The 57671-nt window shown below is 37.1% G+C and carries 53 protein-coding genes, 22 tRNA genes and 2 rRNA genes (1 of these 77 running past the window's edge); 63 read left to right on the top strand and 14 right to left on the bottom strand.

Annotation, left to right across the window (positions count from 1 at the left end; translation table 11 throughout):
* From BMW30_RS09905 to BMW30_RS10015, 23 genes are all read left to right on the top strand, one after another.
* Nucleotides 1–160: ribosomal RNA gene (locus tag BMW30_RS09905) — 23S ribosomal RNA — on the top strand; the annotation flags it as partial.
* Between the two features lie 100 nt (nt 161–260).
* Nucleotides 261–375: ribosomal RNA gene (gene rrf, locus BMW30_RS09910) — 5S ribosomal RNA — on the top strand.
* A 79-nt stretch (nt 376–454) separates the two neighbouring features.
* A tRNA-Val gene (locus tag BMW30_RS09915) sits at nt 455–530 on the top strand.
* A gap of 4 nt (nt 531–534) precedes the next feature.
* Nucleotides 535–610 (top strand) — tRNA-Thr (locus BMW30_RS09920).
* Nucleotides 611–613: 3 nt separating this feature from the next.
* A tRNA-Lys gene (locus BMW30_RS09925) sits at nt 614–686 on the top strand.
* 8 nt (nt 687–694) lie between these two features.
* A tRNA-Leu gene (locus BMW30_RS09930) sits at nt 695–776 on the top strand.
* 29 nt (nt 777–805) lie between these two features.
* Nucleotides 806–880, top strand: a tRNA-Gly gene (locus tag BMW30_RS09935).
* Between the two features lie 5 nt (nt 881–885).
* Nucleotides 886–974 (top strand) — tRNA-Leu (locus BMW30_RS09940).
* A 16-nt stretch (nt 975–990) separates the two neighbouring features.
* Nucleotides 991–1064, top strand: a tRNA-Arg gene (locus BMW30_RS09945).
* Nucleotides 1065–1084: 20 nt separating this feature from the next.
* A tRNA-Pro gene (locus tag BMW30_RS09950) sits at nt 1085–1158 on the top strand.
* Between the two features lie 17 nt (nt 1159–1175).
* Nucleotides 1176–1251: transfer RNA gene (locus BMW30_RS09955), tRNA-Ala, on the top strand.
* Between the two features lie 10 nt (nt 1252–1261).
* Nucleotides 1262–1335: transfer RNA gene (locus tag BMW30_RS09960), tRNA-Met, on the top strand.
* 5 nt (nt 1336–1340) lie between these two features.
* Nucleotides 1341–1414, top strand: a tRNA-Ile gene (locus tag BMW30_RS09965).
* Nucleotides 1415–1446: 32 nt separating this feature from the next.
* Nucleotides 1447–1539, top strand: a tRNA-Ser gene (locus BMW30_RS09970).
* Between the two features lie 26 nt (nt 1540–1565).
* Nucleotides 1566–1639: transfer RNA gene (locus BMW30_RS09975), tRNA-Met, on the top strand.
* Nucleotides 1640–1647: 8 nt separating this feature from the next.
* Nucleotides 1648–1723, top strand: a tRNA-Asp gene (locus BMW30_RS09980).
* Between the two features lie 24 nt (nt 1724–1747).
* Nucleotides 1748–1823 (top strand) — tRNA-Phe (locus tag BMW30_RS09985).
* A gap of 12 nt (nt 1824–1835) precedes the next feature.
* Nucleotides 1836–1911, top strand: a tRNA-Thr gene (locus tag BMW30_RS09990).
* Between the two features lie 27 nt (nt 1912–1938).
* Nucleotides 1939–2019 (top strand) — tRNA-Tyr (locus tag BMW30_RS09995).
* An 8-nt stretch (nt 2020–2027) separates the two neighbouring features.
* A tRNA-Trp gene (locus BMW30_RS10000) sits at nt 2028–2101 on the top strand.
* A 5-nt stretch (nt 2102–2106) separates the two neighbouring features.
* Nucleotides 2107–2182: transfer RNA gene (locus tag BMW30_RS10005), tRNA-His, on the top strand.
* 6 nt (nt 2183–2188) lie between these two features.
* A tRNA-Gln gene (locus BMW30_RS10010) sits at nt 2189–2260 on the top strand.
* Nucleotides 2261–2269: 9 nt separating this feature from the next.
* Nucleotides 2270–2340: transfer RNA gene (locus BMW30_RS10015), tRNA-Cys, on the top strand.
* 93 nt (nt 2341–2433) lie between these two features.
* On the opposite strand, the gene BMW30_RS10020 is transcribed toward BMW30_RS10015, so the two are convergent.
* Nucleotides 2434–2739, bottom strand: coding sequence for a putative quinol monooxygenase (locus BMW30_RS10020; protein WP_219314702.1), 306 nt, complete (start codon nt 2737–2739; stop codon nt 2434–2436).
* Between the two features lie 356 nt (nt 2740–3095).
* On the opposite strand from BMW30_RS10020, the gene rsgA reads away from it, so the two are divergent.
* Entirely contained in the window at nt 3096–4106 is a 1011-nt protein-coding gene (rsgA, locus tag BMW30_RS10025) for a ribosome small subunit-dependent GTPase A (protein ID WP_091476654.1), read from the top strand.
* 38 nt (nt 4107–4144) lie between these two features.
* On the opposite strand, the gene BMW30_RS10030 is transcribed toward rsgA, so the two are convergent.
* Entirely contained in the window at nt 4145–5338 is a 1194-nt protein-coding gene (locus tag BMW30_RS10030) for an erythromycin esterase family protein (protein ID WP_180366290.1), read from the bottom strand.
* Nucleotides 5339–5525: 187 nt separating this feature from the next.
* Nucleotides 5526–5607, bottom strand: a tRNA-Leu gene (locus tag BMW30_RS10035).
* 144 nt (nt 5608–5751) lie between these two features.
* On the opposite strand from BMW30_RS10035, the gene BMW30_RS10040 reads away from it, so the two are divergent.
* From BMW30_RS10040 to BMW30_RS10055, 4 genes are read left to right on the top strand one after another with little or no spacing between them, the layout of a single operon-like run.
* Nucleotides 5752–6348 carry a hypothetical protein gene (locus tag BMW30_RS10040; RefSeq protein WP_091476658.1) on the top strand — a complete coding sequence of 199 codons (597 nt, stop codon included), beginning with the start codon at nt 5752–5754 and terminating at the stop codon, nt 6346–6348.
* Between the two features lie 36 nt (nt 6349–6384).
* Nucleotides 6385–7593: a carboxylate--amine ligase gene (locus tag BMW30_RS10045; protein ID WP_091476660.1), complete on the top strand. Its 1209-nt coding sequence runs from the start codon at nt 6385–6387 to the stop codon at nt 7591–7593.
* Between the two features lies 1 nt (nt 7594).
* Nucleotides 7595–8296 (top strand): aspartate/glutamate racemase family protein, encoded by a 702-nt coding sequence (locus BMW30_RS10050; RefSeq protein WP_091476662.1) that lies wholly within the window; start codon nt 7595–7597, stop codon nt 8294–8296.
* 19 nt (nt 8297–8315) lie between these two features.
* A complete protein-coding gene (locus BMW30_RS10055; RefSeq protein WP_091476664.1) occupies nt 8316–9761 on the top strand; it encodes a YncE family protein in 1446 nt (481 codons plus the stop codon).
* A 65-nt stretch (nt 9762–9826) separates the two neighbouring features.
* Here the strand turns inward: BMW30_RS10055 and BMW30_RS10060 are convergent, their stop codons facing one another.
* A complete protein-coding gene (locus BMW30_RS10060) occupies nt 9827–11254 on the bottom strand; it encodes an aldehyde dehydrogenase family protein (RefSeq protein WP_091476667.1) in 1428 nt (475 codons plus the stop codon).
* A 138-nt stretch (nt 11255–11392) separates the two neighbouring features.
* Between BMW30_RS10060 and aspA the strand changes: the two genes are divergently transcribed.
* From aspA to BMW30_RS10110, 11 genes are all read left to right on the top strand, one after another.
* The gene (gene aspA / locus BMW30_RS10065; RefSeq protein ID WP_091476670.1) at nt 11393–12820 is read left to right on the top strand and encodes an aspartate ammonia-lyase; all 1428 of its coding nucleotides are present in this window, start codon (nt 11393–11395) and stop codon (nt 12818–12820) included.
* Between the two features lie 137 nt (nt 12821–12957).
* Nucleotides 12958–14631 carry a glutathione ABC transporter substrate-binding protein gene (locus BMW30_RS10070; protein ID WP_091476672.1) on the top strand — a complete coding sequence of 558 codons (1674 nt, stop codon included), beginning with the start codon at nt 12958–12960 and terminating at the stop codon, nt 14629–14631.
* 89 nt (nt 14632–14720) lie between these two features.
* Nucleotides 14721–16385 carry a glutathione ABC transporter substrate-binding protein gene (locus BMW30_RS10075; RefSeq protein ID WP_245705687.1) on the top strand — a complete coding sequence of 555 codons (1665 nt, stop codon included), beginning with the start codon at nt 14721–14723 and terminating at the stop codon, nt 16383–16385.
* A gap of 193 nt (nt 16386–16578) precedes the next feature.
* Entirely contained in the window at nt 16579–16728 is a 150-nt protein-coding gene (locus BMW30_RS10670) for a hypothetical protein (protein WP_180366291.1), read from the top strand.
* A gap of 323 nt (nt 16729–17051) precedes the next feature.
* On the top strand, nt 17052–17777 hold the full coding sequence (locus BMW30_RS10080) for a PepSY domain-containing protein (RefSeq protein WP_091476673.1): 726 nt from the start codon (nt 17052–17054) through the stop codon (nt 17775–17777).
* 319 nt (nt 17778–18096) lie between these two features.
* Nucleotides 18097–18453 carry a DUF6176 family protein gene (locus BMW30_RS10085; RefSeq protein ID WP_091476676.1) on the top strand — a complete coding sequence of 119 codons (357 nt, stop codon included), beginning with the start codon at nt 18097–18099 and terminating at the stop codon, nt 18451–18453.
* Between the two features lie 28 nt (nt 18454–18481).
* Nucleotides 18482–19774, top strand: coding sequence for a D-serine ammonia-lyase (locus BMW30_RS10090; protein ID WP_091476678.1), 1293 nt, complete (start codon nt 18482–18484; stop codon nt 19772–19774).
* A 74-nt stretch (nt 19775–19848) separates the two neighbouring features.
* The gene (gene queG, locus BMW30_RS10095; protein WP_091476681.1) at nt 19849–20973 is read left to right on the top strand and encodes a tRNA epoxyqueuosine(34) reductase QueG; all 1125 of its coding nucleotides are present in this window, start codon (nt 19849–19851) and stop codon (nt 20971–20973) included.
* A 14-nt stretch (nt 20974–20987) separates the two neighbouring features.
* Nucleotides 20988–21464 (top strand): tRNA (uridine(34)/cytosine(34)/5-carboxymethylaminomethyluridine(34)-2'-O)-methyltransferase TrmL, encoded by a 477-nt coding sequence (trmL, locus tag BMW30_RS10100; protein WP_091476685.1) that lies wholly within the window; start codon nt 20988–20990, stop codon nt 21462–21464.
* A gap of 28 nt (nt 21465–21492) precedes the next feature.
* On the top strand, nt 21493–22236 hold the full coding sequence (nfsA, locus tag BMW30_RS10105; RefSeq protein ID WP_091476688.1) for an oxygen-insensitive NADPH nitroreductase: 744 nt from the start codon (nt 21493–21495) through the stop codon (nt 22234–22236).
* 136 nt (nt 22237–22372) lie between these two features.
* A complete protein-coding gene (locus BMW30_RS10110; protein WP_091476690.1) occupies nt 22373–23077 on the top strand; it encodes a ferredoxin--NADP reductase in 705 nt (234 codons plus the stop codon).
* A 44-nt stretch (nt 23078–23121) separates the two neighbouring features.
* Here BMW30_RS10110 and BMW30_RS10820 read toward each other — a convergent pair whose 3' ends face one another.
* A complete protein-coding gene (locus BMW30_RS10820; protein ID WP_281242158.1) occupies nt 23122–23244 on the bottom strand; it encodes a hypothetical protein in 123 nt (40 codons plus the stop codon).
* Nucleotides 23245–23402: 158 nt separating this feature from the next.
* On the opposite strand from BMW30_RS10820, the gene BMW30_RS10115 reads away from it, so the two are divergent.
* The 5 genes from BMW30_RS10115 (at nt 23403) to BMW30_RS10130 (ending at nt 29362) form a co-directional block, all read left to right on the top strand.
* The gene (locus tag BMW30_RS10115; protein ID WP_091476692.1) at nt 23403–24008 is read left to right on the top strand and encodes a sugar phosphate isomerase family; all 606 of its coding nucleotides are present in this window, start codon (nt 23403–23405) and stop codon (nt 24006–24008) included.
* 10 nt (nt 24009–24018) lie between these two features.
* Nucleotides 24019–24192, top strand: a complete 174-nt coding sequence (locus BMW30_RS10675) for a hypothetical protein (protein ID WP_180366292.1) — start codon at nt 24019–24021, stop codon at nt 24190–24192.
* Between the two features lie 92 nt (nt 24193–24284).
* Nucleotides 24285–25673 carry a class II fumarate hydratase gene (fumC, locus tag BMW30_RS10120; RefSeq protein WP_091476694.1) on the top strand — a complete coding sequence of 463 codons (1389 nt, stop codon included), beginning with the start codon at nt 24285–24287 and terminating at the stop codon, nt 25671–25673.
* A 3-nt stretch (nt 25674–25676) separates the two neighbouring features.
* Nucleotides 25677–27215, top strand: a complete 1539-nt coding sequence (locus BMW30_RS10125) for a Ppx/GppA family phosphatase (protein ID WP_091476697.1) — start codon at nt 25677–25679, stop codon at nt 27213–27215.
* Nucleotides 27216–27235: 20 nt separating this feature from the next.
* On the top strand, nt 27236–29362 hold the full coding sequence (locus tag BMW30_RS10130) for an RNA degradosome polyphosphate kinase (protein WP_091476698.1): 2127 nt from the start codon (nt 27236–27238) through the stop codon (nt 29360–29362).
* 50 nt (nt 29363–29412) lie between these two features.
* Here the strand turns inward: BMW30_RS10130 and BMW30_RS10135 are convergent, their stop codons facing one another.
* The 3 genes from BMW30_RS10135 to BMW30_RS10145 are packed head-to-tail and all read right to left on the bottom strand — an operon-like array spanning nt 29413 to nt 31275.
* Nucleotides 29413–30240: an RluA family pseudouridine synthase gene (locus BMW30_RS10135; protein WP_091476700.1), complete on the bottom strand. Its 828-nt coding sequence runs from the start codon at nt 30238–30240 to the stop codon at nt 29413–29415.
* Nucleotides 30240–30851, bottom strand: a complete 612-nt coding sequence (locus BMW30_RS10140; RefSeq protein WP_091476703.1) for a thioredoxin family protein — start codon at nt 30849–30851, stop codon at nt 30240–30242. The genes BMW30_RS10135 and BMW30_RS10140 overlap by 1 nt, the downstream gene beginning before the upstream one ends.
* A complete protein-coding gene (locus BMW30_RS10145) occupies nt 30841–31275 on the bottom strand; it encodes a disulfide oxidoreductase (RefSeq protein WP_091476705.1) in 435 nt (144 codons plus the stop codon). Before BMW30_RS10145 ends, BMW30_RS10140 begins: the two co-directional genes overlap by 11 nt.
* Before the next feature lie 116 nt (nt 31276–31391).
* Here BMW30_RS10145 and BMW30_RS10150 point away from each other — a divergent pair, with 116 nt between their 5' ends.
* The 8 genes from BMW30_RS10150 (at nt 31392) to BMW30_RS10185 (ending at nt 40484) form a co-directional block, all read left to right on the top strand.
* The gene (locus tag BMW30_RS10150) at nt 31392–32492 is read left to right on the top strand and encodes a GAF domain-containing sensor histidine kinase (protein ID WP_091476708.1); all 1101 of its coding nucleotides are present in this window, start codon (nt 31392–31394) and stop codon (nt 32490–32492) included.
* A gap of 11 nt (nt 32493–32503) precedes the next feature.
* Nucleotides 32504–33136, top strand: coding sequence for a response regulator (locus BMW30_RS10155; protein WP_091476712.1), 633 nt, complete (start codon nt 32504–32506; stop codon nt 33134–33136).
* A 134-nt stretch (nt 33137–33270) separates the two neighbouring features.
* The gene (locus BMW30_RS10160) at nt 33271–33708 is read left to right on the top strand and encodes a helix-turn-helix transcriptional regulator (protein ID WP_091476715.1); all 438 of its coding nucleotides are present in this window, start codon (nt 33271–33273) and stop codon (nt 33706–33708) included.
* 72 nt (nt 33709–33780) lie between these two features.
* The gene (locus BMW30_RS10165) at nt 33781–34911 is read left to right on the top strand and encodes a DUF445 domain-containing protein (RefSeq protein WP_091476718.1); all 1131 of its coding nucleotides are present in this window, start codon (nt 33781–33783) and stop codon (nt 34909–34911) included.
* A gap of 54 nt (nt 34912–34965) precedes the next feature.
* Nucleotides 34966–35316, top strand: a complete 351-nt coding sequence (locus BMW30_RS10170) for a YlbF/YmcA family competence regulator (protein ID WP_377910277.1) — start codon at nt 34966–34968, stop codon at nt 35314–35316.
* Nucleotides 35317–35403: 87 nt separating this feature from the next.
* Nucleotides 35404–36588: a metallophosphoesterase family protein gene (locus tag BMW30_RS10175; protein WP_091476723.1), complete on the top strand. Its 1185-nt coding sequence runs from the start codon at nt 35404–35406 to the stop codon at nt 36586–36588.
* A 5-nt stretch (nt 36589–36593) separates the two neighbouring features.
* On the top strand, nt 36594–39521 hold the full coding sequence (locus tag BMW30_RS10180) for an ATP-binding protein (RefSeq protein ID WP_091476727.1): 2928 nt from the start codon (nt 36594–36596) through the stop codon (nt 39519–39521).
* Nucleotides 39522–39524: 3 nt separating this feature from the next.
* Complete coding sequence (locus BMW30_RS10185; protein ID WP_091476729.1) at nt 39525–40484, top strand: HD domain-containing protein; 960 nt, start codon at nt 39525–39527, stop codon at nt 40482–40484.
* 56 nt (nt 40485–40540) lie between these two features.
* Here BMW30_RS10185 and BMW30_RS10190 read toward each other — a convergent pair whose 3' ends face one another.
* The 3 genes from BMW30_RS10190 to BMW30_RS10200 all read right to left on the bottom strand — a co-directional run bounded on the left by BMW30_RS10190 (nt 40541) and on the right by BMW30_RS10200 (nt 42652).
* Nucleotides 40541–41743, bottom strand: coding sequence for a foldase protein PrsA (locus BMW30_RS10190; RefSeq protein ID WP_091476732.1), 1203 nt, complete (start codon nt 41741–41743; stop codon nt 40541–40543).
* A 99-nt stretch (nt 41744–41842) separates the two neighbouring features.
* Nucleotides 41843–42205, bottom strand: coding sequence for a YtxH domain-containing protein (locus tag BMW30_RS10195; RefSeq protein WP_091476735.1), 363 nt, complete (start codon nt 42203–42205; stop codon nt 41843–41845).
* Nucleotides 42206–42229: 24 nt separating this feature from the next.
* Entirely contained in the window at nt 42230–42652 is a 423-nt protein-coding gene (locus BMW30_RS10200) for an HIT family protein (RefSeq protein ID WP_091476738.1), read from the bottom strand.
* 84 nt (nt 42653–42736) lie between these two features.
* Between BMW30_RS10200 and BMW30_RS10205 the strand changes: the two genes are divergently transcribed.
* The gene (locus tag BMW30_RS10205) at nt 42737–43474 is read left to right on the top strand and encodes an ABC transporter ATP-binding protein (RefSeq protein ID WP_091476741.1); all 738 of its coding nucleotides are present in this window, start codon (nt 42737–42739) and stop codon (nt 43472–43474) included.
* Entirely contained in the window at nt 43431–44672 is a 1242-nt protein-coding gene (locus BMW30_RS10210; protein ID WP_245705688.1) for an ABC transporter permease, read from the top strand. Before BMW30_RS10205 ends, BMW30_RS10210 begins: the two co-directional genes overlap by 44 nt.
* Nucleotides 44673–44764: 92 nt before the next feature.
* On the opposite strand, the gene BMW30_RS10215 is transcribed toward BMW30_RS10210, so the two are convergent.
* Nucleotides 44765–45295, bottom strand: coding sequence for an antibiotic biosynthesis monooxygenase (locus tag BMW30_RS10215; protein ID WP_091476746.1), 531 nt, complete (start codon nt 45293–45295; stop codon nt 44765–44767).
* A 171-nt stretch (nt 45296–45466) separates the two neighbouring features.
* Between BMW30_RS10215 and hemE the strand changes: the two genes are divergently transcribed.
* The 8 genes from hemE (at nt 45467) to BMW30_RS10255 (ending at nt 53737) form a co-directional block, all read left to right on the top strand.
* A complete protein-coding gene (gene hemE, locus BMW30_RS10220; RefSeq protein WP_091476750.1) occupies nt 45467–46492 on the top strand; it encodes a uroporphyrinogen decarboxylase in 1026 nt (341 codons plus the stop codon).
* 12 nt (nt 46493–46504) lie between these two features.
* The gene (gene hemH, locus BMW30_RS10225) at nt 46505–47419 is read left to right on the top strand and encodes a ferrochelatase (protein WP_091476754.1); all 915 of its coding nucleotides are present in this window, start codon (nt 46505–46507) and stop codon (nt 47417–47419) included.
* Between the two features lie 13 nt (nt 47420–47432).
* A complete protein-coding gene (gene hemY / locus BMW30_RS10230) occupies nt 47433–48794 on the top strand; it encodes a protoporphyrinogen oxidase (protein ID WP_091476756.1) in 1362 nt (453 codons plus the stop codon).
* A gap of 80 nt (nt 48795–48874) precedes the next feature.
* Nucleotides 48875–49489 carry an ABC transporter substrate-binding protein gene (locus BMW30_RS10235; RefSeq protein WP_091476759.1) on the top strand — a complete coding sequence of 205 codons (615 nt, stop codon included), beginning with the start codon at nt 48875–48877 and terminating at the stop codon, nt 49487–49489.
* 685 nt (nt 49490–50174) lie between these two features.
* Nucleotides 50175–51161 carry a lipoate--protein ligase gene (gene lplA, locus BMW30_RS10240; RefSeq protein WP_091476762.1) on the top strand — a complete coding sequence of 329 codons (987 nt, stop codon included), beginning with the start codon at nt 50175–50177 and terminating at the stop codon, nt 51159–51161.
* A 99-nt stretch (nt 51162–51260) separates the two neighbouring features.
* Nucleotides 51261–51977, top strand: coding sequence for a 5-oxoprolinase subunit PxpB (pxpB, locus tag BMW30_RS10245; protein ID WP_091476766.1), 717 nt, complete (start codon nt 51261–51263; stop codon nt 51975–51977).
* Entirely contained in the window at nt 51978–52949 is a 972-nt protein-coding gene (locus BMW30_RS10250; RefSeq protein ID WP_091476769.1) for a 5-oxoprolinase subunit C family protein, read from the top strand. It begins immediately after the preceding gene.
* Nucleotides 52950–52975: 26 nt separating this feature from the next.
* Nucleotides 52976–53737 carry a LamB/YcsF family protein gene (locus tag BMW30_RS10255; RefSeq protein WP_091476772.1) on the top strand — a complete coding sequence of 254 codons (762 nt, stop codon included), beginning with the start codon at nt 52976–52978 and terminating at the stop codon, nt 53735–53737.
* A 54-nt stretch (nt 53738–53791) separates the two neighbouring features.
* Here the strand turns inward: BMW30_RS10255 and BMW30_RS10260 are convergent, their stop codons facing one another.
* Together BMW30_RS10260 and BMW30_RS10265 are read right to left on the bottom strand one after the other, a co-directional pair.
* Nucleotides 53792–54001, bottom strand: coding sequence for a hypothetical protein (locus tag BMW30_RS10260; protein WP_091476774.1), 210 nt, complete (start codon nt 53999–54001; stop codon nt 53792–53794).
* A gap of 340 nt (nt 54002–54341) precedes the next feature.
* Nucleotides 54342–56930 carry a TrlF family AAA-like ATPase gene (locus tag BMW30_RS10265; protein ID WP_219314703.1) on the bottom strand — a complete coding sequence of 863 codons (2589 nt, stop codon included), beginning with the start codon at nt 56928–56930 and terminating at the stop codon, nt 54342–54344.
* A 601-nt stretch (nt 56931–57531) separates the two neighbouring features.
* Here BMW30_RS10265 and BMW30_RS10270 point away from each other — a divergent pair.
* Nucleotides 57532–57671, top strand: the 5' portion of a protein-coding gene (locus BMW30_RS10270) for a site-specific DNA-methyltransferase (RefSeq protein WP_091476778.1). It continues 1750 nt past the right edge of the window; 140 of the gene's 1890 nt are visible here — the first part of the coding sequence; it begins with the start codon at nt 57532–57534; its stop codon lies beyond the right edge, outside the window.

The following is a 57671-nucleotide window of genomic DNA, read 5'->3' on the forward strand; positions in this document are numbered from 1 at the left end:
TGTGGACGGGATAAGTGCTGAAAGCATCTAAGCATGAAGCCCCCCTCAAGATGAGATTTCCCAATAGATCCCTCAGAGATGATGAGGTAGATAGGTTCGGCATGTAAGTCTAGCGATAGATGTAGTGGACGAATACTAATGGATCAAATGACTTATTCAATAAAATAAGATATGATGACACGTTTGTTAAAATGTGTTTTACGCTTTAATTTCTTTTGTCTTCTATTTAGTTTTGAATGGACATCCATTCAGAGTAATTGTCCGGTGACGATTGCGGAGAGGCCACACCTGTTCCCATGCCGAACACAGTCGTTAAGCTCTCCAGCGCCGATGGTAGTTGGATGTACGTCCCGTGAGAGTAGGACGTCGCCGGGCAAGCTGATTTTATATTTTACTTAAAAAAGTGTTTATTTAAAATTAGATTAATGTATAATAATGATTACAAATAAAAAATGGAGAATTAGCTCAGCTGGGAGAGCATCTGCCTTACAAGCAGAGGGTCGGCGGTTCGATCCCGTCATTCTCCACCATTTTGCTGGCCTAGCTCAATTGGTAGAGCAACTGACTTGTAATCAGTAGGTTGGGGGTTCAAGTCCTCTGGCCAGCACCATTCGAGCCATTAGCTCAGTTGGTAGAGCATTTGACTTTTAATCAAAGGGTCAGAGGTTCGAATCCTCTATGGCTCATTTGATAAGCGGGTGTGGCGGAATTGGCAGACGCACTAGACTTAGGATCTAGCGCCTTCAGGCGTGGGGGTTCGACTCCCTTCACCCGCATCAAACTTTTATACTTAGTACAATCATACGCGGAAGTAGTTCAGTGGTAGAACACCACCTTGCCAAGGTGGGGGTCGCGGGTTCGAATCCCGTCTTCCGCTCCATGATTGCCGGGGTGGCGGAACTGGCAGACGCACAGGACTTAAAATCCTGCGATAAGTGATTATCGTACCGGTTCGATTCCGGTCCTCGGCACCATTTAAAATTGCATTATGCGCCCGTAGCTCAATTGGATAGAGCGTTTGACTACGGATCAAAAGGTTAGGGGTTCGACTCCTCTCGGGCGCGCTTGATTTAATAGTCTTTTACGGGAAGTAGCTCAGCTTGGTAGAGCACTTGGTTTGGGACCAAGGGGTCGCAGGTTCGAATCCTGTCTTCCCGATTTATAACATAATTAATGGGGGCTTAGCTCAGCTGGGAGAGCGCTTGCTTTGCACGCAAGAGGTCAGCGGTTCGATCCCGCTAGTCTCCACCATTTATTTTAGGGCGGCGTAGCTCAGCTGGCTAGAGCGTACGGTTCATACCCGTGAGGTCGGGGGTTCGATCCCCTCTGCCGCCACTTGAGGACCTTTAGCTCAGTTGGTTAGAGCAAACGGCTCATAACCGTTGGGTCGCAGGTTCGAGTCCTGCAAGGTCCACTTTGATATGTTATAATCATATATACTATAATGGAGGAATACCCAAGTCCGGCTGAAGGGATCGGTCTTGAAAACCGACAGGGGCTTAACGGCTCGCGGGGGTTCGAATCCCTCTTCCTCCGCCATTATTTTTGCAGCACTATATTGTTATCGCGGGATGGAGCAGTTCGGTAGCTCGTCGGGCTCATAACCCGAAGGTCGGTGGTTCAAATCCACCTCCCGCAATATTTGAAGGTCCCGTGGTGTAGCGGTTAACATGCCTGCCTGTCACGCAGGAGATCGCGGGTTCGATTCCCGTCGGGACCGCCATTTTTTATAATAGAATACTCGTGTGGTTCTGTAGCTCAGTCGGTAGAGCAAAGGATTGAAAATCCTTGTGTCGGCGGTTCGATTCCGTCCAGAACCACCATTTATAATGTGTGCTGGCCTAGCTCAATTGGTAGAGCAACTGACTTGTAATCAGTAGGTTGGGGGTTCAAGTCCTCTGGCCAGCACCATTTTTCATATAAATTATATATATTTACGGAAGGGTAGCGAAGTGGCTAAACGCGGCGGACTGTAAATCCGCTCCTTCGGGTTCGGCAGTTCGAATCTGCCCCCTTCCATTTTTTTAAGGGGTATAGTTCAATGGTAGAATAGAGGTCTCCAAAACCTTTGATGTGGGTTCGATTCCTACTACCCCTGCCATCGTGGCGGTTGTGGCGAAGTGGTTAACGCATCGGATTGTGGCTCCGACACTCGTGGGTTCGATTCCCATCAATCGCCCCATTTTATTGGGCTATCGCCAAGCGGTAAGGCAACGGTTTTTGGTACCGTCATTCCTAGGTTCGAATCCTAGTAGCCCAGTTTTTTTATGGCGCCATAGCCAAGTGGTAAGGCCGAGGACTGCAAATCCTCTATCACCGGTTCAAATCCGGTTGGCGCCTCTTAATGATCACTCAGGCTATTATTCTAAGCGTTTAAAATTTATGATGAACATATATATAAAAGAGTAACCAAATTTTTGGTTACTCTTTTTTTTATCTACCAATTAGCTTTCCACCAATAACATTTACTGTGGGGAAGTTATCCATCCCTGCGATAATCGGTTTCGCTTTTTCAATTAAATCTCTAAATACGTCTAACTGTAAAGAAGCCTCATGTGCCGTTTTATCTTCCCAAATTTCTACGATATACACACTGTTCGGATCATCTTCATTTTCTCCAACTAAGTAGCAATAGCAATTCTCAACGTCATTCATGTGCTCTGAAGCATCGAGCAAGTATCCCTTCAACTCTTCGACTTTACCATCAACTGCAGTCAAACTACCATTTACAGCGTACATTGACACACCTCACTATTGTATTTTTACTTCTTTAATTTAGCAGTTCATTCAAAATTATGCAATCTATATTATATGTATGTGTTTTAAGAGATGTGTAAATATGTTATGATTAAACTACTTAAGAACATTCGGGGGGTGTGAATATTATGTCAAATCTAACTATAAACATTGTAATTGTAAATATTCACGCCCAGGAGTTTGTTTAAAACGATCTGTTTAAGGTATCCTTAAACCCTTTTTAAATATATATCACTCTTTTTTGGGGGCGTGTATACTTCGTATGCGTCTTTTTTGGTGCGTGAATATTCTAGTTATATCACTTTTGCCTAGCGTTTTACAAAGAGAGGAATATTATAATGAAAAATTTTAATGATTACGGAATAAGTCGTTATGAAGATGAATTCGGTTTAGAAAATGTTGGCCGAATTATAGAGAAAAGACATTATTACTATGACGTATTTTATAATGGAAGAGTTTTAAGGAATATTGAGAAGGTCCGGAAGTTATATGAAACATCGATTGTCGTTGGTGATTTTGTCTCGCTAGCTAATTATGAAGGTGTGACATACATCGATGCTTTAAATGAGCGAAAATCTAAAGTGTCAAAGCAATCGAGTCATGCGTCTAAAAGTTTTAATGAAAATCATGATGAACAGTTGCTTGCTGCGAACGTGGATCAAGTGTTTATATTGATTGCTGCAGATCAGCGTTTTACTTTATCAAAATTTGAACGATATTATGCAGTGTTTAATCAACCGAATATTGATTTACATGTACTGATATCAAAAGCAGATTATGTTGAGAATATGATTACAATTATTGATGAAATTTCATCAGTGTATCCGAATATAATGATTACACCAATCAGTATGAATCAAGAAGAGACGATTGAGTCAGTTAAAGCACTTATTGAGAAATATTCGACTTCGATGTTTATCGGTGCTTCCGGTGTTGGAAAATCAACGCTTGTGAATGCACTGAGCGGTGTCGGTGAATTGACGAATGATGTGAGAAGTGATGGTAAAGGAAAACATACGACGACACATACGAAACTTATACCACTTGAAGAAACGAGTTCTTATTTAATTGACACTCCTGGATTTAAAACGATTAGTACAACAGCCGAGATTGGACTTGAGGCTCTGTTTCAACCGATTTATGACAAGATGAATGAGTGTAAGTTTAATGATTGTTCACATAAACATGAACCGGGATGTGCAGTGATTGCTGCGGTAGAAAGTGGAGATATATCAGAGGTATTATACGAAAGGTATTTGGTTAACGAGAAGAAATTCGAAGGTCAGTTGAAGCATGAAAATAATAAGGAATCGAAGAAAGCGCGTGAGCTCAAGAAAAAGTTAAGCTAAAAATTAGGGTCCGATGATAATATTCATCGGACCGTTTTTTATTTTTCGATATAATCCATATAGATGAAAGCATCGAAATGATCATTTGGAATGAATTCGACTGGCCATTCTTCGTGACCAAAATCATACATGAGTAATTTTTCGTCTGCCCAATCTAGACTATTCAATGGAACAAAGAACTGGTCCTTCTTAAATTCACCTAATAAATATTCTACTGACCTTTTATCTTGTTTACGACCATAATCATTACTTTCGTCACCTTGAAAAGCTTCATATTCATTGGAAGCTTCATTAAAAATTGTAGCAACAATGAGTACATTTAAATCAGATGCCTCAAGAAAGTGACCCAGGCTGTATGTCAATTCGTCTTGTCGAAAGTCATCGACATAATTAATTGGAGAGAGTGATTTTGAAGCATGCATATTATGAACATAGACGATAATTTTTTCATCTTCAGCTACCAGCTCTTCTATATTTTCAAGCATCCCTTTACCGCGACGGGCATAATAATCTTCACTGTCATTCGAAATATCGAGATCCTCAACGAAATCTTCATGCATAGGACCCTCAAGCACATTTACACGTTCTTTTATATATGCTTTGCTTTCGGGAGATAACGAGTCAAAGTAATCACTATTAATGATTGTGTTATAGATATCTAATGTTTCATTTGCCAATGCAAAATCCATTGTGTTTTTAGTTAATAGATCATATGTGAAATTTCTCATTCGATATTCAGCTGTTTTAAAATCTGCTGTATCCCAAAATTGTTCAATATCTTCCGTGATATACAATTCTTCGAATGTTGAGTTAGTAGGTTGACCTGAAGGTCGACTCATCCAATTCATGCCTGTGACATGCAGACTTTCGGTCTCTAGGAGCTCAGGTAACATTGGATTAATTGAAAGTATGTGTGGGTCGATGATATTAGTTAGAACATCTTCAACACTGTGACTATCTTTGTATTGATTAATGAAAGTCCAATAATCTTTTGACTGCTCAAAAGCCACTGTGGAGAAATTATGATGTTCGTTTAAGTAGAGTGCGAGCTCTGCATGAAGCGTTGTCATATCACGTGAGTTGTGTGTACTTTCAGCTAATACAATCACATCATACTCTTCGAAGTAATTGCCAAGTTCTGACCAATCCTTATTTAAATCATAAATATGTTCAGTATCTTCGTTTGAGAATCCAACGAGGAATAAAGTGAGCAGTAGTGCGAGACGTTTCATAGTAACCTCCGAATAGATTGATGTATTAATAATAACATGATGTAAGGTGTCATTTTGGGGATATTCAAGTTGAAAATCACAGTTTCTTTTATTCGTGTTGTTAGCGGTTCTCAAATCAGCCTTTTCGTAACAGTTATAATCACAAACAAAAACCTCTACCACCATTATGATGAGAGGTTTTAATCGATACCGCCGGTCGGGATCGAACCGACACTCCGTTAAGAACTGGATTTTGAGTCCAGCGCGTCTGCCAATTCCGCCACGGCGGCATAAAAATCGACAAGTATTATTTTAATATAAAATGAAAAGATACGCAATGTTTTTATCGTTAATAATGAATTCAGTCGGTTAAATAGTGTAAAATGAATAATAGTTATTTATGATTTACTTGAGCCTTTGAAAGTAGGATGCAGATGGTTGAACAAAAGGTGCCGTGGTTAAAGTACTATAAACTAAAAATTTTATTAGTACCGATTATTATATTTCTCTTTATAGAGATGACGGATATGCTAAATGGTAAATTTGATGTCAGTTTAACATTGCTCATTGCATTGATTGTGAGTGCATGTGTTATTCCAATGATGATGATCAAGTGGACCGAGAGATTGATTGTGGAACACTATGATAGTGATGAGAAGAACTTAACAAATCAAGGCTTTACTTATTTTTTTGGTGGCGCAGTTTTGAGTATTGTGATCGTAATTGCTCTGACATTTTTTTCACGGTGGTTTCCACTTGTCACATTTTTTGAGCTTGCACCATCCACTGCACGAAGTATAGGTGTTGTTGTTTTTATCTTCATCGTGATTGTGACGATCATACTGAATTTTTGGCCATTAACTATTTTGATTACAATTATAGGTGGTCAGCATTTAATCTTTTTATTTAGTGAGAATGGTGAGGCAATCAGCTACACGACAATTGTTATGGGGACACTGCTTGTCCTGTTCGTTGTCGGTATTATAATAATGAGTATTTTAATACATAGAGATAAGGATGAACTGGAATAAATTTCATTCTTTTAAATTAGAAAGGTCGGATTTTTAATGAATCAAAATAATAGAAAATTTGTACCGGTAACGATTGGTGCGAATTTAGGTGCGTATAGCCTTGCTCGCGCATTTCATGAGCAATATGGTGTAAACACGGAGCTATTATGTGGCGTCGTTATTTTCCCTGTTAAAGACTCAAAATTGTTTAATATTACAGTAGATAGAAATTTACATTATGAGCCGAGGGAGAGTTTAAAAAAATACATCGAAGCAATAGAAAATAAGTATCCGGGCTATGAAAAAATAATAGTCCCTTCTGAAGATTTTTCAGTGAACTATGTCCTTTCAAATATAGATCTGTTTGGTGACGATTGGCATATTCCATTCTCTGGTAAAGAACTTGTAGATGAAGTGGCGAATAAGCAAGACTTCTATAATATTTGTGAAACCGTTGGGCTGAAGTATCCAAAAACATGGACCTTCGGTGCGGATGATGAATTTCCAGCTGATGCCAAAGGTAAACTTGTCATTAAACATTTGGAATCAAGACACTTTGAAGCAGCTGTAAAAAGTGGTATTAAAAAGATTTATGTGAACGACAATGAAGTTCAAGCCGAAGCGGCGTTGAAGCAAATACGTGAAGATGGATTTTTAGAACGCTTGGTGTTGCAAGAGTATATCGAATCAGATGATACGGATATTGCTGTTGTGACAAGTTACCGTTCGCCGGTCGATAAGGAAGTGAAACTGGTTTCATTCGGTCGTGTGCTCGTTGAAGATCGTTCTGAAATGAAAGGTGGAAATCACTTAACAATTTTAACTGAAGAAGTCCCAGTTGAAGTTAAAGAAGGGATTACGCGTCTGTTGGAAAAGAAGGATTACGTCGGATTTGCGAACTTCGATATCATTTATGATAACAGCAGAGGCGAATGGAACTTTTTAGAACTCAATCCACGTTTAGGATATTCGAACTATCAATTAACTGCTCAAGGTTATAATGTTGCAAAAATACTTGTGGATGACTTACTTTATCAGTTAGATATGAGTGACTTTAATGAATCTCATATTGTGTATACAGTAATCGATAATGGATTGAATAATAAATATATTACCGATGATTATAAAGATACATTTAACAATCTTAAACAATCTCATAATGTGTATAGTCCTTATGATTATAAAGGAGATTCGAGCTTAAAGCGTAAGCTGGAAATGCTGAAGTATCATCGACGTGCACGCATGGAGATTGTAGAAGGAAGGTAGCATGAGTAAATTCTTTGGAATTATAGGTGGAATGGGCACGCTTGCTTCTACTCAGTTCATCACAGATATGAATCGTTACTATCGCCCAGACAAGGATCAGAAATATTTGAATTATGTCCTATATAATTATGCAGATATTCCAGATCGTACAGCATACATTTTGGATCAATCGAATGAAAATCCGGCACCATATTTGATCGATGCAGCGAAAAAAGTAGAGTTGCTTGGTGTTGAATTTGTCGTCATTGCATGTAATACGGCACACTACTATTTGAAAGAAATTAAAGCGTCTACGAACGTGCCAATATTAAACATGTTGGATATTGTGAAAGAGAGACTGGTAGAATTAAAACCGAAAAAAGTAGGAATCATGGCAACATCAGGTACGCTTGAAAGTAAACTCTACCATGATGTTATTAAAGACAGCGGCAATCAAGTTATCGAAACGACTGAGGCATTGCAAGAGCGAATGATGTCATTGATCTATGATGATGTGAAACAAAACAACTTTATTAATGTAGACGTGTTCCAGTCATTAATTGAAGAATATAAATCACTTGGTGCAGAAGTCATTATTCTAGGTTGTACTGAATTATCCCTTTTGAATTCACATTTAGAAATTTCAGACGATGAACTCATTGACGCACAGAAGCTAACGATTTTAGAGACGATTAACCGTGCGCGGGTTACCCAGAATAAATAATATTAAATGAGGTAGTACAATGAAAAAATTATTATTATCCATATCACTCTTAATGCTGCTTGCAGCATGTTCCGATGCCGATACGAATGATGACTCTGAAGTTGAAGATGTCGAAGAAGTTTCATCAGAAGAAGTAGAAGCGGACGAAGAAACAGAAGATACGTCTGAAGATACTGAGGAAGAAGTCGAAGAAGAATCTACTGAAGAAACAGAGTCTGAAGAAGAAACAGATGAAGAGTCAGTAGACACTGAAGAAGAATCAGAAGATACTGATGAAGAAACATCAGATGAAGAATCAGATGAAGATACTGCTATAGACGATGAAAGTGAAGAAGAGGAAGAAGTGGATTATTTAGCAGACAGAGCACCTTCTAATGAAACATTTATGTCATTTGAAGAGACTGTAACTGAAGGTCCGGCAACACCAAAATCGATCGTTTCGAATGGTGAAGGGTTGCTTATTGCGAATAACATGTTGTATCAACACAGTGTGACACTTTATGATTCTGAAACGAATGAACTCGTGAAGAGTTTGAGTGATGCAGTTGATTTACATTCATATGGTTTCACAGAGTATCCTGAAGACACGCTCATCAACGGTTCACCTGTTGAAGCGGTGTGGACGTCTGACGGTGATTATGCATATGTATCAAACTATTTAGTTGCTGATTATGGTGGCTATGCAGATGATGCATGTACGAGTGGTAGCGCAATTACACCTGGTTTCATTTATCGTTTGAATGCGGAAACACTAGAGTGGGATGATGTCATCCAAGCGGGTAGAATTCCGAAATATGTCGCTTTAACGAGTGATGAAAGCACATTGTTAGTGTCAAACTGGTGTGACCACGATATGTCAATCATCGATGTTGAGTCTGGTGAGACATTGCATAGAGTACCACTGAACACAAATCCACGTGGTATTGTCATTCTTCCAGACGATAAAACAGCATACGTTACTGCACAGTGGGCACATGAACTTTATCGTGTGGACATTGAAAATGGAACGTCTGAAAAAGTAATGGACACGGGTATTATGCCACGTCACTTAGTGATCAGTCCTGAAGGCGACATCATTTACTTAACGCTTTCACGTGAGAATATGATCTTGAAGATGGATGCGGAGACGGCAGAAGTAATCGATAGTACGTATACAGGTCTTGAGCCAAGAACGACTGATATTTCACCAGACGGCACAGCTTTATATGTTGTAAACTACGATGAAGCAACCGTTTCGAAGTTTGATGCAAATACACTCGAAGAAATTCAAAGAGAACCTGTTGGTTATTCTCCGATCGGTGTCACATATGATGAGAAAACAGGTAAGGTATGGGTGGCAAACTACGGTGGGACATTCACAGTATTTAATGATTTAAATGATGAATTACCTATCGATGAAGTAGCAGTTGAAGGCGAAGAGACTTTTGAAGGTGAACAGACAGAAGAATCAAGTGATGTTGAATAATTAAAATAACCGTACGTAACGAGCGAATCATCGCTTGTTACGTACGGTTTTATATTTGTCTTGATTTACTCAGTGAAATAACCTGGAATAGACTTCACTTCAAGATATTCTTCGATACCGAAGTCTCCCCATTCTCTTCCGATACCTGAGCTCTTATATCCCCCAAACGGTAAATCATTCGTGCGAACACCATCATTTAATGAGACGACACCAGACTCGATATTACGTGCTAACTTACGAATGACTTCTTTGTCATTACCGATAATATATCCCGCTAAGCCAAATTCAACGTCGTTCGCAATTTCAATTGCTTCATCCAGATCTTTATATGTCAGAATCGTCATTACAGGTCCGAAAATTTCTTCTTGTGCTATCGTCATATTATTTTTAACATCTGTGAATACTGTTGGTTTAACGAAATAACCTTTGCCTAAACCTTCAGGTTTGCCAAGCCCACCTGCAATTAATTTTGCTTCATCTTGTCCTTTTAAAATATATCCTTGAACCGTATCAAACTGTTCTTTAGATACTAATGGACCAACGCGAATCCCTTCTTCTCGTGGATTACCAACAGTAAATTCTGGTAACTTTTTCAAAATTGCAGCTTCGAATTCTTCTTTTAAATGTTCGGGGATGAGTGTACGTGATGCAGCTGTACATACTTGACCAGAATTGTTCATGATTTTAGTCAGCGCTGCTTCTGCTGCTTCTTCAATATCAACATCATCTAAAATAATAAGTGGCGACTTACCACCGAGTTCTAGTGAAATTTTCTTAAAACTATCTGCAGCATTTTTCATGATTAATTTACCAGCTGCACCTGAACCAGTGAATGACACTTTACGAATTTTAGGATGTGAACTGATTGCGTCACCGACGACACTACCACTACCTGTGACTAAGTTGAAGTAACCTTTTGGTACACCAGCTGCTTCAAAAATCTCTGCTAATATAATTGCAGCAAACGGTGTTTCACTTGAAGGTTTTAATACAACAGGACAACCCGCTGCAAATGCTGCTGCTAATTTAATACACGTTTGATTCGTCGGGAAGTTCCACGGTGTAATCAATCCAGAAACGCCGACAGCTTCTTTAACAACAAGTGCTTCACCACGACGTTCTTCGAAAACGACTTTTTCGATACCATCGATTGCACCTTCAAAATGGTTGATACCCGCTTGATAATGTGTTTTTTCTGAAAGCTGAAGCGGCGCACCGAGCTCTGCTGTCATTGCATCGATTAAATCATCTTTACGCTTTTTATATTCTTCAAGAATTTTTTGGAGCAGTTCTTTTCTGTATTCTACTGAAGTATTTCTAAACTCAAGATAAACAGCATGTGCTGCTTCTACAGCTTTGTCCACATCTTCTCGTGTACCTTTAGCAATTTTTCCTAAAACCTCTTCGGTTGCGGGATTGATCACTTCAACAGATTCATTACTTGTTGAGTTTACCCACTCACCATTGATATACTGTTTTGCTCTGTTAAACATATATTTATCCTCCTGAGTATGATATTATAATAGCGTTTACACATATAATATTGTGATACAAAAAAGCTAAAATGTACAACATTTAATTTTACTTATGATCACAATTTATTTTAATTTTAATAGTAGGGGAGAAATAACATGTTAGAAACGCGCACTGAATATGATTTTTTAGGCGAAAAAGAGATTGATATCGATGCACTTTACGGTATTCAAACTGTAAGAGCAACAGAGAATTTCCCGATAACTGGATATCGTATTTCTACTGATTTAATTCGAGCATTCGGTATGGTCAAGCGAGCGAGTGCAATTGCGAATTTTGAAATTGGCCGCTTAAATGAAACGTATAAAAACGCCATCGTACAAGCATCACAAGAGGTGATTGATGGTGAGCATCACGAGAACTTCATCGTTGACCCAATTCAAGGTGGTGCTGGTACTTCTATTAATATGAATGCGAATGAAGTAATCGCAAACAGAGCGTTAGAAATTTTAGGCAAAGATAAAGGAGACTATTCATTCTTATCACCAAACAATCATGTGAATATGTCTCAATCAACGAATGATGCATTCCCTACAGCAATACATATTGCAGTAATCACCCGTGCTGAAAAATTATTAGAGACGATGCAAGAGATGCTCCACGTCTTTAAAGAAAAAGCTTCTGAATTTGATCATGTCATTAAAATGGGGCGTACACACTTACAAGATGCAGTACCGATAAGACTCGGGCAAGAATATGGTGCATATGCGAAAGTGATTGAGCGTGATATCAGACGTATCACAAACTCAATCGAGCATCTCTATGAAGTGAACATCGGTGCAACAGCTGTCGGAACAGGTTTGAACGCTGATGAACATTATATTGATGTTGCAGTCAGAGAACTCGCTGCAGTGTCTGGTTATCCTATGGTGCGTGCTGAAAATTTAGTCGATGCAACTCAAAATACAGATGCATATACTGAAGTATCCAGTCAGTTGAAAGTATGTATGATCAACATGTCGAAAATCGCCAATGATTTACGATTAACATCATCTGGACCACGAACTGGATTAAATGAAATCAATCTACCACCGAGACAACCTGGCTCATCTATCATGCCTGGTAAAGTAAACCCTGTAATGGCTGAGATGATTAACCAAATTGCATTCCAAGTCATCGGAAATGATACGACGATTTCTATGGCTTCAGAAGCGGGACAGTTAGAGTTAAACGTCATGGAACCTGTGCTCGTGTTTAACTTGTTACAGTCAATCGATATTATGAGAAATGGCTTCAACGTATTCAGCAAGTACTGTGTTAAAAATATTAGTGCGAATACTGCTGTTATGAAAGAAGCAGTAGAACGCAGTGTTGGTACAATCACAGCATTGACACCACATATCGGTTATGACCGTGCATCGAAAATTGCGCGTCAAGCCATCGTAACGGGTGAATCGGTACGTGACCTATGTGAAAAAGAAAATATTTTAACAGCAGAAGAACTGAACCATGTGTTCGATGCATATGAAATGACGAATATCGGTGTATCTACGCTTCCGGCAACAGAAGATACAATTAAATATTAATCAAAAACGATAACCGCTCTTTTACAGAGCGGTTATTAATTTTTTATGAATAAAGAATGAAATTTTATTAAAAATAAGATGCAAAAATTGGAATTATCTGATAATATATTTTTATAACGTTTAAGGAGGATATATGCATGAAAAGAATCAAAGGTTATGCTTTATCGGCGTTATCACTAGGCTTACTTGGTGTAGCAGCATTCGGGCTAACATCAAATGAAGTACAAGCTCAAGATGATGGTGATGAGAATAGAGGAGATTTAGTCATGGCGATGATGAGTGATGTCGTTACACTAGACCCTCACGGAAGTAATGACACATCTTCAGCGCAAGTAAGAATCAATCTTTACGAACGTCTCACGATGACTGATGCAGATATGAACCTCGTTCCTGGTTTAGCAACTGAGTGGGAAGCGGTTGATGATACGACATGGAATTTCCAATTAAGAGAAGGTACAACATTCCACAGCGGTGCGGACTTCACTGGTGAAGATGTTAAAGCAACACTTGACCGTGTGCTCGATCCGGCAGTCGGATCTGAAGTCGCATTTTTATTCGATGTCATTGAAGAAGTAGAAGTTGTAGGTGACTATGAAGTGAACCTTCATTTAGAATATCCGTTTGCGCCATTACCAAGTCACTTGGCACATAATACAGCGGGCATCATGAGCAAAGAGTTAATCGATGCAGATTATCAAAATGCTTTAGATGAAGCTGGCGTAGAATTAACAGTTGAAGAATATTATGAACTTCGTGAAGAAGGCGGCGAGGAATTTGAAGACGTTGCGGCTCAAATCGGAGAATTCATAGGTAACGTTGTTGCAGTTGAACCAGATGGAACAAACCATATCCAATTTGTTTCACGTTCAGCAGGTAACGAGGTTGTCACAGAGTATTTCGAGGACTTCCAAGGTGGAGATCGAAACTTTGACACAGTAACATTCCGAGTAATTCCAGAGTCTGGTTCACGTATTGCTGAACTAGAAACTGGTGGAGTACAGGTCGTTAAAGAATTAGATGCAACGAACTATGACCGTGTTGCGAATGCAGATAACATGGCTATCGTAGAAGAAGCATCACTACGTACTGACTACTTAGGATTCAACGTTGAGAAAGAACCATTCGACGATATTAATGTGCGTCGTGCAATTTCTCACGCAATTGACCCACAGTTAATCGTTGATGGTATCTTTGAAGGAATCGGTACCGTTGCAAATGGTCCAATCGCTTCAGGTGTATTCGGTTATGATGAAGAACAAGCGACTCAAGTATATGACTTAGAGTTAGCACAAGAATTCATGGCTGAGAGTTCAGTGCCTGATGGATTTAGCACAACACTTTGGGTGCGTAACGAAGAACAGTTCGTTAACATCGCACTTGTTATTCAAGAAAACTTAGCAGAGTTAGGCATCGATGTTGAAATTGAGCAGATGGAGTGGGGTACATATTTAGACCGCACAGCAAACGGTGAGCAAGAAATGTACATCTTAGGATGGACGACTGTAACTGCTGATGCTGACTATGGTTTATACGCACTTTATCATTCGAATAACTTCGGTGCGCCGGGTAACCGCTCATTCCACTCTACACCAGAGTTAGATGATGCGTTAGAGCGTGGTCGTACAGAAGCAGATGAAGATGCACGTCTTGAAGCATACAGTGAGGCACAAGCAATCATCGTTGAAGAAGCGCCGACTGTAAACTTAATTCACCAGAACTTTGTTGCAGGATATAATACAGATCAAGTTTCTGGTATTTATGTCGATGCAATTGGTGACGTACGCTTTGAGAATGTAGAATTTAACGAGTAAACAAAAGATTGTGTTCGACATGGAAACATGATGACATTTATCATGTTTCCATTTTTTGACTTTATTACAATTCGGGAGATGACATAAAGATGAAACATAAAATGAAGTATTCGTTAGTCGGTTTAGGTCTATTGGCAACTGTTGGACTTTCATTAGCATCAACAGATGTACATGCACAGGAAGACGACAATCGCGGTGATTTAGTTATGGCAATGATGAGTGATGTTGTTACGCTAGATCCACATGATAGTAACGATGCATCCTCTGGACAAGTTCGAATCAATATATATGAGCGATTGATTCATACAGATGTTGATATGAATTTAGAACCTGGTCTTGCGACTGAGTGGGAAGCAATTGACGAAACGACTTGGAACTTTACATTGAGAGAAGGCACGACATTCCATAGCGGTGCGGAATTTACGGGTGAAGATGTTAAAGCAACGTTTGATCGTGTTTTAGACCCAGCAGTTGGTTCAGTCGTAAGCTTCTTATATGAAATGATTGAAGAAGTTGAAGTTGTAGATGATTACGAAGTTAACTTACATTTAGAGTATCCGTTTGCGCCGTTAATCAGTCACCTTGCACATAACACAGCGGGTATTATGAGCAAAGATCTTATCGATAGAGACTACCAAAATGCAATTGATGAAGCGGGTCTTGATATCACATTAGATGAATATTATGAACTGCGTGAAGAAGGCGGCGAAGAGTTTGAAGAAGTTGCTGCTGAAATGGGAGAGTTTTTAGGTCAAATCATTGCAGCTGAACCAGATGGAACAAACCATTTGAAATTTGCTAGTCGTTCTGCAGGTAGCGAAGTTGTATTCGATTTATTCGAAGATTTCCAAGGTGGAGAACGCAACTTTGATAGCGTAACATTTAGAGTGATACCAGAATCAGGTTCACGTATGGCAGAGCTTGAAACAGGAGGTATTGACATCGTTAAAGAATTGGATGCGACAAACTATGAACGCGTTGTAAATAATGAAGCGACAGATGTCGTTGAAGCTGAATCATTACGTACAGAATATCTTGGAATGAATACGCAAAACGAGCCGTTTGATGATCAAAATGTTCGCTTAGCAATCGCGCATGCAATTGATCGTGACATGATTGTAGAAGGTGTATTAAACGGTATAGGTAACGTGGCAAACGGACCACTTGCTTCAGGTGTATTCGGATACGATGAAGAAGTTTCTACACAAGTCTATGATGTAGAACTCGCGAGAGAATACTTAGCTGAAAGTTCAGTACCAGATGGATTTGATACGACAATTTGGGTGCGTAATGAAGAGCAATATGTAAATATCGCATTGTACATCCAAGAGAGTTTAGCAGAGATTGGTATCAATGCTGAAATCGAACAGATGGAGTGGGGTGCGTACCTAGACCGTTTAGCTAATGGTGAGCATGATATGTATATCCTTGGTTGGACGACAGTAACTGCTGATGCAGACTACGGTTTGTATGTGCTCAATCACTCAGAAACATATGGTGCTGCCGGTAACCGTGCATTCTTCTCTACACCAGAACTTGATGAACTGCTCGATGCGGGTAGAAGCAATCCTGATCCAGATGAGCGTTTAGATATTTATAGAGATGCTCAAGAAATCATTGTTGAAGAATCACCAGTCGTTTATTTAATGCACCAGAACTTCATCGCTGGGTACAATACAGATAATATAACAGGTATTACAATTACACCTGTTGGAGATGTAAGATTTGAAGATGTTGAGTTCGTAAATGAATAAAATTGGTATAAAAATCTTAGAATAATGTGCAAAAGACAGTCGTTTTTGGCTGTCTTTTTTAATTTTTAAAGAATTACTATAGTATTCTAATTATATTTTAATGATAAATATACCTTTTATTGTATATTATATAACTATCAGCTGATTCGAATTATCGAAACAGCAATATGCAGTAAAATAGGAGATGTAAATTATGAAACTTTCAAAATGGATGTTAGCTTTAGGATTAACTTCAGTATTTGCTCTAGCAGCTTGTACAGATGACAGTGAAGTTGATGATAATTTAGAACCTGATGAGTCTGTTGAAGAAGTAGAAGATCTCGAGCCTGCTGACGAACAGTAAGCACTAGAACTAGCACTGAATTGGACAGCAGTTGCTAACGTAAAAGAAATGGAACAAATAGGTATATGTAGAATTTATTCTACTAATTATTGGAGAGCTGAAGTTGAGTATAACTTCAGCTCTTTTTTTGAATCAAACAAACCTGTCACATCTTTGTAAGATTAATTTAAGTTCCTAACAGGTATTTATTATTTGTAGGTAGCGTTATTCCTACAAACTCTTAAAGGCTTTCAATCACATTTTAATTTTAAAATGTGTTAGTCTTTGGGTGGATATGCTACATCTTAGATTGTGTGAGCAATCAAAAAATGGAGGAATAGAGAATGAAGAAAAGAAACTTATTGACAGCTGGCCTTTCAGTAATGTTGTTACTTGGTGCTGCTAATGTAGCATCTGCACAAGACGATACGACGGAAGCAACACCATTAGACTTTGAGTTCGCTGTTGTTACAGGTGATTACGCTGAGTTTGTTGACATTCTTGAAGTGATTGAAGTTGCACGTGGTGAATTTGAAGGTGTTGTCACACAAGTCGATTTAGATCGATATAGAGACGGCCACTATTACGATATAGAAATGGAATCTGATACAGAAGATTTCGAGATTAAAATTGATGCAACGACCCTTGAAATCCTTGAATCTGAGACTGAAAGTGATAACGACTTAGATGAAGAAGAACTTGCTAAGTTTAATGGCGAAATTGCTTCAATTGAAGAATTAGTCGAGTCAACGCGAGAATACTTTGATGGAATCATCGAAGACATTGATTTAGATGAAGATGATGGCGTTATTATTTACGAAGTAGATATCACAGATGATCATCTTGATATTGAATTAGAAATCAATGCAGAAGACTTATCAATCATTGAGTTTGAAATCGAAACAAGAGATGGCGATTCAGACGAACATCGTGATGCAATTCGTGCTAAAATTGAAGCGTTTGATCCAAGCGCAGTAGGTGGATCAGATGACGATGACGACGACTTTGACGATGATAATGATGACGACGATGACGACTTTGATGATGACGACGACAACGACGATGATTAATAAATATTGAGAAACACATGAATCACATGGACTTACAACAGTCCATGTGATTTTTTTGATTTTAACGGATATATTTTAATGCATTAACTCCATCAACAATTTGAATGATTGGTGTGGTATACTGTTGGTGATTTGGAACTTTGTCGAACGCCGGTAAATCGGCATGACATGGGGAATTTGAGCATAAAATTAATTTTAATAAATTCCGCACATGACCTTTAATTTCTAAGGTAATACTGATAAACTAACTCTTACAGTATTTATGAAGGTTTACATATAAACACTTTACATTGTCAGAGAGAAATATGGAGGCAAAAACATGAATGTTGAGTTGACTAAAGTACGTATTAAAGATGGTAAGAGCGAACGTGTTGATGATTGGTTTGAATACATCAATGAGACGCGTGAGGATGTTGCGTTAACATTTGCTGGTGATAGGGTTTTTGTCGAGTCTATGTTTAGAGTCTCTGAAGAAGAGAGTGAATTCATCTACTGGTACACACTTGCTGCAGAGGAGGAAGATGAAACTGTGACTGATGAAAACAATGTCGATAGAATTCATTTAGATTTTTGGAACGAATGTATCGATAAAAGGTATAGACCTAGAAACTACAATGCGAATGTGTCACTTTATTCGCATGCAATTTATAAGTATTTACAAAAAGACAATAAGTAAGCAGTCGTAGAAGCAAGGAGAATGTGCTATGGATATTGAACAAATCATATTTGATTTTCCAGCAGTAAGTAAACTAATAGACCAGGTACCTTCCTTTTTTGAGAATCCAACTTATACTGATTTTGAACTAGAAAAGGATGATATGGGATTCTCTCTTAAAGATATTAAAAGTGCTGAAGCAAGAATGAAACGATTTCAGCCTTATTTTATGGAAGTCTTTAAAGAAACCATTCAAACAAAGGCGATTATAGAATCTCCTATTGTTCGTATGCCAACGATGAAAGAATCACTCGAATCAATCTACGACGTGAAAATCAATAATAATGTATATTTGAAGTTGGACAATTTACTGCCAATTGCTGGATCTGTTAAAGCACGTGGTGGTATATATAATGTTTTGAAATTTGCAGAGCATCTTGCTCGAGATGAGATGGTCTACGAAGATGACTCAGACTACACACAATTCCTCGAGGACCATTGTAAGGATGTTTTTTCTTCGTATCGTTTGATCTGTGGTTCAACTGGAAACTTAGGGATGGCCGTCGGTTTAATTGGTAGTAAACTCGGTTTTCAAACTGAAATTCACATGTCTAAAGAAGCGCAACAATGGAAAAAAGATAAACTCCGGAATATTGGTGTTCAAGTTATAGAACATGACACAGATTTTAACGGTGCTGTTAAACGTGCGCGTCTTGAAGCTTTAAAGTCAAAGCGTGCACATTTCGTTGATGATGAGAATTCTAAATCATTATTTATAGGCTATGCAGTTGCTGCATTACGATTAAAAGAACAGCTCGATCATGCACATATTGAAGTCAGTGAATCGCGTCCATTGTTTGTTTACATTCCTTGTGGTGTCGGTGGTGCTCCAGGTGGTATTTCATTTGGGCTTAAACAGATGTATGGTGATGCTGTACATCCGATTTTTATGGAACCGGTCGCTTCACCATCATTTACACTTGGTGCACTGACAAAGATGCATAATGAAATTTCAATTAAAGATATCGGTTTATCTGGTGAGACGCTTGCGGACGGACTTGCAGTGAGCCGACCGTCTAAGTTTGTCGGAAAATTGATGGCAAGCCAAATCTATGGCTACATGACAGTTGAAGACAAAGAAATGTTTAGATTACTGAAAGAGTTAAGGGATACAGAAGGATTTAAAGTGGAACCATCAGCAGCTGCTGCACTCATCGGTCCAGCGATGCTAAGTAAAAATAAAGATGTAAACCCTAACGCAACACATCTTGTATGGCTAACTGGTGGCAGTGATGTTCCATCTGAAATTTATAGTGGCTATTATGATATGGGTGATTTTTAAATAATTTATTTCGTCGGACCATTTTGGTCCGCTTTTTTTATTTGGTATAATCTCTCTAAGAAAGTGGGTGTCGTATGGATAGATATCAGTTTAAAAGTGAAGTCATTCAATATGCCAAAACGATTGGAATCGATGCAATTGGATTCACACATGCAGAACCGTTTTCAGATTTTAAACTAAAATTGATTGAACACTATAAACACGGTAGACAGTCAGGTTTTGAAACTGGAACTATTGAAGAGCGCTCTGAACCGAAACGTAGTTTACCGAGTGCAAAGAGTATCATTTCAATCGCTGTTGGATACCCAAATAAGTTGCCAAATGCACCGAAGAGCAAATCTGGTGAACGGCGTGGAATGTTTGCGCGCGCATCATGGGGAATGGATTATCATAAATTACTACGTACAAGACTGGAAAAGCTCGAAGAATTTATAAAATCACGCCTGCCTGAAGTCGAGATGAAATCGATGGTCGATACGGGTGTGCTCAGTGATCGTGAAGTCGCAAGACGCAGCGGCTTAGGATATATGGGAAAAAACTGTTTTGTCATTAACCCTGACTTGGGTACATTCCATTACATCGGCGAAATGTTGACATCGTTCCCATTTCCTCCGGATGAAGAACTGATTGACTCTTGTGGAGATTGTAATATTTGTGTGGATCGTTGCCCGACTTCAGCATTGCTTGGAGATGGCAATATTGACGCGACGCGCTGTTTATCGTTTGTATCTCAAACGAAAGGCTTTTTATCGGAAGAATTTAAAAAGAAACTCGGTAATAGGCTATATGGATGTGATACATGTCAACAAGTATGCCCACGAAATAAGGGGATAAACATCACGCACCATGATGATATCGTTCTCGAGCCTGAAATATTAAAGCCAGAGCTGACGAGTCTATTAGAAATATCAAACCGTGAGTTCAAAGATACATATGGACATCTTTCAGGTGTATGGCGCGGTAAAAAACCGATTCAAAGAAATGCAATTATTGCACTTGCACACTTTAAGGAACGCGGTGCAATTGATATACTAAAACGCGTAGCCGAAAATGATCCAAGACCAGTGATTAAAGGCACGGCTTATTATGCAATTGGTCAAATTTTAGGCGATGAGAGCTTTGAATACATTCGTGAACGTTTCGAATTTGAGACGGATGCAGATGTACGACGTGAAATGTTGCAAGGAATTCAAGAGTAGAAAGAGGAACTTATATGCCAAACCATATCGTATTATATCAACCTGAGATTCCATGGAATACTGGAAACATTGGAAGGAGTTGCCTTGCTGCAGGTGCCACATTACACCTGATTCATCCACTCGGTTTTGATATCGATGAAAAATCAGTCAGACGCGCTGGGCTTGACTATTGGCAACATGTGCATGTTGTAGAACATGACAATGTAGATGCATTTTTCACTGCCACAAAAGGGACGGGACACTATTACTTGCTGACTCGTTTTGGTCAGAAAAACTACAGTACGCTTGACTACAGTGATGATTCGCAAGATCATTACTTTATATTTGGTAATGAAACGAGCGGTCTACCGGACTGTATTAAAGAAAAATATAAGGATACGGCATTGCGTATTCCAATGCATGAAAGTGTACGTAGTTTAAACTTAGCTAATACTGCAATCTTGTTATTGTACGAAGCGTTGCGTCAACAAGGATATCCAAACATTAAGTAGTCATAACTATCGGGGGAGAACTTAGAGTATGAATGAAGTTATACAGTTATTAAATAATCATAGGTCAATTAGAAGTTTTACAGAGAAAAAATTAAGTGATGAAACGATACACGCTTTAGTTAAAGCGGCACAATCTGCTTCGACGTCGAGCTATGTTCAAGCATATTCTATCATCGGAGTTACAAATGATAATCTGAAAGCAGAACTTAGAAAAGTATCTGGCCAATCGTATGTCGAACATAACGGTCACTTATTCGTGTTTGTTATCGATTACAATCGTCATGTGAAGTTAAGTCATTTAAAGGATAATGAAGTGAAATTTGAAAACACTGAACAACTTATCGTAGGCACTGTCGATGCAACTCTTGCTGCACAAAACTTAGCAATTGCTGCAGAGAGCATGGGTCTTGGGATTTGTTACATCGGTTCACTGCGAAACAACGTATCGCGTGTTATTGAACTATTGAAATTACCATCTGGTGTGTTTCCACTGTTCGGCATGGTCGTCGGCGAACCAGCAAACAAAGGTAGTCAGAAAGAGAGATTACCTTTTGAAACTGTATATTTTGAAAATGCCTATAAGTCAGTTGATGATGCGGATGTCCTCGCTGAAGTTGAGGCATATGATTCGCGTGTGAGCGAGTACTACAAAGATAGAACCAATGGTGAAAGAAATGATACATGGACTGATCAAGTCACGACAATGTTGAGTCGAAAAACGCGTCTTGATGTTCACGATGTACTAAAATCACAAGGGTTTTTACAACAATAATTCAATCTAAAGTCTGAAATATAAACGGTATCGTTTATGTTTCAGACTTTTTAATCTCCTTAATTAAGAACAGTTCTCATTTAATGTATATTAATAAGTAAAGCATAATACTTTAAAATTAGGAGCTAAAATATATATGCAGATTTATTGGACGAAGATTAAAGAAGTAGTCACTGAGACTGACGATACGAAAACATATTACTTAGAATGTCCGGAAGGGTTTGTTTGGAAGGAAGGTGCACATACACACCTTGCACTTGAAGGATTTAATTCGGGCGATAAGCCAAATAGAAGTTTGGTACGTCACATGTCGATCTGTACGATGCCAGATGAAGAAACAATAGGGATTACGACACGTGTACGAGAGGTACGATCAGAATTTAAAACAATTCTCGATAAATTGCCGATTGGCAGTGAAGTGGCACTGTTTAAGACACATTCAAATGTACCGCTCAGAAGAGAAGATAAGACTGTCTTTTTATTATCATCCGGTGTTGGTATTGCAACATTCAGACCACTCGTTAGAGAATATTTAAACAACGCTGACAAAGTGGATGGATTGCATTCTTTAAATGTGGATTCATCAAAGAATTATTTATATCCAGAGTTGTTTGTAACTGATGAAGAAGGAAGATTTACAGCTGAGTTTGTAGATAATAGAGTAGAATATTATAACAAAGTTAAAGAACTTGCGAATAATACCGATGCATTATTTTACGTCGTCGGTAGCGACGGATTCTTAGCAGAAAATATTGGTTTGTTAAGAAAGTCAGATGTTCAACCAGAAAATATCATGTTAGATAAACACCCAGGCAGAAAAGAAGAAATGCTTAACGGATAAATAAAATCCACGTATACACTTGTATACGTGGATTTTTATATGACTTATTTTTTTGAATCTTCCTCTGTTGCACCTGTGTCTCTATAACCCCAAGTTGATTCGCGACCTGCAGTTAATATAGAAGTAAGGAATGCAGCAGCGACCATAAAAATTAGAAATGCATTCATGGCAATTCCCCCATGTCAAATTAGATATTTATAGTATATATCATTTTGAACAAAGAATAAAGAGCTATTAAATAAGATGTTCAGGATTGTCGTGTGTACAAGTCTAACAAATAGGGTAAAATATGATTAATGAAACTACCGTTTTGGAGGATATGACTATGGCATTGAATTTTAAAATTTTTGAAGAGAGTAACAAAGTCGCGGATTACACAGCAGATTTAATTCGAAAACAAGTACATAACAATCCTGAAAGTGTCTTGTTATTAGAGTCTGCAACGTCGTTAGACGCAGTTTATAGTGAAGTCGTTGAAGAAGTAAAAAAACATCCGGCGAACTTTACGCAAATCAACTTGGTCATGGCGAACAATAGAGGGAGCCTAGAGTCAGTAGAGGCATTGAATGTGCCGAAGGATAACTTCTATAAATCTGGTAAACAAAGTGATTTAGATACCATTTTTGAATCTATAGAGAAAAAGCGCAAGCGCATGATTAATCTTTCAGTACTTGAAATGAAAGAGGATCATTTACTCGGATTTGAAAATGGAGACAATGATCATATTTATAATGGTAAGGAAATCGTACTCGTTGCAATCGGCAAAGAGAAAGCAAAGGCTGTTGAGGCACTTTATCAATCACAAGATAATAGTGACAAAAACTTTGCAAAACTTAAAGATCATGCGATGGTCACGCTCGTTATGGACAAAGATGCAGCAAGTGAACTTGATTCAGATATTGTTGATTACTATACCTATAAGTTTGCTTAGGAGTGAGACGATGAAGAACGATAAGAAGTACGAACAAAAAATTGCAGATGTTCAAGAGAATTCGATGGTACAAAATATGGAAGATGTTGAAGAACTGGGAAAAGAGATGGAACAGCTCTCTCAAAATAAAGATGTTCCAATTGACCACGATGATTCAATTGAAGATGACAAAAAAGAAAAATGATGCTTTGATTTATAGCTATAAATAATGAAAACCCTTTGAAATTAGTATAAGATTAAGTGGATAGCTTATACAAATCTCAGGGGGTTTTTTTAATGTCTTACAGAATTGAAAAAGATACAATTGGTGAAATTCAAGTGCCAAGTGAAAAATACTGGGCAGCTCAAACACAGAGAAGTTTAGAAAACTTCCCAGTTGGTAAAGAGAAAATGCCAATTGAAGTCATCGTTGCATTTGCTCAATTAAAAAAAGCAGCAGCAATTGCAAACAATGATTTAGGTAAACTAAGCGATAATAAAAAAGAAGCAATCGTGCACGCATGTGATCGTGTGATTAATCGTGAACTGGATGAGCATTTCCCACTTGTCGTATGGCAGACGGGTAGTGGTACGCAAAGTAACATGAACGTCAATGAAGTTGTTGCCTATGTTGCCAATGCGTACTTAAAAGAAAAAGGAATTGATGAACACGTCCATCCAAATGATGACGTCAATAAATCACAGAGTTCAAACGATACGTATCCAACAGCAATGCACGTTGCACTTTACGTAGAAGTAGAAGAGAAGTTAATGCCAGCGATTAATAATCTGCGCAATACATTAAAATCTAAGGAAGAAGAATTCCAAGATATTATTAAAATTGGGCGTACACACTTACAAGACGCAACACCAATTACACTCGGCCAAGAAATCAGTGGTTGGAGATTTATGTTAGATAAGTGTGAAGGTATGTTGAATGAATCGAAAGTTCAATTAGCATCCCTTGCAATCGGTGGTACTGCGGTTGGTACAGGAATTAATGCACATCCTGAGTTTGGTGATCGTGTCGCTGTAGAATTATCTAAACAGACGTCATATACATTCAAATCTTCAGAGAATAAATTCCATGCACTGACTGCACATGATGATGTAACTTACTTCCATGGCGCATTAAAAGCACTTGCTGCTGACTTAATGAAAATTGCGAACGATGTACGTTGGTTGGCATCGGGTCCTCGTGCTGGTATTGCTGAAATTGAAATTCCAGCAAACGAGCCAGGTTCATCAATTATGCCAGGTAAAGTAAACCCAACTCAGTCAGAAATGTTGACGATGGTTGCAGCACAAGTATTCGGTAACGATACTGTCGTTGGATTCTCTGCATCTCAAGGTAACTTTGAGTTAAACGTGTTTAAGCCAGTAATTTTGTATAATACTCTACAATCAATCTACTTACTGGCTGATGGTATGAACACATTCAACGACAAATGTGCTATCGGTATCAAACCAATTCATGAAAACATCGATCGATTCTTAAATAACTCATTGATGTTAGTCACTGCGCTTAACCCACATATCGGTTATGAGAATGCAGCTAAAATTGCTAAAAATGCACATGAAAAAGGATTGACACTAAAAGAATCAGCAATCGAATCAGGTTTGCTTACAGAAGCGCAGTTTGACGAATGGATACGTCCAGAGGATATGATCTCTACGAAGGAGTAATTTATGAAACAATTTGGTTTAATCGATATAGGCTCAAACACGATTCGTCTTGTGATATTTCATTATCACAGCGACACGGGCTTAAAGGAAATTCGCAATATTAAAGCACCAGCGAGACTCGCGCAATATGTAGATGATGATTCTTACATGAGTCAAGAAGGTATTGATCATCTGGTTGAAATACTGACAAGCTACGATAAGGTTGCACGAGATGCAGGGGTTACAGATATGTATCCGATTGCGACAGCAGCAATCCGCAGTTCTAAAAATCTGGATGACATTATCATGCAAGTAAAGACAGCACTCGATATGGATATTGTAGTCATCACTGGTGAAGAAGAAGCGTACTATGGGTATAACGCAGTCGCGCATACAATTAGTAATGTTGACGCTGTAACTGTCGATATTGGTGGTTCAAGTTGTGAAATTACACTATTCGAAAATAAAGAACTCATCAACTCGATTAGCTTGCCTTTTGGTGTCGTGACCTTACAAGAGATGTTTTTCAAAGATAAAGACCATAATGACAAATCAGCAATTAAAACATGTACAGCATATATTAAAGAAAAGATACACAGCGTCCGCTGGATTGCAAAGCAAGGCATTCCGGTTATTGCGATTGGTGGTAGTGCACGAAACATCGCAAGAATTCATCAATCAATGACGAATTATCCGATCGCTGGTGTCCATGGATATACACTGACAAAAGATAATCTCGTGGATGTCATAGAATTGCTCATGAAAACTGACGATGATGAACTCGATAATATTGATGGATTAAGTAAAGAGCGCACGGATATCATTCTACCTAGTGCACTTGTATTCAAAACGCTTTATGAATTCGTTGATGCCGAGATGTTCAAATTTAGCCGTCAAGGTCTCCGTGAAGGTTATGCAATCAACATCATTAAGAAGGATTACCCACAAGCGTTTAAGCGCTTCAATATTTTTGATGATACATTGCATCAAGTTGCGAATGATTTCAAAATTAAAGCATCTGAAGGATTGAAACGACGTGAGCTCGCCAGCAAGGTATATCAGGAGCTTTACATTCAAGGTGTATTAAACGTCACGAAACAAGATAAGCGACTGATGAAGAATGCTGCATATCTTTTTAACCTAGGTGAATTTATCGACAAAGATGCAGCGAGTCAACATACGTACTATATACTTTCAAATAGCAACATCAATGGTTTAACACATAAAGACAGAGTGCGTCTTGCACTGCTAGCAAGCTATAAGAATAAATCATTGCTCAAGTTCTTTGCAGATGAAACAGGTTGGTTTACAGACGATGAACTCGATGTTATTTTGCCTTTGGGAAGTATATTAAAATTTGCGAATGCGTTAGATATTTCCAATACAGGCATCGTAAAAGACTTGAGACTAGAAGTTGATGGAGATGATGCGGTACTCACTGTTTTTCATGACGGAGATCCCGTGTCAGAAGCATATCAAACAAATCGCCAGAAAAAACATATCGAACGAATTTTAGATAAAGACATTGAGATTGTTTTTGAGGATATTTCTACACAGTTATAAATCAATAAGGGGCGTTGGCAATGAACAATTATAAACTAGACAATCCAGAGTATTATAATAATCGTGAGTTAAGTTGGCTAGATTTTAACTATCGTGTCATTGAAGAATCATTGGATGATAGTAACCCATTGCTAGAAAAATTAAAGTTCTTAGCAATAACAAGTTCAAATTTGGATGAGTTTTTCATGGTACGTGTTGCAGGATTGAAAGACCAAGTGAAGATGAATTTCTTTGAGCCTGATTCAAAAACACAGCTGACGCCGACAGAACAACTCGAAGGTATCAGTCAATTGAATCGCCGCAATAGCCAACTTCAATATGATCAATATAACAAACTGATAAAAGAACTTGAAGGTCATAATGTCTTTATTCGAAAACCTCATGAATTGCCAGAACACTTGCAAGAACGCCTTGAAGAAATATTTGATGAAGAAATTTTTGCGACATTAACGCCGTTAGGTATCGATGCTTATCGTCCGTTTCCTAAGTTAATGAACAAGAAAATCAACATATTTGTCGACTTGTATGATGATCACGGACCACAGACTGCAATCGTGCAGCTACCAACGATTATCGAGCGTATATACAGACTGAAAGATGGAGAAAGATCTTATGTTGTTTTATCTGAAGATGTCATTGTAGAACACATTGAAAAACTGTTTAAAGGTTACAGTGTGAAACGTACATTTGCATTTAGAATTACGAGAAATGCAGACTTGATGATACATGAAGAAGGCGCAAGTGACCTTCTCATAGAAATTGAAAATTTCTTGAGAGAAAGAAAAAAAGGTGCTGCTGTGCGTCTAGAAATAGATGTGAGTGAATATCCAGACTTAAATGGTACGTTCTTAATGAATGAACTGAGTTTGACAGACCAAGATGTCTATCGTTTCGATGGACCGCTTGATCTGACATTTCTATTCGAGTTAACTGGCAAACTATCTGAAAAGATGCCTGGTGAAGTGTACGAAAATTTCACACCGCAAGCACCGAAGTTTTTGAACAATCAAAATGTATTTGAAAAAGCGATGAAGGAAGATATATTTTTCCATCATCCGTTTGAAAGCTTTCAACCAATCGTTGATTTCATTACAGAAGCTTCTGAAGATCCATCTGTGCTTGCGATTAAGCAAACACTTTACAGAGTTTCTAGTGATTCACCGATCATAAAAGCATTGAAGTCCGCAGCTGAAAACGGTAAACAAGTGACAGTACTTGTCGAATTGAAAGCGCGTTTTGATGAAGAAAACAACGTACACTGGGCACGTGAACTAGAGGATGCAGGTTGTCATGTGATCTACGGGATGAACCATTTAAAAACGCATAGTAAAATCACGCTCGTTGTGAAAAAAATGAATGGTAAGCTTGTTCGATTTGTGCACTTAGGAACTGGTAACTATAATGATTCAACAGCAAAAATCTATACGGATATGGGGATCATTACAACTGATGAAGCGATTGGTGATGATGCGATTAACTTCTTCAATTACTTGAGTGGTTATTCACTCAAACCCGATTACGAGACGCTTCATGTTGCACCGTTTGAGATTCGAGATCTGTTTAGTGATTACATTGAAAAAGAAATCGAGTTCCACAAACAACATGGCAATGGCTACATCTTTGCTAAAATGAATTCTCTCACAGATAAGACGATTATCAACAGCTTGTTAAAGGCATCTCAAGAAGGCGTTAAAATCGATCTGATTATACGTGGCATATGTTGTTTACGACCAGGGATTGAAGGGGTTAGTGATAACATACGAGTCATCAGTATTGTGGGACGATTTTTAGAACATACACGCATTTATTATTTTAATCATAATGGTGCCAAAAAACTGTACTTGTCATCTGCAGATATGATGACGCGAAACATGATTAAACGTGTAGAAATTCTATTCCCAGTCAATGATCCTGCAATTAAAGAAGAGCTCATTGAAATCAACGATATTTATCTTTCGGATAATACGAAGGCAAGATATCAAAAGTCAGATGGATCATGGGCATATGTTAAAAACGATAAGCCACCAGTCAATGCACAGTTAGAAATGATGAAGCGGGCAATTGACTTTACACGTGAGAGTCAGCAGCAAAAGGACAATCAGCTCCTCGATAAAGTCCGCTCACGATTCAAAAGAAAACGCTCGTAATTAGTAAACCCCTAAAGATGGAATATTCCAACTTTAGGGGATTTTAGATGCTACAAACTCTCTTTATCTAATTCTACAAGAATTTCTTTTTGCAAAATTGGGTGAATGAATTGAATGCGATAGCTGAATAACTGTAAATCTCTTAATACGGCATCGCCATATAATGTATCACCAATAACTGGGTAACCGATATGCGCTAGGTGGACACGAATTTGGTGTGTGCGACCTGTCTCAAGTTCGATTTCTAGTTCACAATATTCAGGACCAACATGCGCGCTTATAATATGTGTAACAGCATCTTTCCCACGCTCTGAAACACTATACTTGTTGCGCTCTGAACGCATCTTTTCAATCGGTAAATCAATGGTCTGTGGCTCAATCAGTTGTTTCGTATCGACCCTTGCGATGTACACGCGTTTAATGTCACGTTCTGCAAGCATATGATCGAGCAGCTTCTTAACGAGTGGGTGTTTCGCAACTAAAATAACACCTTTTGTCTCTTGGTCAAGTCGATGCACCGGCTCTAAATAATCGGCCTCGAGCGTATAAATTGCATGATTCATCAATGTGTTCGTCTCATGTAACTCATTCGGGTGTGTTTTCACACCACGCGGTTTAAACAGCACTGCTAAATAGCGGTCTTCATACAGCACGTCACATGTTCGATAGCTCGGTTTATACTGACTGAACTCTTCACTTTTGGGAAGTTCAACCGTATCGCCTGCAGTTAAAACAGTGCGCAAATTGGCAGATACATCATTGATAACAATATCTTTAGACATCCGCAGTAAATGCAAATCTTTTTTTGGTACATTCAACTGTTTAAACATCGCTTCTAGCGTGTGTTGATCGAAATTTTCATGGACAGTAAATTTCATTATTCGTCCTCGTTTTCTGTATCTTCTTCCACTTCTTCGTTTTCTTCATCTGTTGCATCTTCAATGTCTGTTGACTCTTCAACATTCTCTTCTGTCACAAATGTTTCTCCATCAATCATTGCTTGCATGAATTCAGCAAACACTTCCGAGTTGCCTGGATCTCCTTCAAGTCTTTCAACTTCTTGACCATTTTCGTAGTAAACCAATGTTGGTGTAGAAGCAATCATGAACACCTGTGGTGCCATTTGGTATTCAAGTAAGTTTAATTGAACAAGATTTGCATCGACCTGATCTTTCGCTTCGATCAAATTCGGTGTTGCATTTAAACAAAACTGACATACAGGTGACCAGTGATAAACAAATACACCATCCGTCTCATTTTGAACCGTTTCAACAACTTCTTCTAATGTCTGATTGAAGTGGTAGTTTTCATTATCTAGTAAATCTACAGTCGGCCCATTTAAATCTTCAGCAGCGATATCTGTATACGGGTAATACCCAGATTCACTCAAGTTATCAGGATTGCTCTGATAATCTCTAATTAGAAAAAATGCTGCAACAAAGCCAACGATAATTAAACCGACAATAACATAGAAAAATTTATTTCCCATTTGTAATTCTCCCTTTTTTTAAGTTCTTAATGATAATAATTGAACATACAAAGATAATAATGTTCGCGATTAAAGCTAAAAATGGAATGGTGATGAAACCGAACCAATTTATGTATTGTACCGTACATGACACACCTGTGCACATATTTAGGTCTGAGAAAACTGATAATTTTTGTAAAGCATAATGATAGATTGCAGCGACAATACCAATGCTACTAAAGACGAGTAGATAGTATGCAATGTTCATTTCTTTACGAATTACCGAGATAAGACTCATCAACGCCATCGGATACATGATGATGCGCTGATACCAACACATTTCACATGGTGCGTAGGCACGGATCTCACTAAAATATAGTGAACCGAGTGTTGCAACAAGTGCCACTAATACAATGACTTGCATTAAAAGATGATTTGATTTCATGGACCGCTCCTTCTTAATCATTAACTAATTCACCTGTTATCCATTATAATAAATTACAAGAGTATTGATAAGTGTAAGAGGTTACAAATTATTGAATATATGAAAGGCTGAGTCATATGACAGATAAACTGCGCGTGTTAAAAGAAATTGCAGAGTTCTTAAACGCAGAGACTGATAAGTTTGAAATGATTCAAGGTGTCATTAATTTACTTATAGATAATACGAACTATGATACGGCGTGGGTGATTTTTATCAATGAGCAAGGCAAGCACGAACTCATCGGTCACTATCAATTGCCAGAACGCTTGGCGGCAAACAACTATGATTACTTAAAAAATGGCACGTGTTGGTGTGTTCAGAAATTTAATAATAATGAATTACATAAAGCTTCGAATATTATTGCGTGCTCGCGTTTAGAGAAGGCGAATCGCAATCAAGTGATTACAGAAGATACAATTACACACCATGCAACTGTACCGCTTTTAAGTGGTGATGAGCGTTATGGTATTTTAAACGTCGGTGCAAAAAATAAGAAAGTGTATGAAGAAGATGAGCTCAATTTACTCGAGTCTATCGGATTCCAAATCGGATCGACGATACGTAGAATTGAACTGAATAATCAAGAAAAGGAGACATTGATTGTCAGAGAGCGTCAGCGTCTCGCACGTGAATTGCATGACTCAGTCAATCAGATGTTATTCTCCATTTCAATTACCGCGAATGCTGCACAGACTTTAAAATCTCAAGAAAAAATGCAGAATACATTTCAGCACGTTGAGACCGTTTCAAGACATGCAATGCAAGAGATGAAGGCATTGATTTGGCAGCTAAAGCCGATCGGCTTAGAGAATGGATTAATCAATGCAGTCGAACATTATGCAGAATTGATCCAACTACATGTGAATATGTCGATCGATGGTTTTTACAAAGTGCCTGATATGATAGAAGCTCAACTGTATCGCATTATTCAAGAGGCGCTGAACAACGTAAGAAAACATGCAGAAACAAATGAAGCAAACATCCACATAAAATTTGAAGGCGATCAAGTCCAAGTGATTATCGATGATGACGGTGTTGGATTTGATACCCATGAAATTAAGCCTGAGAATCAAGGGTTGAAAAACATGAAAGAACGTACAGAAAAAATTGGTGGACAGTTCAACATCACATCAGATAAAAATTCTGGAACGATGATTCATATCAGCTTTAATATATAGGAGGGTAAGCAATGGTAAATATTATTTTAACGGACGACCATCATATCGTAAGAGAAGGGATGAAATTTTTCTTATCGACGACTGATAATATCAATGTCGTTGAGGAATTCAGCAATGGACCAGATACGCTCGCGTATTTAAAAGAGAATCATGAAGATATTGACTTGGTCCTGCTAGACTTAGTCATGCCAGAAATGAATGGCATAGAAGTGACGCGTTTAATTAAAAAAGACTTTCCATCGGTCAAAGTGTTGATATTATCGAGTTACACATCTGAAGAATATATTAGACCAGCTTATCAAGCGAAAGCGGACGGTTACATTATAAAAGAAATGGAAGCACATGATTTAATTCAAGCCATCAATGATTGTTTAGACGGAAAACCGGTCATACACAAAGATATTTTATCGACCATTGATTCAGAAAAAGAATTACCACATGAGAAAAATCCACTCAGTGGACGTGAGATGGAAGTGTTAAAAGAAATTGTTAAAGGAAAATCCAATAAAGAGATTGGTGAAGCACTATTTGTCAGTGAGAAAACGGTTAAGACACATGTTAGTCATATACTTAGCAAATTAGAAGTGAGCGATCGGACGAAAGTCGTCATATATGCGCTAAAGCACAATATGCTTGGTGTGTAGAAGATAAGAATGTGAAAAATGACAAAAAATCATGCAAATAACTTTTAAATTTATTAATCATGTATTATATTTATAAGGACGAAAAAATAACTTCACGTATGAAATTAATTTCAAAATAAGGAGTATATGAGTACATGGATAAGAAAGCGTTCGTTAAAGTTCTTCAAGAAAAAATGAAGATGGTAAGAACTGAAGCGGGCTACACTCAAGATACGATGAGTGATACGATTGGTTTGTCTAAAAAAACATTGGTTCAAATAGAAAAAGAGAGAATCTTACCGAATTGGACAACTTGTCTGGCAATTAGTGCTTTATTTAGAGACTCACAAGTGTTGATCAATACTTTTGGGGGCGATCCTTTGGAAATTGCACAACAACTCTCTCGCGGTGTCAGTGCATATCCTGATCGAGAATTTGAGGGGATCTATTGGGAGACACTTGAAACGAAGGATAATCTCCTTCTTGAGTTTAATAAGAAAAATTCATTGTATAGAGTGTGTGGACAACAACCGAGACCGTATTTCACATCGATTATTGAAAGGGAAGCTTGGTCATTCTTTAAAAATTACTAGTTTTCCGGTTTTTATAATCTTCTGATAAAATAGCACTAAGTGCTATTTTATTTTTTTTGGTGGTGAAACGTAATGGAAACAGTCATGATGATTTTAATTATGGCAATTATAGGATCGCTAATCGGTGGTTTGACAAACAAATTAGCGATTACAATGTTGTTTAAACCGTATGAAAAAAAATATTTGTTTGGTTATGCTTTGCCTTTTACACCGGGCTTGATACCGAGAAGACGAGAGGAAGCCTCGACAAAACTTGGTGAAATCATCATGGGGCATTTACTCACACCCGAAGTATTTGTGGAAAAACTAAACAGTGAGAATACACGAAATTTTCTAGTGTTATTTATCGATCAACAGCTTGACACGATGGAGAGGGAAGAATGGTCGACATCGTATGTATTGAATCGAATCCATCCGACGCTAAGTGAAAAGATACTACAGGGATTAAATGACGAGATTTACAAAAATGTTGAAAAGTATGGCAATGATATATACGAAAAGAATATCGATGAACTCATACCATCAGAATCCAGACTTAAACTCGATCAGTATATGTTTGAGACACATAAAATGATTCTCGGAAAAGCACGAGAGTATATTCGTTCTGAGCGCGGCTATCATGATATTTATACGATGATCGATGAGTTTATAGAAAATCGTGGTCGCCTGGCAAGCAGTCTAAAAGTATTCTTCTCAAAGGATAGTCTGACGCTTCGTGTGCAAAGTGAGTTTTTAAAACTGCTCAATCAAGAAAAGATGAATAATATTTTACAGACATTCATCATACAAGAATACGATGAGTTAAGAGCACGAGACGTCGCATCGTTCATATCAGAGTCAGATAAAGGAAAAATGTTGTCTAATGTTTCAACATTTTTACAACAACAAATTGATATTGAAGAAAAGTTAAATATTCCACTATATAAACTAAATCCAGAGCTGTTTAAATCATTTCAAGAGAAAGGGAAATATCAGCTGGTTGAGAATATCATCCAATATCTAGGTAAAAACTTCGAAAAAATTTTAGATAAATTACAGCTCGCACAGTTGATAAAATATCAAATTGATAACTTTGAACTCTCAAAAATCGAGTCTCTCGTTATGGAAGTTTCTTCCAAAGAATTGCGTATGATTACCATGCTTGGATTCTTACTTGGAGGCATCATTGGTGTCGTTCAGGGCATAATAGTTTCCATTTTCTAATTGATTACATGTATGTTAAAATAGGAACATCAATTCACTAAGAGGAGTTTTATAATGGTAAACGTTTATGACCAAGCAAATGCACTGGAAAGTGCTTTAAGAAAATCTGATGAGTTTAACAACATGAAGGACCTTTACAATAAGGTTAATGAAAACCCTGAATCAAAACAATTATTTGATGAATTTAGAAATGTACAAGTTGAATTACAACAAAAACAAATGATGGGCGAAGAAGTTCTAGAAGAAGATATTGAACGTGCTCAAACTTCAGCTGAAGCGATTGAGAAAGATGATAATATTAAATCGTTGATGGAAGCTGAACAGAAAATGAGTGAACTCATTCAAGACTTAAACCGTGTCATCATGAAGCCAATTGAAGAACTATATGGTATCAACAATAAATAATTGATTGAATTGTAAAGAGGTCGTAATCATGGGCCTCTTTATTTTTGGTATAATATAGCTAACTTAAAACAGTAAAAAGGTGATTAGATGGTTAAATTTATTCACTGTGCAGACTTGCATCTGGACAGTCCGTTTCGTGCAAGACAGAACATGCCACGAAATATAATAGAAGACCTCATGGACAGCACATATAAAAGCGTTACTCGAATGATTGATTTTGCAATCGGAAAGAATGTTGATTTTATTTTGATCGTCGGCGATGTGTTCGATAATCAAAACAGAACCTTAAAGTCTGAAGTGTTCTTAAAAAATCAATTCAAACGCTTAGAAGAAAAAGGGATTTTCGTCTTCATGTCACATGGGAATCATGACCCATTAAGTTCAGGTTTTAACACGAGCTGGCCACAAAATGTCAACGTATTTTTAGACGAAGTGGAGACATTTGAATTGACGAGCAGCAGTAAGGAACAAGTGTTTATACATGGCTTTAGTTACTATATGGACGACAGTTATGAAAATAAGCTCGATTATTTCCCGAAGAGTAGCAAAAACCAAGATATTCACATTGGTATGCTACACGGCACATACTCTAAGAGTAATTACGCAGAAAAGCGTTACACAGAGTTTACGCTCGAATCACTAAACGAAAAACTGTATAACTACTGGGCACTTGGACATATTCACAAACGTCATGAAATCAGTGATTTGCCACCGGTTGTCTATCCGGGTAATATGCAAGGACGTCATAAGAACGAGAGCGGAGAAAAGGGTTTTATCTTCGTTGAAGGTAATGAAGTTGAATTAAAACGCACGTTTGTGCCGACTCAAGAGATTACATTTGTCGAGTATGAAGTGGATACATCGACAGTGAATAAACAAGAGCTTTACACGATGCTCAATGAATTTAAAAATAGTATTAGAGATGAAGGTAGCCAAATCGTCAAATTGACGGTACAAGTAAAAGGCGAAGATGAACTCAATCAAGCGGACTATTTAGAAATCATGGATTTGCTCAAAGAAGATGAGACGGATGTTGAGACGTTTATTTGGATTGATGAGATTGATATTCGCTATTCACATAACGACTCCATCGCATTGTTGCGTGATATTAGGCAAACATCAGGCGGTGACGAATCGCTCTTTAAAGAGGCATTAAATAGCATCTATATGGATCCAAAAGTCAATCGATTTTTAGATCCAATGGACTCGATTGATAAGGAATCACTTATCAGACTTGGTGAAGAACGCTTGAAAATGTTAATGAGGAAGTAGATTATATGAAAATATTATCATTACACGTATACGGCTACGGTAAAATTGTCGATAAGGTAATCGACACAAATATGAAGTTCATTCAAATATATGGAGAGAATGAAGCGGGGAAATCGACGACGATGTCATTTATTCACTCTATATTATTTGGATTTCCTAAACGAACTGATGCGGAACCGAGACGCGAGCCACGCATGCATAATATGTATGGTGGAAAACTCGTCGTCAAGTTTGATGATGAAAAATATCCGGTTGAAATTGAGCGTGTTAAAGGAAAAGTACAAGGTGATTTAAAAGTCTATTTTAAAGATGGCACCGTTAAAGGCGAGCAATGGTTGACAAAAAGACTCAACCACATCGATAAGAAGACGTACCGTTCTATTTTCAGCTTTGATGTGTTAGGTTTACAGGACATCCATACGAATATGACTGAAGATCGCTTACAAGAGTACTTACTGCGTGCTGGTGCACTTGGGTCTCATGAATACGATGAAATGTTGACAGCAATCGATAAAGAACTTGCAACAATCTACAAGAAAAACGGTTCGGTACCGACGTTAAACCAAGAAGTAGATGCGATTAAAGAAATTGCTGGACGCGTTAAAAATATAGAAGCGAATGAAGCAAGATATACATCACTTATGAATGATCGATTGTCGATTGAAGAAAGCTTGGCACATAAACGCGATTCGGTTAATCAGTTGACGTTAATTCATAAGCAGAAGATGAAAGAGATGATGTATCATCCTGAAATTATCGAATGGAAAAATCTCGAAGGTAAAATGACTGAAGCACCTGTCATCTTCCCTGAAAAAGGGATTGAACGATACATTGCTCTTAAAAATAAAATCGCTCAGACAGCACAGGATATCGGCTTAAGAAACGAAAAGGTAAAATCAATTGAAGCGGATTTAGCGAAGATTAAAATCCCTAAAGATGACGATATAAAAGCACTTGAAGGTGTGTTGAAAAAACAGCCTGAATTTCTACAAAAGAGCAAGGAGCTCGAGCAGTTAAAAGCAGAATCGACGGCGCTGAAAAAAGAAATCCAATCCATCCGCAATGATATCGGATGGAAAGAAGACCATCTCGATGTCGATGACTCTAATATCGTCCGAGATCAAGTGCAGTCACTGTTATCACAGCTCGATGAAGTCAATTTAGAAGAGCAATATTTAATGCGTGAAATCGAATCTGTTCAAGCAGAGCTTAAAACGATTGAGCAAGAAATAGAAATGCTCACCGAAGAGCAAGTGAGTGATGATCGCCTGAATTTGAAGAAAGAACTTGTGGATAAGGAATTTGAGCTCCAAGAAAAAGAGCGCATGTATAAAGTCATTCGTACTGAGTACGATAAGGAAACACGTGAGCGCAACAAATCACGTCGAATTTTATCCTATGCAATCATCGCAATTAGTGCAGTACTGCTGCTCGGTGGCATATTCTACATGATTAATGATGTGATGTTGCTAGGTATCATCTTAACGGTGCTGGGTGTCATTGGTGGGGCGTTTTACTTCGTCGCGAATCGACCGACTGAAGATACGGTTAAGGTAGATTATGATAGTGATGTAGAAGAATTGAGAACATCCATTGAGGAGATGAAACAGGCGAATGATTTAAATTTCAGCCTGTCTGATGCGCGTGACACGAAGGCTTGGTTAAAGAGTCAGAAACAAAAGAAAGTGAATGTCACAGTTAAGCTTGACGAGATGAAGCGTTCACTTGGTGAAAAAGAAGCGTCAAAAGATCGATTTAATGATGATCTACACAAAATAAAAGAAGACTTAAAAATCAATACAAACATAGAGAACAAATTTACGGTTGATGCGATCAATAGCATCCGCTTAATTAAAGAAAAGTATGCGAGAATTGATGAGATTAATACATCAATCGACGAAATTAATGCATATAAAGATGAGTTTAAATCATCTGCTCTGCCACTTCTAGAAGCATTTGGAACAGATTACAACGAGACGAATGTCTTCTATGAAGTCGATAATTTAGTAACAACGATGAAGGAAGACAGAACAAAGCATGTGCATTTAAAAGACCAGTTGGATTTACTCGTCAATGAAGTCGACGTCTTGAATGAACAAAATGCGAGCTCTCGTATTGAAATTCGCGATTTGTTTGAAGTTGTCGATGCGGATGATGAGGAAGAGTTCTATTATCATGCGAGACAGTATGATGAATACTCTATTAACAAAAATCGTTTTGAAGAATTAACGGATAAATTAAATCAAGAGAAGTTTACACACGATGTAAGAACGTACTTATCAAGTCTTATCATGTCTGACTTAAAGAGTGAAGAAGAAGAAGTGAGCGAACAAATCGATTCGTTCGAGACACAGATTCAAAATGAAGTTGCACAACTCGCAGATATAAACGCTGAGATTAAAGCAATGGAAAATGATGGCGCGTTAAGTGAACTTAACCATTTATATGCAATCCGTAAAAATGACATTCAAAGATTGTCGGAAGATTATATGTCACTCATGTACATCAAAGTCTTGATAGAATCACACATTAAAGCAGTTAAAGACGAGCGATTACCTGTTGTCGTTGAAGAAGCTCGAAATATTTTTGAATACCTAACACGTGGTCGATATAATAATGTTTCTTATGACGAAAAAGGTGGATTAAGAATACGCCATTCAAATGGACAAATATTCCAACCCTCTGAGCTGAGTCAGTCAACGAAAGAAATGCTCTACATCAGCTTGAGATTTAGTCTTATTAAAGCGTTGAAAGGATACTACAACTTACCGATTATCATCGATGATGCATTTGTTCACTTCGATAAAGATCGTAAGAAAGTCATTGTCGAGTATTTAAGAAGTCAAGTTCAAGATCAGGCACTTTACTTTACATGTAACTTAGATAGCCAAATCCCATCTTCGCAAACGATTAAGTTAAAGGAGAAAGTATAGACGATGAACACGATTGCTAACTTAAAACCCGGTGATTCGGTAAACAATTTTTTTCTCATTAAGGATAGTAAGCAAGGTGTAACTACGCAAGGTAAGCCGTATATGTCGATGATGCTTCAAGATAAATCGGGTGAAATCGATACCAAGTATTGGACGGTAACGAAAGAAGATGCCCCGAAGTTAATAGCTGGCGTCGTAATCAAAGTACAAGGAGATGTCATTGACTATCGCGGAAAGAAACAATTAAAAATACTAAACTGTCGCGTTGCTGAATCAACAGATAATGTAAGAGCAAGTGAATTCGTAGAAAATGCGCCGATATCAGAACAAGAGCTGTTCGATACGGTGATGGACTATGTCATTCAAATTGATGATGTCGATTTAAGTCGAATCGTCAGACACTTAGTAACGAAATATAAAGAAGAATTTTTATCGTTTCCGGCAGCGAAAGTTAATCATCATGACTTCCATTCCGGTCTAGCATATCATGTCACTTGCATGCTTCGACAAGGTGAGGCGCTAGTCGATATATATCCGCAGGTGAATCGCGCACTTTTATATAGCGGCATCATATTGCATGATATCGGAAAGGTAAAAGAGCTGAGTGGGTCAATCGGTGTGCAGTATACGAGAGAAGGTAACTTGCTCGGACACATCGTCATAGCAAGTGAAGAAGTAAATGATGCAGCGACTGAACTTGGTATAGATCGAAATAGTGAATCTGTGTTGTTGTTGAAACATTTGATATTGTCACATCATGGAAAATTGGAATATGGATCTCCGAAAGTACCGATGATTTTAGAAGCGGAATTGCTGCATTTCATCGACAATATTGATGCACGCATTATGATGTTCGATAAAAACTTAAAGAATGTCGCACCAGGTGAATTTTCAGATCGTGTGTTCCCACTGGAGAGTAGACAACTGTATCAACCGATTGTTGATGATTACAAAATGGAATAATTAACGCAATAAAAAACTCCCACTAACTGATTTACTTAGTGGGAGTTTTTTTATGATTATTCTTCGTCTTCAGTAGCTTCTTCGTCCTCAGTAGCTTCTTCATCTTCAGCGGCTTCTTCGCCTTCAGTAGCTTCTTCGTCTTCAGTAGCTTCTTCGTCTTCAGTAGCTTCTTCGTCTTCAGTAGCTTCTTCGTCTTCAGTAGCTTCTTCGTCCTCAGTCGCTTCTTCGTCCTCAGTCGCTTCTTCACGGCTTAAGAAATTTTCTTCTACATATTCACGAATATCTTCGTCAACAAACTCTACATTGTATTCTTCAAGTAAGTCAACATATGCTTGGAATACGTCATCTGGTCGTGATTGTGCTTCACGGTTGATGATTTGTGCACGTACTTGACCAAGTTCTGATGCATCCGGTTGTTCATTTCTTTGAATGATATGGTAACCGAAGTCTGAAAGGACTGGCTCTTCAGAGATTGAATCCTCATCCATGTTGAATAATGCTTCCTCAAATGGAGCGACCATTTGGCCCTTCGTCACGATGCCTAAGTCTCCACCTCTAGCGCCACTGCCTGGATCTTCAGAATGTTCTTCGGCAAGTTCAGCAAAGTCAGCACCATCATTTAATTCATCAATTAAAGATTCTGCTTTTTCTAATGCTTCTTCTTGTGTCAATGCAGTTTCTGTTTCTTCATCAGTTTCTTCATCTTCAGATTCTTCGTCTGTTTCTTCATCAGTCTCTTCTTCTGACTCTTCTTCTGACTCTTCAGGTTCTTCTTCGAAACCGATTAATATATGTGCACCTTGTGCGACTTCTTCAAGGACCATGTCATCCGTGATATCGAACTCTTCAGCAAAGAATAAATTGCTGTACTCATTCATCACCATCGTTTCACGGTATTGATCTACCGACATGTTGTTACCTTGTTGTGCAAGCACTTGTTCGAATGCTTCTTCGCCACCCATGTTTTCAATCAATTGGTCGACTTGTTCATTGATTTCATCAGTATCGACTTCTCCTGAGTATTTATCTTCTAAAATCATATCAAGTGTCATCTGAAATGCCATGCTACCGATTTGGTTCATGCCAATCTCATCAAGTATATTATCCATGGTAATGTCACCAGCATCAGACTCTACTATTACATCACCTGTTTCGGCATCCACTTCATCGTTTGCACTTGTTGAATTTTCTCCGTTGTCACAACCGACGAGTGCTAATACTCCCAAACTCATTAATACGGGCGCTAATTTTTTCTTCATCAAAAATTTCTCCTTTGTGTCCACTTCTAATATCTAACCTAACCTCGATGGTATCTTATTCATTGTATGTTGTAAATTAAAAACCATTGCTAGGTGTTTCTATTTACTACTAAACTTAAACGGATTATTTACCGGATTTTCTTCTAAATGTTTAGAAATACTTTCTCCGCGATTTGATAAATTATCGACATTATCTTTTATGTTGTCGATGTTTGGTGTAATGTCCGATTGGAAGTTTGTAATTAAATCTTTGACTTCCTCTGTTAATGTTTTAAATGTTTCTGGTGTATTTTTTGTTGTGCGCATCAAATTGTTTTTTGCATTATTTATCTCAGCTTTAATTTCTTTGATGACATTGTCTTCACCTGTCACACGCTCATCATTACGATTATTAAGTAAGGCAATGCCGATGCCACTGACCACACCGACAGCAACTCCAAGTGCAATATTTCTAAACTTCATATCATTCACTCCTCTTTAAATTGTTTACAGTTTTTCTTGTATAGATTTTACGATATCTGATTTCTCATCTTCACTATATTTATGTGGATCAGTTTTCCAACCAAGTGTTAGACCATCATGTCTATCCTCATAACGTGGGATGATATGGAAATGAATATGAAAAACAGATTGAGATGCGAAAGCACCATTATTTTGTAAAATATTCATCCCTTTTGGTTCAAATGCTGCATTAACTGCAGTTGCAACAGATTGAATTTTCGTCATTAACTTTTGGCCAGTTTCAGCATCAAGTTCAAAAATATTTTCAATTGGTTTTTTTGGCACGACGAGGGTATGTCCCTTAGAGATTGGAAATGCATCTAGAAACGCAATCACATCGTCGTCTTCATATACGATACTAGCTGGAATCTCTCGATCAATGATTTGTTCAAAAATTGTTTTACTCATCTTGTGCCTCCGTAATTTATATATGATATATTTGATAATATTAAGTATACATAAAAAATATTAATTCATAAAGGAACTATAATTATGGTATTGAAGCTAAACAATGTAACTGGCGGCTATTCGAAGACGCCGATTATCCACGATGTCACATTTGAAGTTAAAAGAAGCCAGATTACTGGTTTGGTCGGTTTAAATGGTGCAGGAAAGAGCACGACAATCAAACATATACTCGGATTGCTTACGCCACACAGCGGTGAGATTGAAGTGAGCGATCGCAAGATACAGGAAGATGTAGAACTTTATCGTAAAAATATTGCGTATATTCCGGAAACGCCGATTTTATATGAGGAACTCACATTGAAGGAACATATATTTATGACGGCAATGGCATATGGTATTACAGAAGGTGAGGCGCTTAATCGTGCTAAGCCATTGCTTAAGACATTCCGGTTAGACGGAAAACTAGATATGTTCCCAACACATTTCTCTAAAGGGATGAAACAAAAAGTCATGCTCATCTGTGCGTTTATGGTTGAGCCGGATTTGTATATTATCGATGAACCGTTCTTAGGCTTGGATCCACTCGGAATTGAATCTCTGATTCAATTGTTGATCAAGGAGCGCAATGCTGGACGTTCTGTATTGATGAGTACGCATATACTTGCAACAGCGGAACGTTATTGTGATAAGTATACGATTATCCATGAAGGAAAGATTGTCGGAGATGGTACGCTTGAAGATTTGCGCAAGCAACTCAACATGCCAGATGCGACATTAGATGAATTATATATTGAAATCACTGGAAGTCATCAGTATGAATAGCAAGCAACTGTTTAATACGCGTCTAAAGGAAGATATAGGACTTCGTGCCTATTACAGCAAGTATATTTTTAACAGTCACTTCCTACTGTTTTTAACAATTACGATCGGTGTGTTTATCTATTCACTCGTCGGATTCATCCAAGATGCTGAGCCATCAATCTGGTATTTACTTATCGGTAGTATCGTGCTGTCATTATCTGTTATGCCAAGCTATCGCTCATTGCTAAAAGAAGCAGATGGTCTGTTCTTATTACCGTATGAGTCGCATATGAAAACGTACTTCCAAGGTACACTGAGATATTCATTGGCACTCAATGTTGTTCTTATGGTACTCGGCGTTGCATTAAGTGCATTACTGATTTCCATCAATCTAAGTCTGTCACATATTATCATCGTGGTCTTAGCAGCACTTGTGATATATGTGTTTCATCTTATTATTTATCGCGTTGCGATCAATTCAAAATGGAATCATTGGTCAGTCATTGGATTGCTGTTCGTGACAAGTGTAGTGACACTATTTTTAACGATGATGTTTCCATGGCTCGCGCCCTTAATACCCGTTGCGCTCATCGGGTTATATATCTTTTTCTCTAAACAAGTGCATACGAACTTAAATTGGTTCCGATATATCAACCATGAAAAGGATGCAAGAAATCGATATTTCCGTGTCGTGTCGATGTTTGCAAATGTTGCCCATATGGATGGTCAATATAAACGACGCAGATATTTAGATAAACTGCTACCAAACTTTAAGAAAGATAAATTCAATAAAGAAAACATGTACGAATATTTGTTTTACAGATCGTTTATGCGTGATAATGATCTCCCGATGATTATACTCAGACTCATTATCATCGCAGCAATCATTATGATATGGTTGAATATTTGGTGGGTGTCAATTGTTATCGGTGTGTTTGTTATCTATTTAATCGTGTTGCAGATGAATCAAATTTACTCACAACAAGCATACTTACTGTGGCCAAAAATTTGGCCGGTGAAACGCTCATATATTCAAGAGAGTTACATCAGATATTCAAACAAACTTGTCGTCGTGTTATCACTTATCATTGCGGTGGTATTCATTCTTGTTCATCTCGAACAATTCTATATGGCTGCCATACTACCGATTTGGGGTTACTTAATAAATAGAGTGTTGTCCAAAGGGATATATAAGAAAGAAAGTATGTTGAGTGATTAGAGAATAGTTAGCTTTAATTCAAAAAACGGATTTGGAACCTTAATATTAAGGTTCCAAATCCGTTTTTTAATTTGCTAAAAATAAAATATCAATTAAAAACTATCTTCTAAGTCTTCTTCATCTAAATCTTTAATCGGAACATAATAAGATCTTGAATTCGCATTTGAGAACATTGATTCTTCGTCTCTTAAAGATTTTAATGCATCATTACTGACAGTTGATTCATATAAATCTGAGTTGCTAAATGCTTTGTAGGCATCTGAATTAACAAATTGTACAACAATCACAAATGAGTATTTATCCTGCATTTTTCCTACTCTGTATGCTTGAACGCCATTTGTCGTCTCTAGACCATCGATTAAGTCATTCATTTTTGTTCGTGCCGCTGCTCTTTTTTGAGCTGAAGTGTTGATGTGAATGACAAGCATCGTATTTTCTTCAGATAGGTCGCCATGTGTGTGTGAAATCTCAAATTCTTCACCTGTATTAAACAATCCTTGAGATGCTTCGGCTTCATAGTAAGCAATGCCGCGTTCACCATTTCCGCTTAATAGGAAATTACCATCGTCTTTCTTTGCATTTAGGAAATAGTTAATCGTACCTGTCGTTAAGTATAAATTCATCATGTTACCTCCTCAGATAGTTATTTAATACCTCAATTCTACCCATTTTATACATGATTAACAATCGAATCTTATATTTAATCGAATTGTTTATAAATCTGACAAGAATTGAACAATTGATAATAATTCTAAAGTGATAAGATTAATTTACATGTAAATAGGAGGAAAGCAATGTTTAACGATACGATTATTAAAGCAGCACGAGGCGAGACGACTGCATACACACCGGTATGGTTTATGCGCCAAGTGGGTCGCTCTCAAAAAGAATACAACAAAGTAAAAGAAAAATATTCTTTGATTGAAATCACGAAGCAACCGGAGCTCACGGCATATTTAACGACTACACCAGTAGAGAATTATAATGTAGATGCCGCAGTGCTTTACAAAGATATCATTTCACCACTTGCTCCAATTGGTATCGATGTTGAAATAAAAGCGGGTGTCGGTCCTGTCATTTATAATCCGATTCGCACTTTATCTGATGTGGAAAAGTTAGGTGAACTCGATCCATACAAAGATTTGGACTACATTTATGAAACGATTAGAATTTTAACAAAAGAAAAATTGAATGTGCCTTTGATTGGTTTTTGTGGTGCACCATTTACTGTTGCAAGCTACATGATCGAAGGCGGACCTTCTAAAAACTACCATAAGACAAAAGCGATGATGTATAACCAACCGGACGTTTGGTTTAAACTCATGGATAAGTTATCAGAGATGAGCATCGTCTATTTAAAAGCACAAATTGAATCTGGTGCATCGCTCATCCAAATTTTCGATTCTTGGGGTGGGGCATTAAATAAACAAGATTATGAGTTCTATCTTGCACCGTCAATGAAGCGCATTATGGAAGCTGTGCAAAGTACAGGCACACCTGTCATTGTCTTCGGTATCGGTGCATCTCACTTAATCCCTGTTTGGAATGAATTACCTTCTAGTGTCATCGGTCTCGATTGGAGAACATCAATTGATGAAGCGCGAAAATTAGGTGTAAAAAAAGCATTACAAGGTAACTTGGACCCAGCATTATTACTGTCAGATTGGGAAGTTATCGAAAGTAAAACTAAAGAAATTTTAGATCAAGGTAAAAACGAAGGACACATCTTTAACTTAGGACATGGTGTGTTCCCAGAAGTAAATCCAGACACACTCAAACGTTTAACAGCGTTTGTTCATGAATATTCTAAAAATAGATAAGGAGAATTTTTAATGACTAAAAAAGCATTACTCGTTATGGCTTATGGTACACCATATAAAGAAGAGGATATTTTACCGTATTACACACACATCAGACATGGTCGTCCGCCAAGTGATGAAGCATTGCAAGATTTAACAGAGCGTTATGAAGCAATCGGTGGTATTTCACCGCTTGCTAAGACGACAGAAAACCAAGCACAAGCAGTACTTGATATGTTAAACGAACAAGATAAAGAGAACGAATACGAACTATTTATCGGATTAAAACACATCACGCCGTTCATTGAAGAAGCGGTACAGTCAATTAATGAAGCGGGCATTAAAGAAGTTGTGACAGTCGTACTTGCACCACATTATTCAGAGTTCTCAGTCGGTTCATATAATAAGCGTGCAAGAGAAGAAGCAGAAAAATTTGGCATCAATGTAAAATCAGTTGATGATTTTTATCGTCAAGAACCATTCCTTGATTTTTGGGTAGATGCAGTACAAGGAGCATTTAAAGAAATTCCTGCAGAAGAACATGATGCGACTGCAGTCATTGTCAGTGCACATTCATTACCAGAAAAAATTAAAGAACATAACGACCCATATCCATCACAGTTAGAAGAAACTGCTGAGCTGTTAAAATCACGTGTAAACTTAAAAAATGTTCATGTTGGCTGGCAATCTGAAGGGAATACACCAGATCCGTGGTTAGGTCCTGATGTTCAAGATTTAACACGTGATTTGGATGGTACGTTTAAATACAAGCATTACATCTACTTACCGTTAGGGTTTGTTTGTGAGCATTTAGAAGTTTTATATGATAACGATTATGAGTGTAAAGTAGTCACGGATGAAATCGGTGCAGGTTATCATCGACCAACTATGCCAAATACAGACTCAAGATTCATTCAAGCAATGGTGAATGAACTCTTAGCGTTATAAAGCGGGTTACTATATGAAAAAAGTAGCGATTATCGGTGCCGGTATTACAGGATTATCTACAGCTTATTATTTAAAAGATCATGACGCTAACATCGATATATATGAACAGACTGATCGAGTCGGTGGAAAAGTAAACACGTATCGACAAGATGGTTATACGTTAGAGTTAGGACCCGAGTCATATTTAAGTCGAAAAACAATCATGACTGAACTCGCTGTTGATATCGGAATGGAATCTGAACTCGTTCGCAATGAGGTTGGGTTATCGTTTATTTATGTGAACAATAAATTGTCACCATTACCAAAAGGAACGATGCTTGGTGTCCCAACAGAATTATGGCCTTTCTTAAAAACAGATATTGTTTCTCCAGTTGGAAAATTGAGAGCAGGACTTGATCTATTTAAGCCCGTTTTAAAAATTGATAAAGATATTACAGCTGGTGATTTCTTCCGTCGGCGCTTAGGAGATGAAGTGCTTGAAAATCTGATTGAACCACTGCTCAGTGGAGTCTATGGCACAGATATAGATAAACTTAGTTTGATGAGTACCTTTCCTAATTTCAAGCAGCAGGAAGAGCAACATGGCGGTTTGATTAAAGGGATGATAAAGTCTAAAAAGAGTGCGCCGAAAAAGACAAGTAAACAAGGTATGTTCTTTCAGTTTAAAAATGGATTACAGTCGTTTATCGATCGTCTGAACGATGCTGTCATTGAAAATGGTGCGCATGTTCATCTAAATCATACGTTGGAATCAGTAAAGAAACTTGATGAGGGCTATGAACTGACGATTAATGGCGAGACAAATATTTATGACGAAGTAATCATCACAACACCGCATTTCAGTTATAAAAAATGGTTTACAGATGCGAAGCTGGATTACTTTAAGACGATGCCAGCAACGAGTGTCGCAACAGTAGTCTTCGGGTTTAATGAAGGTGACGTTGTGAATGAGAAAGAAGGTACTGGTTTTGTTGTGAGTCGTAATCAAGATACGGCAATTACAGCATGTACGTGGACATCGAAAAAGTGGCCACACTCAACACCTGATGGAAAAGTAGTGTTGCGTGCGTATGTGGGTCGACCAGGAGATAACATCGTTAAAGAAAAATCTGAGGAAGACTTAGCAAAAGCAGCAATGCATGATTTGCGACAGATTATGACGATTAAAAAAGAGCCTGAGTTTACTATTGTCACACCAATGGTAGATTCGATGCCGAACTATCATTTGGGGCATAAAGACCATGTAACAGAACTAGAATCTTATATGGAACAAGAATATCCAGGATTGTATTTAATCGGTGCTTCACATTACGCAGTCGGATTGCCAGACTGTGTGAAACTTGCGAAGTTAACTGCAGAAAAAATAATGAATTAATTAGGTGACCCTAGCACGCGAAAACGTGTTGGGTCTTTTTTGTTTGTGGAATTGTCTAAGAATTTTCATCATCTATAGCCATGTTAGAAACAGGTCAAGTTGATTTTATATATTCAATACCAAGTGAACATTTTGAAAGATTGGAAGATTTAGGATATGAATATGATTTAGATGCAAGTAGAGAAATAATTGAAGCCAATGATTTTGGTGATGAAGAAGTAAAAATTTTGGTTCCTACCCAAGATCAATATCCTATTATGGGCGAGTACATTCATTCGAAAATGGATGAAGCTGGTTTTAACGTGAGTATAGAGCGAGTTGAATGGGGTACATATCTAGAACTAACTGCGGAAGCTAACTATGACGTCACACTTGTAGGTTGGTCTAACTTAACAGCTGATGGTAGTGAGTTATTTTATCCCACTTTACATTCTGATAACATAGGTGCATCGAATAGAGCTCAATTTAACAACAGTGAGTTCGATCATTTAGTAGAAGATTCAAGAGTGACTATTGATGAAGATGAAAGAATGCAATTACTTGCGGAAGCGAATGAGTTAGTAATTAATGAAGCTGTATGGATTCCACTACATCACTCAAGTAATACGATTGCATATAAAGATCATGTAGAAAATCTAAGTATAGATCCGAGCGGAACTATTTGGTTGTACGAAGTTTCCATAACTGACAATTGATTATAAGTAAAGCATAGTTTGCTGCCCGAGTCATACGACTCGGGTATTTGCAGTCGGATTGCAGGACTGTGTGAAATTTGAAAAACAAACACAGAAAAAATAGGTGAATAGGCAGAAGCGGTGCCGGTGAGGTGATTTTTATCTCGCTGTGCACTCTTTTATTGTTTTGAGGGGTTAGATGGTGAATTGTATAAACTTGAGCGCCCAAAGCTTTATGAAAAGTGCGATTGCGTAAACTTGTGGGCCCACAGCTTTATGAGAGAGCCGTTTGCATAAACTTGAGGAGTCACAGCTTTATGAGAGATGCGTTTGCGTAAACTTGAGGAGTCACAGCTTTATGAGAGAGGCGATTGCATAAACTTGAGGGACCACAGCTTTATGAGAGAGGCGATTGCATAAACTTGAGGAGTCACAGCTTTATGAGAGAGGCGATTGCATAAACTTGAGAGCCCACAGCTTTATGAGAGAGGCGATTGCATAATCTTGAGGAGTCACAGCTTTATGAGAGAGCCGTTTGCATAAACTTGAGCGCTCACAGGTTTATGAGAGAGGCGTTTGCATAAACTTGAGACAAAGAGAGAGTGATGTAAGAAGCGCAACTATACTTTACGAACCTCAAGATAGAACTCATCCCGGTAAAAGTGATACAATTTATAAAAACAAAACACAGAAAAAGGAGAAAATTATGAAATTCATTTCTAACAACAACATTACAGATCCAATGATTAACTTAGCGATGGAAGAATATGTGTTACGTGAGATTCCTACAGATGATTCTTACTTCTTATTCTATGTAAACGCGCCATCAATTATCATTGGGAAAAACCAAAATACAATTGAAGAAGTTAACCAGGAATATATCGAAGAAAACAACATTAAAGTTGTTCGTCGTGTATCTGGTGGTGGTGCAGTTTATCATGATGAAGGGAACTTAAACTTCTCATTCATCACTGAAGATGATGGTGATAGCTTCCATAACTTTAAACGATTCACACAACCGATCGTGGAAGTGCTTCAAGATATGGGATTAAATGCTGCATTGTCAGGTCGAAATGACCTTGAAATTGATGGGAAAAAGGTATCAGGTAACGCGATGTTTACACAGAAAGGTCGCATGTTCTCGCACGGTACATTAATGCTTGAGAGTGATATTTCAGAAGTTCAAAATGCATTAAAAGTAAATCCTAAAAAGATTGAATCGAAAGGTGTTAAATCTGTGCGTGGTCGCGTGGGTAACATCAATGATTTCCTAGATGAAAAAATGGATATTGAAACATTCAAACAGAGAATTCTTGAGTATATTTTCGGTGGTAAAGAGAACATCGAAGAGTATGTTTTAACTGATGAAGATTGGGCGAAAATAAATAAATTGTCTGTAGAAAAATATCAAACTTGGGATTGGAACTATGGTAAGAATCCTAAGTACAACGTTGAATCTTCAGAAAAATTCCCTGCAGGTTTAGTCGACTTACGTTTAGAAGTAGTAAAAGGTAAAATCGAAAAGGCGAAAATTTTCGGTGACTTCTTCGGTGTAGGGGAAATTGTCGATGTAGAAAACGTGCTCGTCGGTGTTGAGCATAATAGAGAAGCAGTTTCGAAAGCGTTAGATCAACTTAATGTTGCACACTACTTAGGTCGTGTAACAAAAGAAGAATTTTTAAGTTTAATTTAAGTGATATAACTGACAATCAATGTATGGTTGTCAGTTTTTTATGTAAACAAGTAGATTTTCTAGTATTATAAAACATATAAATAAAAAGGAGTGTACTTTATGAAAATAGAAGAGGTTTCTGAAGATACAATGACGATTACCTTTGATTACGCTGTATCTGAAGAAAACTGCAAGAGACTCATCACTTTTCTAGAATCACTCCGACCACTGAAATTTGAAGGTATCACTGATTATTCAGTGTCATACACGAAGCTTATGATTTACTATGATCCGATGATTATAGAATCAAGTGATATTGAAGAAGCAATAAGAAAAATCAATGCTGATGAATATCAAACGCCATTAAAAAAGAAAAGAATAATAGAAATTCCTGTGTGTTATGACGATGAATTTGGTCTGGATTTAAATCGTTATTATGAAGAAGGACTTACGATAGAACAAATCCAAACGTTACATACTGAGAGAGAGTACTATGTTTATATGATCGGTTTTCTTCCTGGATTTCCATATTTAAATGGTGTGAATGACAAACTAAAAATGCCACGTAAAGAGACACCCCGAACACGGATACCAAAAGGATCAGTAGGAATAGCTGGAAGTCAGACGGGGTTTTATCCGACTTCGTCTCCTGGTGGCTGGAACATCATCGGACGTACACCGCTCAATATAGGGATAGAAGATAATACTTTAAATGTTCCGTATAGAGCAGGCGATTACATAAAATTTAAACCAATAAATAGCGCCACATTTGATGAGATTGAGAAACAAGTTAATCAAGGTACATTCAATATAAACATCGAAGAAAGAGGTGTTTAAATGACAATAATCGTAAATGATGGTGGGCTGTATTCAACCATACAAGATTTAGGAAGATATGGTTACTTCGAGCAAGGGATACCGACTTCCGGAGCTCTGGATTTCAAGAGTCATATATTGGTGAATACAATACTCAGAAATGACCCGAATTGTGCAACGCTTGAAATGACATACATCGGTGGTAAATTCACTATGAAATCATCAAACTATATTAGTGTTGTCGGTGCTGATATGGGTTTTTCTATCAACGGTATTGATATGCCTATCGGTAAAGTTATTAAATGTACAACAGGTGACGAAATTTCATTTGGTAAGGCTAAAGAAGGCATGCGGGCTTACCTCGGCATTGCAGGTGGATTCCAAACTCCGTCATTCTTAAATAGTCGCTCAACACATGAAAAAATAGGTGTTGGAAAACCTTTAAAGTCTGGTGACGAAATTTACTCTGAATGTACACATAAACCAAAAGAAAATATTCACTTGAAACATATTGAAGAAGATAAAATTATTCGAATCATTAAAGGAGAGCAATTCGACTACTTTAATCAAGATGAAATTGAAAAACTACTAATTCAATCATTTAAAATCAGTACAGAGTCAGACAGAATGGGATTTAGGCTAGAAGATATTTCTATAAAATCAGAAAAAGGTTACGATATTTTAAGTGAACCAACGATACTCGGCAGTATTCAAGTACCTGCGAATGGAAAGCCGATTGTACTAATGAATGAAAGACAAACGGTCGGTGGTTATCCAAAAATTGGCACTGTCATAAAAGCAGATATTCCGAAACTTGTTCAACTCCAACCAGGTGAACCATTCACATTTCTACTTATAGAATTGGAAGAAGCGCAGCATCATTACAAAACACTTATGCATCAACTGAAGAATGATGAGCTCATTGAAAACGTGAAGTTAGCAAAACATATAGATACAGATCGAATAAATAGACATCTTGAAAAAAATAGATAAATCTACAACATAAAGGAGTGGCTAATGTGTACACAGTAGATTTAAATGTAGACCTTGGTGAAAGTTATGGAAACTATATTCTCGGTAATGATGATAAAATAATTCCTTTAATCAGCTCTGTAAATGTCGCATGTGGGTTTCATGCTGGAGATCCATTGGTCATAAATAAGACGCTCGATCTGATTAAAGACAATGAACATGTCTCACTTGGAGCGCATCCAGGCTACCGTGACATTGAGGGATTTGGACGAAGACATATTCCTATGACAGATAAAGAACTAGAAGCGAATATTATATATCAGTTAAGTGCACTTGAAGGCATGGCACGTACAAAAGGATTACAACTGAATCATGTGAAACCACACGGTGCGATGTATAATGCAGCATCAAAAGATTATGAAATGGCAAAAATAATTGCACGAGCAGTTCAGAAATTTAATTCATCTTTAAAACTGATGGGTTTAAGTGGGAGCAGCCTAATACAAGCTGGTGAAGAAGTGGGCTTATCTGTAATTCACGAAGTGTTTGCAGATAGAGAATATATGGATGATGGCAGTTTGATGCCGCGCAGTCATCCGAATGCTGTTATTCATGACACGTCAAAAGTTATAGAACGTACAGTCAAGATGGTGATTGATCAGAAAGTGACATCTGTTAATGGTAAAATACTTGATTTAATAGTAGACAGCATTTGTATCCATGGGGATTCACCAGGTGCAGTAGAGTTTGTGCAAGGCGTCGTTCAAGCTTTTAAAGAGAAGGGTATATCTATAGCATCTAAGTATTAAAATAAGCTGACATTTATTTTGAATAAGTGTCAGCTTTTTTATGTGTGTATTTTGTTATTCATTGTTGTCTAGATCCTTTAATAGTGTCGTGTATTTTTCGAATTTTTCTTTGTCGCGTTCTACTAAAGATTCTTCAATATACTGTTCATATAAACGGCGGTTGTGCGTTGTGATCGCTTCAGTACAAATCAAATCTGCAGAGAGATTGTTGATCGTGTTAATGAAGGTTCTCAGTTGGTTCACTGTTCTAACATTGTGCCTCATATGTATTCCCCCTAATGTATTGTTCTTGCAATTATATACCACTTTTTGCATAATGGCAAACTATTTTCAGAAAATTAAATCAATTCGGACGTTTATGAAATTCTACCATAGTTAACATATAATTATGGTTATTATTTACAAGTTAAAATGATGTGTTTAACGAGCTTTTCGAACTCTCATCGTCACATCTTTGGTAATCACTTTGATCATTTTCTTTGTAAATTCCTAAGTGGTGTTGGCTTTAATATACATCGGTATGGACCATAGTTAGAATTATGACACAAAATCTGTTGTCTTAATAATTAACATTTCTTTTTTGAAGCGTTATTGAAGAAGAATATTAGTCAATTTTCCATAAGTTGTATATTTGTGTTCTTTTATTGAATGCTTCTTGTCCACCTTCCATTATATCAACTATTTTATTTTGAATATCTTTATCATCAATACTGCCAATTTTTGTACTGATCTGTTCCTCATCATAAGAAACAGCAATCACTTGTTCTGAGTCACCCAAAACGGGGATATTTGCATTGTGTGTTGCAAATATAAACTGAACCTCGGGTTTTCTTTCTTTTATTTTTGTAATTATTTCATTATAAATCACTTGATTATCTAAGTCGTCTTCAGGTTGATCAATCATTATTAAATTATTATCCCTCTGAGACAGAATAAACAGAACTAATGCAGATGCTCTTTGGCCGATAGAATGCTTAGTTATAGGTTTCCCATGATATTTTATATCAATTTTGTTAGGAGTTCTAAATGATAGATACTCTTTGTAATTATTTTCAATCATCTCTTTTAGCTTTAGAAGTTGAGCATCAGAAACTAGAGAAGAGATTTCTTTAGAATCTTCCAGTAAAACATCAACTAAGAAAGCTAAAAAGTCAGAATAGGTATTACTCATGGATTGGTAAGTACTGTATTTTATATTTGAACCTTTAAATGATTGTATTAATTTATCTTGAAAAACTTCTTTATTTCCTTTAAAATCTATGCTTAATTCTAATGAATTTTGATCTGTATTGATTTTTTCTATCTCATCTTTATAAACATTGAACTCTTGGAGTAGGAGTCTATTTCTTTCATCAAGGGTGGATCGTATTTTAGATTTAATATCACCTTTTGTTTCTTCTTGTATAGAGACTTGATCAATTTCTATTTTTAACTTATCTTCTTTGGTTTTGAGTATAGGGAAATCATCTGGGTTTAAATTTGGAATATTTATCTCCCTCTTTATACTAGCAAAATTTTCCTCATGTGAACTTATTAATTCTTGAATATCTTTTAAATACTTCTTAGTTTGCTTGGAACTTGATTCAACTTTCACCATTATTTCTTGGATTTCCCTTTTTACAGCATTTACCCTAGATACTTCCACTAATAAATTATCAAATAACTCTGGTGTTTCTAAAGATTCTAGGTCTTGTAGTTTGTTAAGTTCTTTAAGATTAGGTGAGTCTAGTAACTTCTCAATCTCTTTCTTAAATTGATAAATATGATTATGGACATTTTCAATGTTCCTTTCGTCCGATTGGAAGTTTAATTGTCTAGTAAGCTTGTTAGTTATCCCATTTTTTTCAAATATTTTTATTTTATGCTTTACATCTGCTAAATCTTTACTAAGTTGAGGCAGATTTTCAATCTTATCATTTAAACTAAATAGTTGAGTAAACTGATCCTCTAATTCTTCATGTATGTCTTTTAAGTCTGATTCAAAATGATTTATTTTTTCTCCAACTAGTTTATCTAATAAATCTAGTTCAAACCCATTTTTCATATATGATAAGTCTTTTTGTCCAAAATATAATGGAGTATGTAGAATTGAATTTACATTAACTCCAAGATCCTCATCGTTTTCATTAAGCACATGTAGAGGTTTCCCTAGTATCCTTTTAATTTTATAATTATTGTTGTGATTATCTTGAAGTTCAATAATCACTTGCCCCCCCGCATGAAGAAGGTTTTTAACTACTTCTGTTTTGTATTCTTCATCAACTGTAGACGGCTGTAAATCTAAACTGTATCTGATAGCCTCAATTATACTTGACTTACCACTACCTCTAGTTCCAATTAAGCTATTTAACTCTGGTGATAAATTCACTTTTTGATTATCCATTTTACCACCAATAAATTCTATAGACTTTATGTGTCCATGATGATATTCTTTTTCGGAAAGAGAAACTCTGTTTTCATAATCCATTAATGCAAGTAAGACAGAATCAAAATTTCCATTGCCAATCTTGATAAACGATTTTTCACCTTTGCCTATTTGATCAATATTTTTACAATCAGAACCTTCAATATAAGCTAATTTGTAACCCATCCATTCTTCAAGTTGCTCCATCTTGTCCCTAGTTCGACCCTTTTGAAAACCAAGAACTTTTTCCTTAAACCAGCTATTACTACTAAGAGATCTAATTAAACCCCCGTTACATTCTTTTAAAAAGCCATTTTTATCTTCAATATGAGCCATTAAGATAAAATAGTTCTTATTGTAGGAATCCAAGACTTTAACTGTTCCATCAAGGTCTTCGTTACAACGTGTATTTTCGTTTCCCCTATTTTTAATACCTTTAAAAACTTCATCTAGAAATTTGTTTATATCCTCACTGTTTCCATCAATCCATTCTTCTTCTTTAAATACTATTAAACAATGGAGAGCATTGGCTCCTTCTTTAACAGATAGCTCCACTCCAGGTAATATAGTAATGTTCTCTCTCTTTGCTCTTTTTTTTAGACCCTTAAATTCATTTAAATCAAACTTGTTATGATTTGTAATAACTCCTATTCCGATATTTTCTTTTTTAAGCTTATGAACGTAATCGCTTACGAACCGATCCTGTTCGCCATCATAGGCAAATTCCTTATCTGCTTTAGTATGAAGATGAAAATCTGCTCTTACCCACTTTGTACCAGATATGAACATGGGACCCTCCTATTTTTTAGAAATTAATTTATTATAATCCATATATTATCTCTATATTAGCATATGTAAAATCTTAGGAGTTACAGATTCGTATTTCTAAAGTATAATTTTACTTATTGAAAAATACACCAAATAAAGAATAGACTAATAGAATGGGAGTTGTAGTTAGAAGTTGATTACCAATTACTTGAATGATAATTATAGAATAGAATACGTGCAACACTTATAAACTAATATATTCTGAAAATGAAGCAACTGAAAAATATTTATTCTTTGATTAATTTAATAGTTCAGAACTCTAATAGACAAAGTTGGGTACATATAAATTCCTAGTAATTAAGTAGTGTACACATGAAAAGATATTTTTAAAAATTTATTTGTTATGTAAAAGAAATCTTATTTTACCACTAAATTAAATCTACTGAATAATATAATGAAATTAACTAATTGGACTATCGTAAAATCAGAATTTACATAAATAGTTATAGAAGTTACAGATATGAATACCAATGATACTATTGGAGTGACAACGCATTTAAAAGTAAAATTGATCACATAGTTAACAGTTAGACTAAAGAAAAGATTGGAGAGGAATAATTTTATGGAAACAAAGCTCCAGAAAGAGATAATAAATGTATTAAAAGCATTTCCTGAGTATTGGCACGAAGACACTTTAATTAAAAGTAAACTAATTGAAGATATACGTTTGTATAATAAAAAGGTAATAGAAGCACTCATATC

This window comes from Aliicoccus persicus (assembly GCF_900110815.1).
GTDB classification, from domain to species: Bacteria; Bacillota; Bacilli; order Staphylococcales; family Salinicoccaceae; genus Aliicoccus; species Aliicoccus persicus.

Coding starts and splice junctions, on each gene's coding strand:
- BMW30_RS10675 (WP_180366292.1), top strand. CDS start 24,019: ATGAAGAACGATAAGAAGTACGAACAAAAAATTGCAGATGTTCAAGAG.
- BMW30_RS10075 (WP_245705687.1), top strand. CDS start 14,721: ATGAAACATAAAATGAAGTATTCGTTAGTCGGTTTAGGTCTATTGGCA.
- BMW30_RS10200 (WP_091476738.1), bottom strand. CDS start 42,652: ATGAGTAAAACAATTTTTGAACAAATCATTGATCGAGAGATTCCAGCT.
- BMW30_RS10235 (WP_091476759.1), top strand. CDS start 48,875: ATGTTAGAAACAGGTCAAGTTGATTTTATATATTCAATACCAAGTGAA.
- BMW30_RS10205 (WP_091476741.1), top strand. CDS start 42,737: ATGGTATTGAAGCTAAACAATGTAACTGGCGGCTATTCGAAGACGCCG.
- BMW30_RS10155 (WP_091476712.1), top strand. CDS start 32,504: ATGGTAAATATTATTTTAACGGACGACCATCATATCGTAAGAGAAGGG.
- BMW30_RS10125 (WP_091476697.1), top strand. CDS start 25,677: ATGAAACAATTTGGTTTAATCGATATAGGCTCAAACACGATTCGTCTT.
- BMW30_RS10165 (WP_091476718.1), top strand. CDS start 33,781: ATGGAAACAGTCATGATGATTTTAATTATGGCAATTATAGGATCGCTA.
- BMW30_RS10190 (WP_091476732.1), bottom strand. CDS start 41,743: ATGAAGAAAAAATTAGCGCCCGTATTAATGAGTTTGGGAGTATTAGCA.
- BMW30_RS10160 (WP_091476715.1), top strand. CDS start 33,271: ATGGATAAGAAAGCGTTCGTTAAAGTTCTTCAAGAAAAAATGAAGATG.
- BMW30_RS10070 (WP_091476672.1), top strand. CDS start 12,958: ATGAAAAGAATCAAAGGTTATGCTTTATCGGCGTTATCACTAGGCTTA.
- BMW30_RS10170 (WP_377910277.1), top strand. CDS start 34,966: ATGGTAAACGTTTATGACCAAGCAAATGCACTGGAAAGTGCTTTAAGA.
- BMW30_RS10115 (WP_091476692.1), top strand. CDS start 23,403: ATGGCATTGAATTTTAAAATTTTTGAAGAGAGTAACAAAGTCGCGGAT.
- BMW30_RS10185 (WP_091476729.1), top strand. CDS start 39,525: ATGAACACGATTGCTAACTTAAAACCCGGTGATTCGGTAAACAATTTT.
- BMW30_RS10060 (WP_091476667.1), bottom strand. CDS start 11,254: ATGTTTAACAGAGCAAAACAGTATATCAATGGTGAGTGGGTAAACTCA.
- BMW30_RS10820 (WP_281242158.1), bottom strand. CDS start 23,244: ATGAATGCATTTCTAATTTTTATGGTCGCTGCTGCATTCCTTACTTCT.
- aspA (WP_091476670.1), top strand. CDS start 11,393: ATGTTAGAAACGCGCACTGAATATGATTTTTTAGGCGAAAAAGAGATT.
- hemE (WP_091476750.1), top strand. CDS start 45,467: ATGTTTAACGATACGATTATTAAAGCAGCACGAGGCGAGACGACTGCA.
- rsgA (WP_091476654.1), top strand. CDS start 3,096: ATGAAAAATTTTAATGATTACGGAATAAGTCGTTATGAAGATGAATTC.
- BMW30_RS10055 (WP_091476664.1), top strand. CDS start 8,316: ATGAAAAAATTATTATTATCCATATCACTCTTAATGCTGCTTGCAGCA.
- BMW30_RS10670 (WP_180366291.1), top strand. CDS start 16,579: ATGAAACTTTCAAAATGGATGTTAGCTTTAGGATTAACTTCAGTATTT.
- lplA (WP_091476762.1), top strand. CDS start 50,175: ATGAAATTCATTTCTAACAACAACATTACAGATCCAATGATTAACTTA.
- BMW30_RS10020 (WP_219314702.1), bottom strand. CDS start 2,739: ATGTACGCTGTAAATGGTAGTTTGACTGCAGTTGATGGTAAAGTCGAA.
- BMW30_RS10080 (WP_091476673.1), top strand. CDS start 17,052: ATGAAGAAAAGAAACTTATTGACAGCTGGCCTTTCAGTAATGTTGTTA.
- BMW30_RS10110 (WP_091476690.1), top strand. CDS start 22,373: ATGCAGATTTATTGGACGAAGATTAAAGAAGTAGTCACTGAGACTGAC.
- nfsA (WP_091476688.1), top strand. CDS start 21,493: ATGAATGAAGTTATACAGTTATTAAATAATCATAGGTCAATTAGAAGT.
- BMW30_RS10215 (WP_091476746.1), bottom strand. CDS start 45,295: ATGAATTTATACTTAACGACAGGTACGATTAACTATTTCCTAAATGCA.
- BMW30_RS10265 (WP_219314703.1), bottom strand. CDS start 56,930: ATGTTCATATCTGGTACAAAGTGGGTAAGAGCAGATTTTCATCTTCAT.
- trmL (WP_091476685.1), top strand. CDS start 20,988: ATGCCAAACCATATCGTATTATATCAACCTGAGATTCCATGGAATACT.
- BMW30_RS10180 (WP_091476727.1), top strand. CDS start 36,594: ATGAAAATATTATCATTACACGTATACGGCTACGGTAAAATTGTCGAT.
- BMW30_RS10145 (WP_091476705.1), bottom strand. CDS start 31,275: ATGAAATCAAATCATCTTTTAATGCAAGTCATTGTATTAGTGGCACTT.
- BMW30_RS10135 (WP_091476700.1), bottom strand. CDS start 30,240: ATGAAATTTACTGTCCATGAAAATTTCGATCAACACACGCTAGAAGCG.
- BMW30_RS10090 (WP_091476678.1), top strand. CDS start 18,482: ATGGATATTGAACAAATCATATTTGATTTTCCAGCAGTAAGTAAACTA.
- BMW30_RS10040 (WP_091476658.1), top strand. CDS start 5,752: ATGGTTGAACAAAAGGTGCCGTGGTTAAAGTACTATAAACTAAAAATT.
- BMW30_RS10195 (WP_091476735.1), bottom strand. CDS start 42,205: ATGAAGTTTAGAAATATTGCACTTGGAGTTGCTGTCGGTGTGGTCAGT.
- BMW30_RS10140 (WP_091476703.1), bottom strand. CDS start 30,851: ATGGGAAATAAATTTTTCTATGTTATTGTCGGTTTAATTATCGTTGGC.
- BMW30_RS10175 (WP_091476723.1), top strand. CDS start 35,404: ATGGTTAAATTTATTCACTGTGCAGACTTGCATCTGGACAGTCCGTTT.
- BMW30_RS10210 (WP_245705688.1), top strand. CDS start 43,431: ATGAATTATATATTGAAATCACTGGAAGTCATCAGTATGAATAGCAAG.
- BMW30_RS10130 (WP_091476698.1), top strand. CDS start 27,236: ATGAACAATTATAAACTAGACAATCCAGAGTATTATAATAATCGTGAG.
- queG (WP_091476681.1), top strand. CDS start 19,849: ATGGATAGATATCAGTTTAAAAGTGAAGTCATTCAATATGCCAAAACG.
- BMW30_RS10085 (WP_091476676.1), top strand. CDS start 18,097: ATGAATGTTGAGTTGACTAAAGTACGTATTAAAGATGGTAAGAGCGAA.
- BMW30_RS10250 (WP_091476769.1), top strand. CDS start 51,978: ATGACAATAATCGTAAATGATGGTGGGCTGTATTCAACCATACAAGAT.
- fumC (WP_091476694.1), top strand. CDS start 24,285: ATGTCTTACAGAATTGAAAAAGATACAATTGGTGAAATTCAAGTGCCA.
- BMW30_RS10260 (WP_091476774.1), bottom strand. CDS start 54,001: ATGAGGCACAATGTTAGAACAGTGAACCAACTGAGAACCTTCATTAAC.
- BMW30_RS10030 (WP_180366290.1), bottom strand. CDS start 5,338: ATGAAACGTCTCGCACTACTGCTCACTTTATTCCTCGTTGGATTCTCA.
- BMW30_RS10045 (WP_091476660.1), top strand. CDS start 6,385: ATGAATCAAAATAATAGAAAATTTGTACCGGTAACGATTGGTGCGAAT.
- hemH (WP_091476754.1), top strand. CDS start 46,505: ATGACTAAAAAAGCATTACTCGTTATGGCTTATGGTACACCATATAAA.
- hemY (WP_091476756.1), top strand. CDS start 47,433: ATGAAAAAAGTAGCGATTATCGGTGCCGGTATTACAGGATTATCTACA.
- BMW30_RS10050 (WP_091476662.1), top strand. CDS start 7,595: ATGAGTAAATTCTTTGGAATTATAGGTGGAATGGGCACGCTTGCTTCT.
- pxpB (WP_091476766.1), top strand. CDS start 51,261: ATGAAAATAGAAGAGGTTTCTGAAGATACAATGACGATTACCTTTGAT.
- BMW30_RS10150 (WP_091476708.1), top strand. CDS start 31,392: ATGACAGATAAACTGCGCGTGTTAAAAGAAATTGCAGAGTTCTTAAAC.